A 53929-nucleotide genomic window follows, 5' to 3' on the forward strand; every position below is an offset into this window, starting at 1 on the left:
TCGCCGAAGCCCGGAGCCTTGACGGCGGCGATCTTCAACCCGCCGCGCAGCTTGTTGACGACCAGCGTGGCCAGCGCCTCGCCCTCGACGTCCTCGGCCACGATCAGCAGCGGCTTCTGCGACTGGATCACCGATTCCAGCAGCGGGACCATCGGCTGCAGCGACGACAGCTTCTTCTCGTGCAGCAGGATGTAGGCATCCTCCAGCTCGGCGATCATCTTGTCGGCATTGGTCACGAAATAGGGCGAGAGGTAGCCGCGGTCGAACTGCATGCCTTCGACGACCTCGACCTCGGTCTCCATGCCCTTGTTCTCTTCGACGGTGATCACACCCTCGTTGCCGACGCGCTGCATGGCTTCGGCGATCTGCTGGCCGATGAAGCTTTCGCCGTTGGCCGAGATGGTGCCGACCTGGGCGACTTCCGAGCTGTCGTTGACCGGACGGGCGGCGGCCTTGATGGCCTCGACCACTTTCGCGGTGGCAACGTCGATGCCGCGCTTCAGGTCCATCGGGTTCATGCCGGCGGCGACCGCCTTCATGCCCTCTTTCACGATGGCCTGGGCCAGCACGGTGGCGGTGGTGGTGCCGTCGCCGGCCTCGTCATTGGTGCGCGAAGCGACTTCGCGGACCATCTGGGCGCCCATGTTCTCGAACTTGTCCGAGAGCTCGATCTCCTTGGCGACCGAGACGCCGTCCTTGGTGATGCGCGGCGCGCCGAAGGACTTGTCGATCACCACGTTGCGGCCTTTCGGGCCCAGCGTCACCTTGACCGCATCGGCCAGGATGTTCACGCCCTTCAGCATGCGGTCGCGGGCGTCGGTGTTGAACTTGACTTCTTTCGCAGCCATTTGAATCGCTCCTTGAATGGGTTATCTGGAAGGGACGATCAGGCGATGATGCCCAGGATGTCGCTTTCCTTCATGATCAGCAGCTCTTCGCCGTCGATCGTGACCTCGGTGCCCGACCATTTGCCGAAGAGCACCCGGTCGCCGGCCTTGACCGCGGGCGCGATCAGCTCGCCCGAATCCTTGCGCGCGCCTTCGCCGGCGGCGATGATCTCGCCCTCGGCGGGTTTCTCTTTCGCGCTGTCGGGGATGATCAGGCCGCCCTTGGTCTTTTCGTCCGACTGGACGCGACGGACCAGAACGCGGTCATGCAGCGGTTTGAAAGCCATTGTAGAACACTCCGGTGTTTCAGGTTGCAGTGTTGCAGCTGTTGGCACTCGGCTCCGGTGAGTGCCAATGACGCCCATCTAGGCGCGTGCGCGCGGGCTGTCAACGGTCCGCGATCGGGAAATTTCATCGCGAAATCCGCTTGACGCGCTTTCTGCGCCGCGGCTAGGCCGAAGGGGAAGCAGCGCGGGCGGAACTGATGGTGGAACGGCGTCTGAAGGCCCTTGTCATTGCCGAGGCGGCGAACCCCGAATGGGTCTCGGTCCCGCTGGTCGGCTGGTCGCTGGCCCATGCGCTGCGCGCGGTGGCCGATGTCCATATCGTCACCCAGGTCCGCAACCGCGAGGCGATCCTGCGCGCCGGCCTGGTCGAGGGGCGCGACTTCACCGCCATCGACAGCGAGAAGCTGGCCGCGCCGATGTGGCGGCTGGCCGAGCGGCTCAGCATGGGCAAGGGCGTGGGCTGGACCATGAAGACCGCGGTCTCGACCCTGGGCTACGGCTATTTCGAGCGGCTGGTCTGGCGCGCCTTCGGCGAGCGGATCCGCGCCGGCGCATATGACGTCGTGCATCGGGTGACGCCGCTGACGCCCACAGCGAACAGCCGCATCGCGCCGCTCTGCGCCCGCGCCGGCGTGCCTTTCGTGCTGGGACCGCTGAACGGCGGCGTCCCCTGGCCCCGGGGCTTCGACAGCGAGCGGCGGCGGGAAAAGGAATGGCTGTCCTATGTGCGCGGCGCCTACAAGGCGCTGCCGGGCAGGGGGGCGATGCTGCGCCATGCCGCGGCGATCATCTGCGGCTCGATGCACACCCTGGGCGAGATCCCGGCGCGATACCGCCACAAGACCGTCTGGCTGCCCGAGAACGCCATCGATCCCGCGCGCTTCAGCCTGACCGCGCCCCAGCCCGGGACCCTGCCGCTGCGCGGCTGCTTCATCGGCCGCCTCGTGCCCTACAAGGGGGCCGACATGGCGGTCGAGGCGGCGCTGCCGCTGCTGCGCGCCGGGCAGCTGACGCTGGATATCGTCGGCGACGGGCCGCAGGGCGACAGCCTGCGCGCGATGGTGGCGCGCGAGGGGGTGGAGCAGGCGGTCCGGTTCCACGGCTGGCTGCCGCACGAGCAGGTGCAGGGCGTCGCGTCGCAGGCGCAGTTGTTGGTCTTTCCCTCGGTGCGGGAATTCGGCGGCGGGGTGGTGCTGGAGGCGATGGCGCTCGGCGTGGTGCCGGTGGTCGCGGATTACGCCGGGCCGGGCGAGCTGGTCGATCAGGCGACCGGCTTTCGCATTCCCATGGGCAGCCGGGCCGAGCTGGTGGCGGGACTGCGCGCGCGGCTCGAGGCCATCGCCGCCGATCCGGCGGTGCTGCCGGGGATGGCGGCGGCGGCGCAGGCCCGCGTCATGCGCGATTTCACCTGGTCCGCCAAGGCCGCGCAGGTCGAGCGCATCTGGCGCGCGGTGGCCGCCGGGGCGCCGCCGCCGCAGGAACTGCCGCTGCCCGGCTAGGCTGGCGCCGCCAGCGCGCCCGTGCCATGCTGCCCGCCACATGTCGATGCTGCTGGAACCGAACCGATGCGCCTCAAGCCGATCCTGACCGCCCTGCTTGCCGCCGCCGCCCTGGCCCTGCCCGCGGCGGCGCAGGACTGCGTGGGGCAGAACCTCTTCGAGCGCATGACGCCGGAACGGCGGGCCGAGCTGGACGCCGCGGCCGAGGGCGTGCCCTATCGCCACGGCCTGTTCTGGCGCGCCGAGAAGGGCGACCGGCGGGTCACGCTGCTGGGCACCTATCACTTCGCCGATCCGCGCCATGACCTGACCATGCGGCATTTCGGCCCCGAGATCGACGCGGCCGCCCTGCTGCTGGTCGAGGCCGGCCCCGAGGAAGAGGCGCGGCTGGCCGAGGCCATGACCTCGGACCCGTCCCTGCTGGTCGATCCCGAGGGGCCGACCCTGCCCGAGCGGCTGACGGAGGCGGAATGGAAATCGCTTGCCGCGGCGCTCGAGGCGCGGGGCCTGCCCGCGGTCATCGCCAGCCGGCTGCGGCCCTGGTATGTGGCGGTGATGCTGGGCGTCTCGCCCTGCATGATGCGGGTGATCGAGGAAAAGGGCGATCCCGGCGGCCTGGATCACCTTCTGGTCGGGCGGGCCGAGGCCGCCGGCGTGCCGGTCCGGGCGCTGGAGCCCTGGGACACGGTCTTCACCCTTTTCGAGGGCATGACCCCCAAGGAGGAAGAGGACATGATCCGCGCCGCCATGCCCGCCGCGCAATATGCCGACGATTACGCGGTGACGCTGGCGGATACCTATTTCGCCGGCGACAGCTGGAAGATCTGGGAATTCGGCCGCTTCGACGCCTATGACCATTCCGGGCTGACCCGGGCCGAGATCGACGGGCAGATGCGGCTGGCGCAGGAAAAGCTGATGGACCAGCGGAACGAAAGCTGGATCGAACCCATTGAACAGGCAGCGGCCGAGGCGGCCGGGCAGGGCAAGGCCGTGGTCGTCGGCTTCGGCGCGCTGCACCTGCCGGGCGAGCATGGCGTGCTGCGATTGCTGGAAAACAGGGGCTGGACCATCAGCCCGATCACGGTGGAGGGGAAAGGCGATGGCGGATGAGCTCTGGCGCGAGGAACGCGAATTCTGGCTGGCGGGCGTGGCCGAGGCGGCGCGCAAGCTGGACGGGTCCTGCCTGATGGCCTTTGCGCCCACAGGCATCCTGAATCGCGCCGCGGCCGTCGCCGCCCTGCAATCCGCCCCGCGCTGGCAAGAGGTGACCATGGCCGAGCGCGCCAGCATCGAGACCGACGAGGTCTGCGTGCTGGCCTATCACGCCACCGCCCGCCGCGCCGGGGCCGAGACCTATCGCGCGCTCTGCACCACGACCTGGATCCGCCGCGCCGGCGACTGGCGCATCCTTCAGCACCAGCAGACCCGGGTCTGATGCTGCAGGACCTGCGCAGGCATCTGCGCTTCCTGCTCAGCTTCGCGCTTGGCCTGGCGGCCGGGCTGGCCTTCTACCGGCTGCAGGCCGTGGACCGGCTGCTGATCTTCTCGGTGCTGTTCTGCGCTGCCTATCTGGCGCTGACCGGGCTGCTGATGCGCGGCATCGGCGCCGAGGAGCTGCGCCGGCAGGCCGACCGCGACGACGAGGGCATGGTGCTGATCGTGCCGCTGGCGGGCGGCGCGGTGGCGATCAGCCTGGCCGCCATCCTGCTGACGATCCGCGACCCTCATGCCGGGATCGCGCTGCGCCCGGTGCTGGCCCTGGCCTCGGTGCCGCTGGGCTGGGCGATGATCCACACCGTCATGGCCTTCCACTATGCCAGCCTGTGGTATGCGCGCGGGCCGGACGGGACCGAGGCGCGGGGACTGGGCTTTCCCGGCCTTGTCCATGGCGGCGGGGATGCGGGGATCTGGGATTTCCTCTATTACAGCTTCACGCTGGGCATGGCGGCCCAGACCGCCGACGTGACGGCGCAGAGCACGCGGATGCGGCGGGTGACGCTGTTCCATTCCGCCTTCTCGTTCTTCTACAACACGGTGCTGCTGGCGCTGGCGGTGAACGCGGCGGTCTCGCTGGGTTGATAGACATTGCCGGGCCGCGCCCCTATAACGCCGGCGAATTTTCCGCCCAAGCTTCAGGGGATCCCCATGATCAAGGTTTTCGGCCACAAGGCCCCCGACACCGATTCGACCGGCTCGCCCATCATCTGGGCCTGGTATCTGTCCGAGGTGCGCAAGACCCCGGCCAAACCCGTGCTGCAGGGCGAGCCGAACACCGAAGCCGCCTGGATGCTGGCGAAATGGGGCCTCGACAAGCCCGAGATCATCGCGGATGTGGCGCCGGGCGAGCAATGCGTGGTGGTGGACACCAACAACCCCGCCGAGCTGCCCGATTCGCTGGCCGAGGCCGATGTGATCGAGATCATCGACCACCATCTGCTGGCCGGCGGTATCAAGACCCGCCTGCCGATCAACATCACCATCCGGCCGCTGGCCTGCACCGCGACGATCATGCACGACCTGATCGGCGACGAGGACCTGGCCCGCGCGCCCCGCGCCGTCAAGGGCGCCATGCTGACCTGCATCCTGTCGGACACGCTGGAATTCCGCAGCCCGACCACCACCCCGCATGACCGCTTCGTGGCCGAGAAGCTGGCGAAGGACCTGGGCGTCTCGATCCCCGACTATGCCGCCGAGATGTTCGCGGCCAAGTCCGACGTCTCGGCCTTTACCGAGGAGGCGCTGCTGCGCATGGACAGCAAGGAATACGCGCTCGGCGGCAAGCAGCTGCGCGTCTCGGTGCTGGAGACCACGGCGCCGCAGGTCCTGCTGGACCGCAAGGACGCGCTGATCGCCGCCATGCCCGCCGTGGCCGCCGCCGACGGCGCCGACGAGGTGCTGCTGTTCATCGTCGACATCCTGAACGAGGAAGCCACACTGCTGGTGCCGAACGACTTCGTGAAGCAGGTCGCCGAGAAAAGCTTCAACGCTGCCGTCTCGGGCGACACGGTGGTGCTGCCCGGCATCATGTCGCGCAAGAAGCAGATCATCCCGGCGCTGGCCGTCTGACCCGAAGGGCCCTTCCATGACGCAGATCATCCGCGCGCTCGACGAGATCGCGCTGAACTACGACGTGCTGTTCTGTGACCTCTGGGGTTGCCTGCACAACGGCGTTGCGGCCTTTCCCGCCGCCGTCGCCGCGCTGCAGGGCTTCCGCGCGAATGGCGGGCGGGTGGTGCTGCTGACCAATGCGCCGCGGCCGCAGAAATACGTGGCCGCGCAGCTCGACCGCATGGGCGTGCCGCGCGATGCCTGGGACGCCATCGTCAGCTCGGGCGACGCGGCGCAGGATGCGATGTTCGCCGGTGCCGTCGGCCGCCGTGTCTGGGCCATCGCCCAGCCCAAGGACGAGGGCTTCTTTGCCGATATCCCCGAGGAATGGCGTGACGCCCCGCCGATCGCCCGCGTGCCTCTGGAAGAGGCCGAGGGCATCGTCTGCTGCGGGTTGTTCGACGACCTGACCGAAGTGCCCGAGGATTACCGCGGCCGGCTGATGCTGGCGCGCGAACGCGGGCTGAAGCTGCTTTGCGCCAATCCCGATGTGGTGGTGGACATGGGCGAAAAGCGGCTTTACTGCGCCGGGGCGCTGGCCGAGCTTTACGAGGATCTGGGCGGCACGTCGCTTTATTTCGGCAAGCCGCATCCGCCGATCTACGACCTGGCGCGCCGCCGGCTGGGGCTGGAGGACAATGCCCGCATCCTGGCCATCGGCGACGGCATCGCCACCGACATCGCCGGCGCCGCGGGCGAGGGGCTGGATGCGCTGTTCGTGACCGGGGGCCTCGGCTTCGACCAGTTCGGCCCGGATGTCGAGAATCCCGACCCGGCCCGGCTTGCCGAATGGCTGGCGCTGCGCTCGCAGGATCCGGCCTACAGCATCGGCCGGCTGCGCTGAACGGTTCGGTAACAATCAGTCTTTCGGGCTGGCCACTGTGTTATTTTGTTGCGCGACGGTGTTTTTGCTGCTATGCAGCATGGAGCCACTCATCGGGAGCACTGAATGATGCTGGACAACCTGCCGCGCGGCACGATCGTCATCGAGGATCTCGAGGTCGGGATGATGCGCTACCTGCAGAAGGTAGTGACCGACGAGGATATCGAGATGTTCGCCAAGGTCTCGACCGACCGCAATCCGGTGCATCTGGACGAGGCCTATGCGCAGGACACCATCTTCGAGGGCCGCATCGCCCATGGCATGCTGACGGCCGGGCTGATCTCGGCGGTGATCGGCGAGCAGCTGCCCGGCCATGGCACGGTCTATCTGGGCCAGACGCTGAAATTCATGGCCCCGGTGCGGCCGGGTGATCTGGTGCGCGCCGAGGTCACGGTCGAGGCGATCGACCATACAAAGCGCCGCGTGACCCTTGCAACCCGCTGCCTTGTCGGTGATACGGTCGTCCTGAAAGGTGAGGCCGTCGTCCTGGCGCCAAGCCGTAAATTCGACTGACAGGGCCGGCCTTCGGCCCATCGGGGGCCCGATTGCGCATCCATCACGACTGGAAAGCTCTGCCGCTCGATGCCCGCGGGGCCACCGTCGCCATGGGCAATTTCGACGGCGTCCATCTTGGCCATCGCTCGGTGATCGACGCGGCGCGGGCCGCCTGCGACGCGCCCCTGGGCGTCATCACCTTCGAGCCGCATCCGCGCGAGTTCTTCGCGCCCGAAGGCCCCGCCTTCCGGCTGATGAACGCGGAATCGCGGGCGAACCGGCTGGCGCGGCTGGGCGTGGACCATCTTTACGAACTGCCCTTCGACGCGGTGCTGGCCGGGCTTTCGCCCGAGGGCTTCGCGCGCGAGGTGCTGGTCGACGGGCTGGGCGTGCGCCATATCACCGTGGGCGCGGATTTCTGCTTCGGCCGCAAGCGTTCCGGCAATGCGCAGGTCCTGGCGCGGCTGGGGCGCGAGCTGGGATTCGGCGTCACCGTCGCGCCGCTGGTCGGCAATGGCGAGGTGGAATACAGCTCGACCGCGATCCGCAAGGCGCTGGCCGAGGGCCGCACCCGCGAGGCCGAGCGCATGCTGGGCCATTGGCACCGCATCGACGGCGAGGTGCTGCACGGCGACAAGCGCGGCCGCGACCTGGGCTATCCGACCGCGAACATGGCGGTGGAGGGGCTGCACCTGCCGGCACTGGGCATCTATGCCGTCCTGGTCGATGTGCTGACCGGGCCGGACCGCGGCAGCTATAAGGGCGTGGCCAGCCTCGGCGTGCGGCCGATGTTCGGCGAGAACCGGCCCAATCTGGAAGTGCATATCTTCGATTTCGCCGCCGATCTCTATGGTCAGCACCTTTCGGTGGCGCTGGTCGAATATCTGCGCCCCGAGGCGAAGTTCGACGGCCTGCCGGCGCTGATCGCGCAGATGGACCGCGACAGCGCCCAGGCGCGCGAGATCCTGGCGACCCGCTGATGCGCCCCCGGTTCTGGGAGCTGCCGCTGGCCAGCCTCGACCAGCAGGAATGGGAGGCGCTTTGCGACGGCTGCGGCAAGTGCTGCCTCAACAAGATCGAATACGAGGATACCGGCGAGCTGGCCTTTACCCGCGTCGCCTGCCGGTTGCTCGACGGCCAGTCCTGCCAATGCATGAGCTATGCCAACCGCCATGATTTCGTCCCCGATTGCGTGGTCCTGACCCCGAAGAAGCTCAAGGATATCGCCTGGTGGCTGCCTTCGACCTGCGCCTACAGGTTGCGTGCCGAGGGCAAGCCGCTCTACGACTGGCACTACCTGATTTCGGGGGATCGCGAATCGGTGCACCGCGCCGGCGCCTCGGTGCGCGGCTGGACCGTCAGCGAGCTTACGGTGACCGAGGACGACTGGGACGAGTATATCATCGAGGATCTGGCATGAACTTTGCCTCGGACAATGCGGGGGGCGTGCATCCCCGCATCATGGCGGCGCTGGCGGCCGCAAATGAAGGCCATCTGCCCTCCTATGGCGGCGACAGCGTCACCCGCGCGGCGCAGGACCGCGTGCGCGAGCTGTTCGACGCGCCCGAGGCGGCGGTGCATTTCGTGCCCACCGGCACCGCGGCCAATGCGCTGGCGCTGTCGCTGCTCTCGCCCGGCAGGGGCAAGATCTTCTGCCATGCCGACGCGCATGTGCAGACCAGCGAGGCCGGGGCGCCGGAATTCTTCACCGCCGGCGCGAAGCTGGTCCCGGTGCCCGGCACCGGCGGCAAGATCACCCCCGAGGCGCTGGCCGAGGCGCTGCACGTCCACGGCCGCGACGCCGTCCATGTCGGGCGCAACGCGGCGCTGACCCTGACCAACGCCACCGAATGGGGCACGGTCTACGGCCCGGACGAGGTCGCGGCGCTGGCGGGGCTGGCGCGCGAACACGGGCTGGGCGTGCATATGGACGGGGCGCGCTTCGCCAATGCACTGGCCAGCCTCGACGTCTCGCCCGCCGACCTGACCTGGCGGGCGGGGGTCGACATCCTGTCGCTGGGCGGCACCAAGAACGGCTGCATGGGCGTCGAGACGGTGGTGATCTTCGATCCGGCGCTTTCCGAGGAGTTCGCGTTCCGCCGCAAGCGCGCCGGGGCGCTGATCTCGAAGCACCGCTTCCTTTCGGCGCAGGTCCTGGCCTGGCTTGAGGGTGAGCTGTGGCTGCAGCTGGCGCGACATGCCAATGCCATGGCGCATGAGCTGGCGCTGGGTCTGGCGCGGCTGCCGGGGGTGCGCATCGATCAGCGCGTCGAATCGAACGCGGTCTTTGCCACCATCCCGCGCGAATTGCATGGCCGGGCCTGCGCCAGCGGCATCTGCTATCACCTCTGGCCGCATACCCAGGATGCCGAGGGCGAGGAGCCGGTCTCGATCCGGCTGGTCTGCGGCTGGGACACGCGGCTGGACGACGTGACCGCGGCCCTGCGGGCGCTGGCCTAGAGCAGCGCCGCCTTCAGCAGCGCCAGCGCGTGCTCGACCGTGGCGGCGCGCACCGCGGCGCGGCCGCGCGGGCCGAATTCCACCGTTTCCGTCCGCACGCCGCCCGCATCGGCAAGGCCGAAGCAGACCCGGCCCTCGGGCTTGTGTTCCGACCCGCCCGGCCCGGCAATGCCGGTGACGGCGACCGCGACGCCGGCCTGCGAGCGCGCCAGCGCGCCTTGGGCCATCTCGGCGGCGATCTCCTCGCTGACCGCGCCATGCGCCTCCAGCGTCTCGGGGCGGATGCCCAGCATCTCGATCTTGGCGGCGTTGGAATAGGTGACGAAGCCCCGGTCCACCGCATCCGACGAGCCCGGCACATCGGTCAGCCGCCCGGCGATCAGCCCGCCGGTGCAGCTTTCCGCCGTGGCGATCATCACCCCGCGCTTGCGTGCCAGATCAAGGATTTCCGCGGGATCGGTCACGACAGCATCGGCTCCAGCAGCGCATGGTAAAGCCCGGCCAGCATGACCGAGACCAGCCCGGCGAACAACCCGGCCCAAAGGTCGTCCAGCATCACCCCCGCCGCGCCGCCGCGCCGGTCGGCCCGGCCCACCAGCCAGGGTTTCCAGATGTCGAAGAGCCGGAACAGCAGGAAGGGCGCGACGAAACCGGGCCAGGCATCCAGGATCGAAACGCCGTGCCGCGCCAGCGGGATCACCGTGAAGCTCATGGCCAGCCATTGGCCCGCGACCTCATCGATGACGATCCAGGACGGATCCTTGTCGGCGCTGCCCTCCAGCACCCGCGGCACCGCCCAGAAGCCCAAGAGCACCGCCAGCACCACGCCCGCCGGCACCAGCCAGGGGCTGAGCCATTCATGGGCCGCCACCCCCAGCGCCACGGCCGCTGCCGAGCCCCAGGTGCCCGGCGCGGGGCGCAGGTGGCCGATGCCGAAGAAGCTCGCGATCATCCGTTCCATCGTCATCCCCCGACCAGCGTGGCGGTGGCGATGGCGGCGATGCCTTCCTCGCGCCCGGTAAAGCCCAGCCGTTCCGAAGTGGTGGCCTTGACGCTGACCCGGTCGGGCTCGACGCCGATGATTTCGGACAGGCGCAGCGCCATGGCGCCGGCATGCGGGCCGACCTTGGGCCGCTCGCAGATCAGCGTCACGTCGGCATTCGAGATCTCATAGCCCATCTGCCGGGCCAGCATCGCGGCGTGGCGCAGGAAGATGTGGCTTTCCGCGCCCTTCCATTGCGGGTCCGAGGGCGGGAAATGCCGGCCGATATCGCCCTGCGCCAGCGCGCCATAAAGCGCGTCGGTCAGGGCATGCATCCCCACATCGGCATCGGAATGGCCCAAGAGCGCCTTGTCATGGGGGATCTTCACCCCGCAAAGCCAGACATGGTCGCCTTCGGTAAAGGCGTGCACGTCGAAACCGTTGCCAAGCCGGATGTCCATCGCGTCCCCCAGGATACGCTCGGCCCGGGCGAAATCGCCGGGCCAGGTCAGTTTCAGATTGTCCTCGTCGCCCGGCGTCACGGCGACGGGCAGGCCGGCGCGGATCGCCAGTTCCACGTCATCCGCCGCGCCCCCGGGATGGGCGCGATGCGCGGCCAGGATGGCGTCCAGCGCGAAACCCTGCGGGGTCTGGGCGCGAAACAGCCCCTCGCGGCTGGCGGTGGCGGCGACGCGCCCGTCCTCGGCCCGCCAGAGCGCATCGGTGACCGGCAGGGCGGGGGCGGCGGCGGGGCTGCCCGCCTCCAGCGCCTCGATGACGCCGGCGATCACGCGGGGCGAGACCAGCGGCCGGGCGCCGTCATGGATCAGCACATGGGTGACGCCGCTGCCCTCCAGGCTCTCCAGCGCCGCGCGCACGCTGTCGCTGCGCGTGGCGCCGCCCGCGACCAGCACGACCGGGCCGGCAAGCTCGGCCACGCCGCGCGCCATGTCCTCGGGCGCCAGCGTCACCACGATGCGCGGGAAGCCGGCAAAGGCGGCGATGCTGCGCTCCAGCACGGTTTGCCCGGCAAGGGGGCGCCATTGCTTGGGCGGGCCGTCTCCGGCGCGGGTGCCGCGGCCGGCGGCGGTGATGATGGCGGCATATGTGGCGGGTATCGTCATGGCCGCCAGATTTAGGTCAGCCGCCGCCCCGAGGCAATCGCCGCAAGGCAGGCGTTTCGTCGCGGCCAAAAGACGCAGCCGGCAGTAGCCCATGGCGCGGCTTCTGCGTATAAGGACGCGAGCCTGCCATTCTGCCAAGGACCCCTGCCATGACCGACCCCGCCATCGCCGACCTTTCCAAGGATGCCGCCGCCCGTGCCGCCGTGGCGCTGGTCGAGCCGGGGATGCGGCTGGGCCTGGGCACCGGCTCGACCGCCGCGATCTTCGTGCGCCGCCTCGCGCAGCGGGTCAGGGAGGAAGGCTTCGAGCTGCGCTGCGCCGCGACCTCGAAGGCGACGGCCGAACTGGCGGGTGCGCTGGGGCTGAAGGTCGAGGAGCTGGACGATATCGGCTGGCTGGACCTGACCATCGACGGCGCCGACGAGGTGGACCCGGACCTGAACCTGATCAAGGGCGGCGGGGCGGCGCATCTGCGCGAAAAGATCGTCGCCACCGCTTCGGACCGCATGGTGGTCATCGCCGACCAGGGCAAGGTGGTGGACCGGCTGGGCGCCTTTCACCTGCCGGTCGAGGTGATTCCCTTCGGCTGGCAGGCCACGAAGACGCTGATCCAGCGGGCGCTGGACCGGCTGGACCTGACCCGGCGCCCGATCCTGCTGCGCAAGCGCGGCGAGCAGACGCTGCTGACCGACGAGGGCAACCTGATCCTGGACCTGGCGCTGGAATCCATCCCGGACGCCGAGGAACTGGCGGCCGAGCTGTCCTCCATCGCCGGGGTGGTTGAACACGGGCTTTTCCTGAATATCTGCGAGCTTGCGATCATCGGCTGCCCGGACGGCTCGGTGGTGGAACTGCGGCGCGAGGACATGGCATGAAATTCGACTACGACCTTTTCGTCATCGGCGGCGGCTCGGGCGGGGTGCGCGCGGCGCGGATCGCGGCCAGCGAATACGGCGCCCGCGTCGGCCTGGCCGAGGAAAGCCGCATGGGCGGCACCTGCGTCATCCGCGGCTGCGTGCCCAAGAAGCTGATGATCTTCGCCTCGCAGGCCGGGGCGGCCGCGGCCGAATCGCGCGGCTATGGCTGGCAGGGCGCCAGCGAGGGCCGCTTCGACTGGGCCGAGTTCCACGGCAAGCTCGGGCGCGAGCTCGACCGGCTGGAGGGCGCCTATACCTCGGGGCTGGTCAATGCCGGGGTCGATGTGCATATCCAGCGCGCCCGGCTGCACGACGCCCATACGGTCGAGCTGGCGGACGGCCAGCGCCTGACGGCCAAGCATATCCTGATCGCGGTCGGCGGCCGGCCGCAGCGCCCCGACATTCCGGGCAAGGAGCTGGGGCTGATCTCGGACGACCTGTTCACGATGGAAGATCTGCCGGGCCGGATGCTGGTGGTGGGCGGCGGCTTCATCGCCTGCGAATTCGCCACCATCCTGCAGGGCCTCGGCTGCGCCACCGCGCTGGCCTATCGCGGCGATGCGGTGCTGCGCGGCTTCGATGCCGAGATGCGCCGCCATGTCACCGAGCAGCTGCGCGCCATCGGCGTCGATGTGCGGCTGAACACCAATCCGGTGCGGCTGGACCGCGAGGGGGCGGCCATCCGCGCCACCTTCGAGGACGACAGCAGCGAGATCTTCGACGCGGTGATGTTTGCCACCGGCCGCGCGCCCTATACCAAGGGGCTGGGGCTCGAGGAGGCGGGCGTCCGGCTGGGCCGCAAGGGCGAGGTCCTGGTGGACGAATGGTCGCAAAGCTCGGTGCCGTCGATCTATGCCGTCGGCGACGTGACCGACCGGGTGAACCTGACCCCGGTGGCGATCCGCGAGGGGCACAGTTTCGCCGACACGGTCTTCGGCGCCCGGCCCCGCAAGGTCGATCACCGGCTGGTGGCGGGGGCGGTCTATACCCGCCCGCATGAGCTGGCGACCATCGGCCTGACCGAGGAGGAGGCCGAGGCCTGCGGTCCCGCCGACATCTATGTCGCCAGCTTCCGGCCCATGCGCTCGCTTTTCGCCGGCTCGGATGCGCGGGCGGTGATGAAGCTGGTGGTGGATGCCGCAACCGACAAGGTGCTGGGCTGCCACATCTTCGGTCCCGAGGCGGGCGAGATGATCCAGATGGTCGCGGTGCCGATGGGCATGGGCGCCACCAAGGCCGATTTCGACGCCGCCATCGCCGTGCATCCGACCCTGGCCGAAGAGCTTGTGACCATGCGCAGGCCCACCCGCCGGGTCGGGGCGGCAAATCTGGACAAACCCGTCGCATCGGCTTGATTTTCCGGCCGAAGCCACCAGTTTCAACCACACGGACGTAAAGCGAGGCACGAGATTTATGGCAGGACAAGGCCCCTGGGGCGGCGGCGGAGATGATGGCAAGGGCGGCAGAGAGCCGCCGCAGGGGGGCGGCCAGCGTCCCTGGGGCGGGCCGGGGGGCGGCAAGGACGACCGTCCGCAGGGGCCGCGCCGGGGCGACCAGATCCCCGAGATCGAGGAACTGGTGCGCAAGGGCCAGGACCGTCTGCGGGTGCTGATGGGCGGCAAGGGGCCGGGCGGCGGCAATCGCGGCGGCGGTCCGCGCCGTCCGCAGGGCCCGCAATTCCAGATGAACCGCGGCACCTGGGGCATCGCGGCGCTTGCCGTGGTGGCGCTTTGGGCCTTTTCCAGCTTCTACACCGTCAAGCCCGAGGAACGCGCGGTCGAGCTGCTGTTCGGCAAGCCCGTCGGCACCGGCGAGCCGGGCCTCAACTTCGCGCCCTGGCCGGTCGTCACCGCCGAGGTGGTGCAGGTCTCGGGCGAACGGACCACGGAAATCGGCACCGGCCGCGCCGGGCCGATGGATTCGGGGCTGATGCTGACCCGCGACCAGAACATCGTGGACATGGCCTATCAGGTGGTCTGGAACATCTCGGACCCCGAGAAATTCCTGTTCAACCTCGCCGATCCCGAGGACACGATCCGCGCGGTTTCGGAATCGGCCATGCGCGACATCGTGGCGCGGTCCGAACTGGCGCCGATCCTGAACCGTGACCGTGGTGCCATCGCCGACGACCTCAAGCTGGCGGTGCAGAACACGCTGAACGCCTATGAGGCGGGGATCAACGTGCTGCGCGTCAACCTGGACCGCGCCGACCCCCCGCGCGAGGTGATCGACAGCTTCCGCGAGGTGCAGGCCGCCCAGCAGGAACGCGACCGGCTGGAGAAAGAGGCCGACGCCTATGCGAACCGCGTGCTGGCCAGCGCCCGGGGCGAGGCCGCCGCCGTGATCGAACGCGCCGAGGCCTATCGCGCCGAGGCGGTGAACACCGCCGAGGGCGAGGCCGCGCGCTTCAACTCGGTCTATGACGAATATGTGAAGGCGCCGGAGGTGACGCGCCGGCGGATGTATCTGGAAACGATGGAGAAGGTTCTGGGCGGGGTGAACAAGGTCATCCTCGACGGCGAGGCGGGGCCGGGCGTGGTGCCCTATCTGCCGCTGGATCAGTTGCGCAGCGGGGCGCCGGCTTCCGGCAACCGCAATACGGGCAACGCCAATTCGGGCAACACCAGCGGGGGGAACCAGTGATGAACCGTGCAATCTCGCTTCTGGCGCTGCCCTTCCTGGTCGTGGTGGCGGTCCTGGTCATCTCCTCGCTCTATATCGTCGATGTGCGTGAAAAGGCGCTCGTCCTGCGCTTCGGCGAAGTGGTCGACGTGCGCGAGGAGCCGGGCCTGGGCGTCAAGGTGCCCTTCCTCGACAATGTGGTGAAATACGACGCCCGCATCCTCGGCCTGCCGACCCCGCCGATGGAGGTCACGCCGCTGGACGACCGCCGTCTGGTGGTCGATGCCTTCGCGCGCTGGCAGATCACCGACGTGGTGCAGTTCCGCCGCGCGGTGGGTGCGGGCGGCATCGAATTCGCGCAGCGCCGGCTTGAGCCGATCGTGACCAATGCGATCCGGCAGGTGCTGGGCTCGGTGCCCTCGACCACGGTGCTGTCGGACGACCGGACGCCGCTGATGAATCGCATCCGCGACCTGTCGCGCGACGATGCCCGCGACCTGGGCATCCGCGTCATCGACGTGCGCCTGACCCGCACCGACCTGCCCGAGCAGAACCTGACCGCGACCTATGCCCGGATGCGTGCCGAGCGCGAGCGCGAGGCCGCCGACGAGATCGCCCGCGGTGGCGAGGCCGCGCAGCGCGTCCGCGCCGCCGCCGACCGCACCGTGGTCGAGCTGACCTCCGAGGCGCGGAAGCGCGCCGAGGTGGTGCGCGGCGAAGCCGATGCCCGCCGCAACGCCATCTACGCCGATGCCTTCGGCCGCGACCCCGAGTTCTTTGCCTTCACCCGCTCGATGACCTCCTATGAGCGGGCGCTGCGGGGCGAGAACAGCTCGCTGGTGATCCAGCCGCAGGGCGAGTTCTTCGACTACCTGCGCAACGACGGGGCCGACCGGGCCAATCCGGTGCCGGTGCCCCGGCCGGCCTCGACCCCCGCCGCGGACGAGGACGAAGCCGAGGCCGAGAGCTCGGGCGCGATCGCACCCGGCGAGGCCGTCGCCCCGACCGAGACCAATCGCGAGGGCGAGCCGCTGGGCGCCGGTGCCGGCGTGACGCTGACGCCGCTGCCGGAATCGCTGGCCGCGCCGCCGCAGGAGGATCCCGTGGTGCCTCCGGCGCCGCTTCCGGCGGATTGATCCGGACGCCGGCGCCGACGGAAGCCCGGCCGCAACAGGAAAGGCGGGACGCATCTGCGCCCCGCCTTTTTCCATGTTCCGCCGTTCTTGCGCCGGGGGCCGGTCAGGCCCCGGTCACTCCAGGCCGATCAGCTTGCTGTCCTGCCGCTGCTCTTCTTCGGCAAGCTCGCGCTGCCATTCCCGCCAGATCGAGACCAGCAGCGCCATCAGCACCGGGCCGACGAACAGCCCGACGATGCCCATGGTCTTGACCCCGCCGATCAGGCCGAAAAAGGTCGGCAGGAACGGCAGCTTGACCGGGCCGCCGACCAGAACCGGGCGGATGGTCTTGTCCACCACGAACAGCTCGCAGGTGCCCCAGACGAACAGCGCCGCCCCCTCGACGGGCGAGCCGCTGGCCACCAGATAGGCCGAGACCAGGGTGAAGGACAGCGGCGCGCCGCCCGGGATCAGCGCCATGAAGCCGGTGATCACCCCGAAGGTCACCGGCGAGGGCACGCCGGCCAGCCAATAGGCCACGCCCAGGATCACCCCCTCGCCGATGGCGATCAGGGTCATGCCCGTCACGGTCGAGCTGATCGTCGCGGGCACGACGCGCGACAGCCTGCTCCAGCGGTCGGGCAGGATGCGGCGGCCGACCTGGTCGATCTGCGCCACGATCTTGTCGCCGTCGCGATACAGCACGAACAGGGTAATCAGCATGAACAGCAAGGTCAGCGCCAGATGGAAGGCCAGCGTCCCCGCCGTCACCGCGCCGCGATAGATCGCCCCGATATTCGAGCCGCTGACCAGCTGCACGATCTCGCTGATGCCGCCGGGCCGGCCGATATAGGTCTGCCAGTTCTCGTCCAGCCAGTCGCCGACCTGCGGCAGCTCGACCATCCAGCCCGGCGTCGGCGCGCCCGAGCTGTTGACCACGATCGCCCAGTTGATCCAGTCGCGCAGCTCGCGGAAGGCATAGATCAGCGCCATGGCGATGGGGATCAGCAGGAAGCAGACCAGCACCAGCACCAGCACCGTCGCCGCCCCGGTGCGGCCCAGGTTCAGCTGGCGGGCGGCGCGCTCGCGCAGGGGCCAGCTGGCCAGCGCGATCACCATGGCCGCCAGCACCGGCACCAGGAAGCCGTGGAAGAAATAGATCGAGGCCGCCACGATGGCCAGCAGCAGCCAGCGCGCGGCCGAGATATTGGTCAGAAGCGGCGGCCGGTGCAGGCGCAGGCCGACCTGTTTCGGGCTTTGCCGCGAGGCGGCGGGATCGTTCAGTTCTGTCGCGGTCGTGGGTTTCGGCATTTCGCCCGTCGTCATGGTCCCGGTCCTGACTGCGGGCGGGTAGCGCCCGCCCTGCGGCAACGAGATAACATCTCGCCCCCGGCTGCAAGACGCAATGCCGCGCCGCAGCCGGCCGGTTCCGGATTTCGCGGCTCACGATCTTGTGGGCAGGCCGTGACAGCCGCCGCGCCGCGCGCTAGTCTGGCGCCACCAAGGGGAGTCCCGGCAAGGGGCTGAGAGACCGCTGGCCTCGATCGACCCGACGACGGGCGGCGCGGTGACCCTTCGAACCTGATCCGGATCATGCCGGCGAAGGGATGGGAAGGATGCGCCTGTCTTTTGCCGGCCTCACCGCGAGGCCGAACTGCAACCCGGTCTCGCCCCAAGCCATGAGGGCCCCGATGACCGAGAGCTTTTTCGAAACCCTGCGCCGGGAATGCGCCGCGGACTGGACCGCCGCCGTCGAGCACCGCTTCGTACGCGAGCTGTTCGCCGGCAGCATCGCGGATGCGGCGATGGCGCGCTACCTGGTGCAGGATCACCGCTTTCTCGACGCCTTCCTGACGCTTCTGGGCGCGGCCATCGCCTCGGCCGACCGCTTCGAATCGCGGCTGCGCTTCGGGCGTTTCGCCGGCATGGTCTCGGGCGAGGAGAACGACTATTTCCTGCGCGCCTTCGCGGCGCTCGGCGTGGACGAGGCGGATCGCGCCGCCACCCCCGACAGCGCGCCCACCGCGGGGTTCCAGGCGCTGATGCGCGAGGCGGCGGCGACGCGCAGCTATCCCGCCGTGCTGGCGGTGTTGAACGTGGCCGAGGGGCTTTACCTCGATTGGGCCAGCCGCGCGCCGCAGCCGCTGCCCGAGCGTTTCGTCCATGCCGAATGGATCACGCTGCACGATAATGCCTTCTTCCGGGATTTCGTCGGCTTCCTGCGCGAGGAGTTCGACCGGGCCGGGCCCGGAGCGGCGGATCAGGCGCGCGACTTCTTCCGGCGCGCCGTCACGCTGGAACGGGCGTTTTTCGACGAGGTCTACGCGGCCTGACGGTCAATCCTCGACGATCTCGATCTCGGGCGGGCTGCCGGGCGGCCCGTTCGCGCGATAGTCCAGCACGATGCGCGGCAGCGCGGCCGGCGCCAGCCGCTCGCCGGTATGGCGCATCTCGGGCAGGCTCCACCAGCGGAATTCGCGGATGGCGCCGGCCTCGGGCGCGTTCCGGATCACCGGCACGAAATCCTGGGTCTCGATCAGGAAATAGTCCTCGGACTGCCGCCAGCGTCGCTGCCGCAGCGTCATCGCGACGCGGCGGCGCCAGACCAGCGGGCCAAGCGCGGGCAGGGCGAAGCCCAGTTCCTCGGCCAGTTCGCGGCGCAGGGTCTGCTCGGCGGTCTCGCCGGGCTCGGCGCCGCCGCCGGGGGTGATCCACCAGTCGCCGGTGCCGTAATCGACGCGCATCAGCAGCACCCGGTCGTCCGGGGTCAGCAGGATGGCGCGCATGGCCTGCCTGTCGATGATCCGCATCTTCGGCCGCCAAAGGAAAGGCCCCGGCCGCGGGTCGCGTTCCGGGGCCTGGACCAGTCGGGACGAGGGCTTATTCGTCGTCGCTCTCGGGCACGTCGGCGATGTCGTCCAGCGACATGTCGCCGTCATCGTCGTCGTCCAGCAGATCGTCGTCCAGATCGCCGGTATCGGCGTCGTCGTCCAGATCCTCGTCATCGACCAGATCGGTCTGGTCTTCTTCCCGCGCCGCGGTCTTTTCCGAGATCAGCGAGCGCGAGCGGCCGTTGGTCAGGCTTTCCAGCGTGAATTCTGCGCCGCAGGCGGGGCAGGTCATCGGGTCGTTTCTCAGGTCGTAGAAGCGCGTGGCGCAATGGGGGCAAAGGCGTTTCGTGCCCCATTCCTCTTTGGGCATGGTATTCTCTTTTTCTGCCGCGTTCAGGTAAATCCGCTGTCCCCTGCCATAGCCGCGCGGGGCTGTCAAAGCCTTTTCCCCTTGCGGGCGGGTGGCGGTGCAGGGGAAAGATGGGGCAACAGGCGGACCATCGCAAGATGCGGGACATGATGGACAGGATTCTGGTCGGAGGCGACATTCCGGTGACGCTGCGGCGCTCGGCCCGGGCGCGGCGCATGACGCTGCGCGTGGCGCGGGCGGGGGGCGAGGTGGTGCTGACCCTGCCCAGCCGCACCAGCCTTTCGGACGGCCGCGCCTTTGCCGAGTCGCGGGCCGAGTGGCTGCGCCGCACCCGGGCCGAAATGCCGGCGCTGCAGCTTGCCGAGCATGGCGCGCTGCTGCCGGTCGAGGGCCGGCTGCGCCGCATCACTCCGGCAGGCACGCGCCGGGTCGAGCTGACCGACGAGGCGCTGCTGGTGCCGCAGGCCCGGCCGGCCGGCGTGGTGGTCGAGGCCTGGCTGAAGCATCTGGCGCAGGCCCGGCTGGTCGCGGCCTGCGACCGCTACGCGGCGGCGCTGGGGCGCGGCTTCCGGGCGCTGGCGCTGCGCGACACGCGCTCGCGCTGGGGCAGCTGCACCCATGACGGACGGCTGATGTTCTCGTGGCGCCTCGCCATGGCGCCGCCCGAGGTGCTGGACTATGTCGCGGCGCATGAGGTGGCGCATCTGGCGCATATGGACCATTCGCCGGCCTTCTGGGCCGCGACCGGGCGGCTGATGCCGGATTACGCGCGCCACCGCGCCTGGCTGCGCAGGCACGGCCATGAGCTGCTGGCCTGGCGGTTCCGCCTCTGACGTGCGGACTTGACGGCGCCCGGTTTTGTGATCACAGCTGGCGCATGACTGCTTCGCGTTCCTCGGAAAGTTCCGCCCATGAGCGGCTTTATCGCAACCTGCGCCAGCGCATCATGCTGGGCGAACTGCCGCCCGGCCTGGCCCTGACCCTGCGCGGCATCGCCGCCGAGCATCGCGTCTCGATGACCCCGGCGCGCGAGGCGGTGCGGCGCCTGGTGGCCGAGGGGGCGCTGTCGCTCTCCTCCTCGGGGCGGATCACCACGCCGGAGCTTTCGGTCGAGCGCATCGAGGAACTGGCGGCGCTGCGCGGGCTGATCGAGCCGGAACTGGCCGCCCGCGCCCTGCCGCGCGCCCACCAGGCGCTGATCGAGCGCATGGCGGTGATCAACGCCGCCATCGGCGAGGCGGCGGAAAGCCATGACGCGATCGGCTATATCCGCACCAACCTGGAATTCCACCGGCTGCTCTACCTGCGCGCCCAGGCGCCGGCGATGCTGGCCATCGTCGAGACGGTCTGGCTGCAGCTCGGCCCGACCATGCGCGCGCTCTACGGCCGGGTCAAGCGCAACGAGCCGCCGCGCCATCACCGCATGATCCTGGCCTCGCTGCGCGCCGGGGACGAGCCGGGGTTGCGGCTGGCGGTCCGGGCCGACGTGACCCACGGCCTGCGCCACCTGGGCACGGCCTGAACCCGGCGCGGCCATTTCTTCGTTGCAGAAATCCCCGAATCCGGCAGCGCGGGCGGGCGCGGCCAGCGCCGGATCAGACCTCCTCGATCCGCAGCTCGACCGGCTCGCCGGCGATGACGCCGGTGCGGGGCAGGGCCTCGATGGCGTGGTCGATGGCCTCGGGGGTGGTCTTGTGGGTGACGATCAGCACCGGCGCGATGCCCTCGCTGTGGGAATGGCCGTATTGCCGCATGCGGTCGATCGAGATGCCGCTGTCGCCCAGCACCGAGGCCACCTTGGCCAGCGCCCCCGGCTTGTCGGTCAGCTGCAGGCGGATGTAATAGGCCGCCGGCACTGCCGTTCGCGCCGGTTGCGGGCTGGCCAGCGTCTCGGCCGGCTGGCCGAAGCTCGGCATCCTGACGCCGCGCGCGATCTCGACCACGTCGGACATCACCGCGCTGGCGGTCGGACCCTCGCCGGCGCCGGCGCCGCGCAGCACGATCTGGCCGACCGCATCGCCCTCGATCACCACCATGTTGGTGCCGCCCTGCAATTGCCCCAAGGGGCTGTCGGCGGGAACGAGGCAGGGCGACATGCGCTGCTCCAGCCCGCGCCCGGTCATCTGGGCCACCCCCAGCAGCTTGATGCGATAGCCCATGTCGGCGGCGCGGCGGATGTCGTCGATGCTGACCCGCTCGATGCCCTCGATCTCGACCGCGTCGAAGCTGGGGCGGGTGCCGAAGGCGATGGCGGCCAGGATGGCCAGCTTGTGGCTGGCGTCGATGCCGCCCACGTCCAGCGTCGGGTCGGCCTCCAGATAGCCCAGCTGCCGCGCCTCCTCGAACACCGTCTCATAGGGCAGGCCGGCGCTTTCCATCCGGGTCAGGATATAGTTGCAGGTGCCGTTCATCACCCCCATGACGCGGCGTATCTCGTTGCCGGAAAGCGACTCGGTCATGGTCTTGATCACCGGGATGCCGCCGGCCACGGCAGCCTCGAAGCGGATCACCCGCCCATGGGCCTCGGCCAGTTCCGCCAGCTCCTGGCCGTGGATCGCCAGCAGCGCCTTGTTGGCGGTCACCACATCCTTGCCGGCGCGCAACGCGGCGGTCACCGCCTCGCGGGCGATGCCCTCGTCGCCGCCGATCAGCTCGACCAGGACGTCCACGTCCTCGCGCAGCGCCAGGGCGCGGGCGTCGTCTTCCCAGGCATAGCCGGACAGGTCCAGGTCGCGGTTCTTCATCCGGTCGCGGGCGCTGACGGCGGTGATGGCGATGGGCCGGCCGGCGCGCAGGCCCAGCAGGGCGGCGTGTTTCTGGATGATCTTGACGGTGCCGGTGCCGACCGTCCCGAGACCAGCGATGCCGAGACGAAGCGGAGAGGCGTTTTGCCCCTGGTTCTGGGCGGACATATGAAACTCTTATCTATGGACGAAGCGGTGTTAGCGGATGGCGCGCGGGCTTGCAACGCAAGGCTTACGCCTCGTCGTCCCCGGCCCAATAGCCTTGCACGCCGGTTGCGCGCATCACTCGCAGCACCCGGGTGCCGATCTCGACCGTCTCCTCGCGGATGCGGTTCAGGTCGTCGATGCCCAGCGGATCGCGCTGCACCTCGCCCCTGGTGCTGACGAAGGCCGGATGCCAGCGCCCGCGATGCTCGGTCGGACGCCAGGAGGCATGGCAGAGCAGGTTGCGCAGCAGCCGGATCTCGGCCAGCCGGTCGGTGATGCGGCTGCGGTCGCGCAAGCCGGGATAGCGGCTCATGGCGGCGTCCAGCTGCTCGATCAGCGTGCCCATGGAATCATCGGCGACGGCGCCCATGCGGGTCAGCCAGGTCTGCAGCTCGGCCTCGGTCAGGTCGTCGGCCAGCCGGGCGCGGTCGAGCGCATAGATGGTGCGCTTGATGATCTCCTCCAGCCAGCCGAAATTCGCCACGCATTGCCCCAGCGCGGCGGCGAAATCCGGCGGCAGGGTGTAATGGGTCTCGGGCGGCGCGCCTATCCTCGCCATGGCCCACCGATGCGGCCGGGGGGCGGGGGTCTGCGGCCTCGGCCCGCGTCCCGCGGGACCGGGGGAAGGGCCCCGACGGATGGATCGCGCACCGGGTCTCCCTCGCCGGTGATGCCGGTGATCCGCCTGCCCCGTCCGTCGTCCATCCTGCCTCCGCGTTCCGGGCGCGAGTGTTCCACAGCGCCCGGCGACAGGCAAGGCGCGGTCAGAGGATCTTCTGCAGCAGCACCAGGTCCAGCCAGCGGCCGAACTTGCGCCCGGCCTGCCGCACAAACCCGGCCGGCCCATAGCCGATGGCGCGGTGAAAGGCGATCGCGGCCTCGTTCTCGGCCGAGACGGCGGCGATCATGCCATGCGCGCCGGCGGCGCGGGCGTGATCCTCCAGCGCCGCCATCAGCGCCCGGCCGACCCCGCGCCCGCGCGCGGCCGCCGCCAGGATGATGGTGTGCTCCATGCAATGCGCATAGCCGTTGCCGCTGCGAAACTGGTCATAGCTCGCCAGCCCCAGCACCTCGCCCGCCTCTTCGGCGACCAGGAACGCCCGCCCCGCCGCCCGGCGCCCGGCGATCATGCGCGCCAGCCCCTCCGCGGTCTTCTCCTCGCTCGAGAAGGTGACCGTGGTCTCGCGGATCAGCGGGTTCCAGAAATCCAGGATGGCGGCCAGGTCGCGCTCCTCGGCAGGTCGGATGATCATGGGCTTGCTCCGGTTGGAAGCCGCGGCCCGATCCCTCGCGCGGCGGCTGGCCATCTTCTCTGTTTCACAAATACCCATGCAACGGCGCCGGCAAGAGGCGCCGTTGCCGGCGGGGCGCCTAGGCCGCCCGCGCCTCGCGGATCAGGCTCAGGATGTCGCGCGCCGCCGAGGGGATGTTGGTCCCCGGCCCGAAGATCGCCTTCACCCCGGCCTTCTTCAGGAAATCGTAATCCTGCTGCGGGATGACGCCGCCGCAGATCACGATGATGTCGCCGGCGCCCTGGTCCTTCAAGGCCGCGATCAGCTTCGGCGCCAGGGTCTTGTGGCCCGCCGCCTGAGACGAGATCCCCACCACATGCACGTCGTTGTCGATGGCGTCCTGCGCGGCTTCCTCGGGGGTCTGGAACAGCGGCCCCACATCGACGTCGAAGCCGATATCGGCGAAGGCGGTGGCGATCACCTTGGCGCCGCGGTCATGGCCGTCCTGGCCCATCTTGACCACCAGCATGCGCGGGCGGCGACCCTCCTGCTCGGCGAAGGTCTCGACGTCGCGCTGGATCTGCGCGAAATCGTCGTCGCCCTCATAGGCGGCGCCATAGACGCCGGCCAGCGTCTTGACCTCGGCCCGGTGGCGGCCGAATTCCTTCTCCATCGCCATGCTGATCTCTCCCACGCTGGCCCGGGCGCGCGCGGCCTCGACCGCCGCCTCGAGCAGGTTGCCGCCTTCCTTGGCCCGGCGCGTCAGCTCGTCCAGCGCCGCCTGGCATTTCGCCTCGTCCCGCGCCGCGCGCATCGCCTGCAGCCGGGCGATCTGCGCCTCGCGCACCTTCATGTTGTCGATGTCGAGGATGTCGATCGGGTCTTCCTTGGCCAGCCGATACTTGTTCACCCCGACGATCACCTCGTCGCCGCGGTCGATCATGGCCTGGCGGCGGGCGGCGCTTTCCTCGATGCGCAGCTTGGGCATCCCCGAGGCCACGGCCTTGGTCATGCCGCCCATGGCCTCGACCTCCTCGATCAGCGCCCAGGCCTTCTCGGCCAGCTCATGGGTCAGGCTTTCGACGTAATAGGAGCCCGCCAGCGGATCGACGACATGGGTGATGCCGGTTTCCTCCTGCAGGATCAGCTGGGTGTTGCGGGCGATGCGGGCACTGAATTCGGTTGGCAGCGCGATGGCCTCGTCCAGCGCATTGGTGTGCAGCGACTGCGTGCCGCCAAGCGCCGCGGCCATCGCCTCGTAGGCGGTGCGGACCACGTTGTTGTAGGGGTCCTGTTCCTGCAGGCTGACGCCCGAGGTCTGGCAATGCGTCCGCAGCATCAGGCTGCCCGGCTTCTTCGGATCGAATTCCTTCATGATGCGCGTCCACAGCAGGCGCGCGGCGCGCAGCTTGGCCGCCTCCATGAAGAAATTCATGCCGATGGCGAAGAAGAAGGACAGCCGCCCGGCGAACTGGTCCACGTCCATGCCGGCCTTCAGCGCGGCACGGACATATTCGCGCCCGTCGGCCAGCGTATAGGCCAGCTCCTGCACCAGGTTCGCGCCCGCCTCCTGCATGTGATAGCCCGAGATCGAGATCGAGTTGAACCTGGGCATCTCGTTCGAGGTGTATTCGATGATGTCCGCGATGATCCGCATCGAGGGCTCGGGCGGATAGATATAGGTGTTGCGGACCATGAACTCCTTGAGGATGTCGTTCTGGATGGTCCCGGACAGCACGGCGCGGGAATGGCCCTGTTCCTCGCCCGTCACGATGAAATTGGCCAGCACCGGGATCACCGCGCCGTTCATGGTCATGGACACGGAAACTTTATCCAGCGGGATGCCGTCGAACAGGATCTTCATGTCCTCGACGCTGTCGATGGCGACGCCGGCCTTGCCCACGTCGCCCTCGACCCGGGGATGGTCGCTGTCATAGCCGCGATGCGTGGCCAGGTCGAAGGCGACCGAGACGCCCTGCTGGCCCGCCGCCAGCGCCTTGCGATAGAAGGCGTTCGATTCCTCGGCAGTGGAAAACCCCGCATATTGCCGGATGGTCCAGGGCCGGCCGGCATACATGGTGGCGCGCGGGCCGCGGGTATAGGGCTCGATCCCGGGCAGGCTGCCCAGATGCGGCAGGTCGCGGACGTCCTCTTCGGTATAGAGCGGCTTGACCTCGATTCCCTCCAGCGTGTGCCAGGTCAGGCTGTCCGGATCGGCGCCTTTCAGCTCCTTGCTGGCGAGCCTGCGCCATTCCTCCAGGGAGGCTTTCGTGTTTTCGCTCATCTTGCATCCTTTCCCATGGCCCCTCTGCTCTTATATGAAGAGAGAGTAGAGGGGGCGATGAAACTGAAACGGTTGATTTTTCTGGCGGCGGTGCCGCTTCTGGCGGCGATGGGACCCAGGCCCGAGGGCGAGGCCGACGGCCATCGCCCGTATGTCCGCGGCGAAGTGCCCGCCGCGCGCAGCGAAGGCACGGCCGCGCCCGCCGGGCCGGCCGAGCGCGAACTGACCGTGCTGCCGGCGGCCGAGGCCGACCCGGCGGAATTCATGTGGCAGGCCCGGCCGGTGGTGATCTTTGCCGATACGGCGGCCGACCCGGCCTTCGTCGAGCAGCTGACCGCCCTGCAGCGCGATCCGGCGCCGCTCTTGGCCCGCGACGTGGTGGTGGTGACCGATACCGACCCGGCCGCGGCCAGCGTCTGGCGCCGGCAATTGCGCCCCGAGGGGTTTTCGCTGGTGCTGATGGACAAGGACGGCCAGGTCAAGCAGCGCAAGCCCGTGCCCTGGTCGGTGCGCGAGATCACCCGCGCCATCGACAAGTTCCCGCTGCGCCTGCGCGAGATCGGCCGGGCCGGGCTGCCATAGGATGTTGCGAAAATCGCAACTCCTTCATTGCGACAAGGGGCTTGACGCCTTATCTTGAGGCCAGGGCAGACGTGCTGCCCGCTGCAAAGGAGCTGTGCCATGGCGAAATCGTCCCTGACGCGCGTGACCGACGAGGCCGCTCCGCCCCGGCCGCGCAAGCCGGACACGGCCACCGAACAGGTGATCGAGCGGCTGCGCCGCACCCGCAGCGCGAATGAAATCACCAGTGTCATCGGCCTGAAGCCCATCAGAGGCCGCTCCGGTCCGAAGATCGCCTATTGAGGCGATCACGCAGCCCGGCCAATTCGCCGGGCAGGGTGGCGGCGATCAGTCGGGCCGCATCCTCGCGCTGCTTGCGCAGCATGGCCTGGATCTCGGCCTCGCCGCCGCGCAGGCTGGCGGTCAGCACCTCCAGGACGTCCAGCCCGGCCTCGCGCGCTTCCTGGTTCAGCAGGATATAGTCCAGCATCATGTCGGCCGCGCTTTCGGGACGGCTGCGGGCCATGCGGCGGATGGATTCGGCCATGGAATCCATGACCGCGATCAGCCGGTAATAGATGACCACCGGGTCGATCACACCCCCCGGCAGCAGGTGGATGTCCGGCAGCACGGCGCGAAAGATGCGGTCGTTGCCGCCATGGGCGATGACCAGGCCGGCATTGCCTTCCTCGATCTGCGACAGCAGCGTGTCAAAGCGCCCGTCCTGCACCTGGCGCTCCAGCGCGACGACATGGGCGCGCACCTCGGCCAGCAGCGCGCGCTGCATGTCATCGACCCGCTCGGCCCGCAGCTTGGCATCGCGGCGGCGGTTCTGGAAGGCGACGACCCACCAGCCCGTGGCGATGAACAGCCCGGCGATCACCGCCTGCTGTGCATGGGGGCTGAGATAGTCGTCGAAAACCGGCATGATCCCGATCCCTTGGCCGGACGCTGGCGGGCGCCCGGCGGTTGCCTGTCACTCGAACTCGATGATCACGTCATCGACCTTGAGGCTTTCGCCCGGCTGGGCGTTGACGGATTTCACCACCGCCTTCCTTTCGGCGCGCAGGATGTTTTCCATCTTCATCGCCTCGACCGTGGCCAGCGCCTGGCCTTCCTGCACCTCGTCGCCGGTCTCGACATTGATCCGCACGATCAGGCCCGGCATCGGGCAGAGCAGGAATTTCGAGGTGTCCGGCGGCAGTTTCTCGGGCATCAGCCGCGCCAGCTCGGCGGCGCGCGGGCGGCGGACATAGGTCTTCAGGTCCGCGCCCCGCACCCGCAGCCGGAAGCCCGAGGGCAGCCGGTCCACCTTCATCACCAGCGGCGAGCCGTCGACGGACAGCCGTGCCAGCGACTGCCCCGGCAGCCAGTCGCTTTCGACGCGCAGCTTGCGCCCGTCGATCTCGACTGTCGAGCCCTGGCGGTCGGCGGTGATGCGCACCGGGATCTCCTTGCCGGCGACGAAGACGACCCAATGCTCGCCGACATGGCGCTCGTGATTGTCGAGCCGGCCCGAGATGCGGGCGCGCCGGATCTCGGCCACGCGATGCATGGCCGCGGCCGAGGCGGCGACGCGGGTGATCTCGGCATCGGGCAGCGTCGCGCCCAGGAAGCCGTCGGGATATTCCTCGGCGATGAAGGCGGTCGAGATGTCGCCCGAGACGAATTTCGGATGGTCCATCACCGCCGACAGGAAAGGCAGGTTGTGGCCGATGCCCTCGACCTCGAACTCGTCCAGCGCCAGTCGCATCTGCTCGATGGCGGCCTCGCGGGTCGGCGCCCAGGTGCAGAGCTTGGCGATCATCGGGTCGTAATACATGCTGATCTCGCCGCCCTCGTAGACGCCGGTATCGTTGCGCACCCCGGTCGCGGCGACCGGCGGATGGTCGCCGGGATGGGCGGGCACCCAGCGGTCGGCCTCGACCATCGGCCCGGCGGCGGTCTCGGCCGGCGGGCGATAGCGGGTCAGCCGGCCGATCGAGGGCAGGAAGTTGCGATAGGGATCCTCGGCATAGAGCCGGCTTTCGATGGCCCAGCCGTTGATCTTCAGGTCCGCCTGGGCGAAGGGCAGGGGCTCGCCCGCCGCGACGCGGATCATCTGCTCGACCAGGTCGATGCCGGTGATCAGCTCGGTCACCGGATGCTCGACCTGCAGGCGGGTGTTCATTTCCAGGAAATAGAAGTTCTTGTCGGCATCGACGATGAATTCGACCGTGCCGGCGCTGGTATAGCCCACCGCCTTGGCCAATGCGCAGGCCTGCTCGCCCATGGCCCTGCGGGTCGCCTCGTCGAGGAAGGGCGAGGGGGCTTCCTCGATCACCTTCTGGTTGCGGCGCTGGATCGAACATTCGCGCTCGTGCAGGTAGACGCAATTGCCGTGCTTGTCGGCCAGCACCTGGATCTCGATATGGCGCGGCTGGGTGACGAATTTCTCGATGAAGATGCGGTCGTCGCCGAAGCTGTTCGCCGCCTCGTTCTTCGAGGATTCGAAGCCCTCGCGCGCCTCCTGGTCGTTCCAGGCGATGCGCATGCCCTTGCCGCCGCCGCCGGCGCTGGCCTTGATCATCACCGGATAGCCGATCTGCCCCGAGATCTTCACCGCCTCATCGGCATCGGCGATCAGGCCCATATAGCCCGGAACCGTGCTGACGCCGGCCTCCTGCGCCAGTTTCTTCGAGGTGATCTTGTCACCCATCGCCTCGATGGCGGGCGAGGGCGGGCCGATGAAGGTGACGCCTTCCTTCTCCAGCGCCTCGGCGAATTTCATGTTCTCGGACAGGAAGCCGTAGCCGGGATGCACCGCCTGGGCCCCGGTCTGCCGGATCGCCTCCATGATCTTGTCGATCACGATATAGGACTGGTTCGCCGGGGGCGGGCCGATATGGATGGCCTCGTCGGCCATCTTGACATGCAGCGCGTTGCGGTCGGCGTCGGAATAGACGGCGACGGTCTGGATGCCCATCTTCTTGGCGGTCTTGATGACCCGGCAGGCGATCTCGCCCCGGTTGGCGATCAGGATTTTCTTGAACATGCTTCTTTCCCTTGGGGCAGATCCCGGACGTGAAAAAGCCGCCCCGGCAGGGTGCCGGGACGGCCTGAAAACGGCAATGGATTATGGCCGCGCGGCTTAGTAGCGGCGGTTCGGCTCGCAGAGGCGGACGTCGTCGCAAAGCGCGCCGGCGGCAGCGCCGATGGCCGCGCCCTTGGCGACGTTATGGCCGCCGACATAGGCAGCGGTTGCGCCGACGCCGGCGCCGATGAGGCCGCGGTCCATGTCGGTCGGGTTGATGCCTTGGGTGCAGCCGGCCAGGCCGAACAGGCCAAGGCCGAGCGCGAGGACGAGTTTCTTGGACATCTCGTTTGCTCCGGGATGCGGGCTGCGGCGCGGGCGGTCTGCCCTGCGCCGTCGGCCCTGTTGAAATCAGTAGCGGCGCTGGCAGACGCCGGCGTCGTCGCAAAGCGCGCCGCCAGCCGCGCCGATGAGCGCGCCGGTGGCAACGTCACCGTCGATGATCTTTGCCACGGCCGCACCGGCCAGCGCCCCGCCGGCCGCGCGCTGCGCGTCGGGCGAGAGGGTCGCGCCGCCGCCATAGCCCTGTTCGCAGGCGGCAAGGCCGGCGACCAGCAGGACCGCGCCGGAAAGACGGAGGATGACGGATTTTTGCATAGCTTTTTGCCTGTATTATGGACCCGGTTACGGGCCGTTGATGAGAGAGGTGCCCACAATATTGCATGCAGCATTTCGGGAAGAAACTGACAACGGTGTGAAAACGCGTCACTACGCGGCAATCCGCCCATCCGCGGCCCGTCCGTTCTCTGGCCGATCATCGACGCGGGTCCTCGTCTTCGTCGTCCCAGTCCTCGTCGTCCCAATCGGCCCCGTCCCAGTCGAATTCCGGGGCGTCCTCGGCGAAGAGTTCGGGAAAGCCTGCCTCGGCGCGCTTCAGGTCCACGCGCAGCAGCTGGTCGTAATCGGTGGGATCAAGCTTGCCGACCGGCACCACCTCGCGCCCGATCAGCCAGGACAGCCGCCCGGCGTCGAGATTGCCGCGCTGAAAGGGTTCCTCGCCGAAATGCTCGATCAGCGCGGCCAGAAAGGCGGTATCGGCGCGGCGGTCGGCCGGCTTGCGGTCGCGATAGCGCTCGCGCCGGACCAGGGGCGTTGCCCCCTTCTTGTTGGCGCGGCGGATGGTGAACTGGAAATCGGTGCCGGGAAGGCGGCCCGGAAAGCCGCGATGCTTCAGCATGTCTTGCCCCCTTGGATGATTGCGTGATCGCGCGGGGGGCGGGCGGGACGCGGATGGCGCGGGCCGCCTTGCAGCCCGCGCGCGGCCAATGGCTCAGTTGGCGCCGTATTTGCCCTGGAAGACCGGCTCGGGCTGGACCGGAATCGGGGTGACTTCGGGCTCTTTCTTGGCGCAGGCCGCGGCGAGGCCAACGAGAACGAGGGCCAGTGCAAGCTTCTTCGACATGTCGTCGTGCTCCTGTAATGCGGGACGCTTGCGTCCCGACTGCTCGGTTGAGATTCGGCCGCCCCATGCGGCCGCGGCGCCATCATAGCCAGCGCTGCGCAGTGCCGACAGGCACCCCGCAGGCAGGCGGGCGCTGCTGCGGGCGGCTGTGGCAGGCTTGCATCAGGGCGCGGGGAAACGGCCATCACCACGGCTCCCATTCGCAGACGTCGCGGTCGGGAGGCAGGCGGAAGGCCTCGAACAGCTGCACCGCCTCGGGATCCAGCGCACCGAAGGGCAGTTCGCGATCCGAAAGGCTGATGATGATCTGGCTGGGCCGCGGCGCGGGCGCGGCGATGCGGGGCAGGGCCCAGCTCTCGCACAGCCAGACGATGTCGTCATGCACCGGGTCCTGGGCCAGCACATCGGGCGCGGCGGGCAGCACCGGCTCGCCGATCAGCGCGTCCGCGGCCTGCTCGTCGGCTTCGTCGGGGATATCGGCCTCGGTCAGATCCTCCAGCGCCGCGGGGTCGATCAGCCCGTCATCGGGCTCGGCGCCCCGGGTCTCGCCGCTTTCGGTGTCGATCTCGATCGGGCCGCGGGCCTCGTCATCCGCGAAATCCGTGGCCGGGCCGCTGGTCGCCGGCACGCGCTGCGCCAGGTCGGGCATGACGAAGCGGAAGCGATAGGTCAGGCCGAAGCCGCCGGCATCGTCGTGCCGCGTCTCCTGCCAGCGCACCACGGCGCCCGAGGGCAGGGTGATGTCGCCCGCGGCATCCTGCGCCAGCGCAGCGCCCGCTGCCCCGGCCAGAACGGCCGGAGGCACCAGCGCAAAGCCGATCGCCGCAAGTCCCGACATGCTTCCTCCCTCGGTCGTCCGCCGTTACAGCGGGATGTTGTCGTGCTTCTTCCAGGGGTTCGACAGCTTCTTGCCGCGCAGGCTGGCGAAGGCGCGCGCCACGCGGCGGCGCGTCGAATGCGGCTGGATCACCTCGTCGATGAAGCCCTTTTCGGCGGCGACGAAGGGGTTGGCGAAGCGGTCCTCGTAATCCTTGGTGCGGCTGGCGATCTTCTCGGCATCGCCAAGCTCGCTGCGATACAGGATCTCGACCGCGCCCTTGGCGCCCATCACCGCGATCTCGGCCGTGGGCCAGGCATAGTTGAAATCGCCGCGCAGGTGCTTGGAGGCCATGACGTCATAGGCGCCGCCATAGGCCTTGCGGGTGATGACGGTCACCTTCGGCACCGTCGCCTCGCCATAGGCGAACAGCAGCTTCGCGCCGTGCTTGATGACGCCGCCATATTCCTGCCCGGTGCCCGGCAGAAACCCCGGCACGTCGACGAAGGTCAGGATCGGGATCTCGAAGGCGTCGCAGAAGCGCACGAAGCGCGCCGCCTTGCGCGAACTGTCGATGTCGAGGCAGCCGGCCAGCACCATCGGCTGGTTGGCGACCACGCCGACGGTCTGGCCCTCGATGCGGATGAAGCCGGTGATGATATTGGCGGCGAAATCCTTCTGGATCTCGTAGAAATCGCCCTCGTCCGCGACCTTCAGGATCAGTTCCTTCATGTCATAGGGCTGGTTCGGGTTGTCGGGGATCAGCGTGTCGAGGCTGGGCTCGATCCGGTTCGGGTCGTCGAAGAACGGCCGGGTCGGCGCCTTCTCGCGGTTGTTGAGCGGCAAGAGGTCGACCAGCCGGCGGATTTCCGACATCGCCTCGACGTCGTTTTCAAAGGCACCGTCGGCGACCGAGGATTTCTTGGTATGGGTCGAGGCGCCGCCCAGCTGCTCGGCCGTCACCACCTCGTTCGTCACCGTCTTGACCACGTCGGGGCCGGTCACGAACATATAGGAGGTGTCCTTGACCATGAAGATGAAGTCGGTCATCGCCGGCGAATAGACCGCGCCGCCGGCGCAGGGGCCCATGATGACGCTGATCTGCGGCACCACGCCCGAGGCCATGATGTTGCGCTGGAACACGTCCGCGTAACCGGCGAGGCTGGCCACGCCCTCCTGGATGCGCGCGCCGCCCGAATCGTTCAGCCCGATCACCGGAGCGCCGTTCTGCACCGCCATGTCCATGATCTTGCAGATCTTCTGCGCATGGGTTTCCGACAGCGAGCCGCCGAAGACGGTGAAGTCCTGCGAAAACACATAGACCATGCGGCCGTTGATCGTGCCCCAGCCGGTGACGACGCCGTCGCCATAGGGGCGGTCCTCCTCCATGCCGAAATCGGTCGAGCGGTGGCGGACGAACATGTCGAATTCCTCGAAGGAGCCCTCGTCCAGCAGCAGCTCGAGCCGCTCGCGCGCGGTCAGCTTGCCGCGGGCGTGCTGGGCGTCGATGCGCCGCTGCCCGCCGCCCAGCCGCGCATCGCGGCGGCGCGATTCCAGTTCGCCGAGGATGTCCTTCATGAGCCGTCTCCCTTTGGGTTTGGCGCAAACTATCGGCTTGGCGCCCATGCGGGAAGCAGAAAGGCGAAAATTTGCAAAATATGCTAGCCAATCGCGCTGCAAATAGCAAAATTGGCAAAAGCCTTGACGCCGCCATGGGCAAGAGCCATGCCGCTGCCATGGGACTCGTCATCGATATTCCGGCCATCGTGGCCAACTGGAAGGCGCTTGCGGCCAAGGCCCCCGGCGCGCGGGCGGCGGCCGTCGTCAAGGCCGATGCCTATGGGCTGGGCGCGGATCGCGTGGCGCCGGCGCTTCATGCGGCAGGCGTGCGGGATTTCTTCGTGGCTCTGGCCTCGGAGGGGCAGGCGATCCGGCCGCTTCTGCCCGAGGATGCGCGCATCTTCGTGCTGTCGGGCCATATGGAGGGCGCCGACCTGGCCGGGCTGATTCCGCTGCTGAACAGCCCCGAGCAATTCTTTCGCGACCGGGCCTTGCGGCCGCGCGGAGCCTTCGGCATCCAGCTTGACAGCGGCATGAACCGGCTGGGCTTCGAGCCCGGCGAATGGGCCGCGGTCCGGGCCGAGGCGCTGGCCGGCGGGCTGGCTCTGATCATGTCGCACCTGGCCTGCGCCGACGAGCCGGACCACCCGGCCAATGCCCGGCAACTCGCCGCTTTCCGCGCCATGACCGAGGGCGTGGCCGCGCCGCGCTCGCTGGCGGCGACGGGGGGCATCCTGCTGGGGCCGGACTATCATTTCGACCTGGTGCGGCCCGGTATCGGGCTTTACGGCGGCGAGCCCTTTGGCGATGCGCAGCCGGTGGTCACGCTGGCGCTGCCGGTGATCCAGACGCGCGAGGTGAAACCCGGCGAATCCGTGGGCTACGGCTATGCCTGGACCGCCGCGCGCCCGTCGCGGGTGGCGACGGTGGCCGCAGGCTATGCCGACGGGCTGGCGCGGGCCCTGGCGCGGGACGGCAAGCTGAGCCTTTGGGCCGGCGAGCGTCCCTGCCCGGTGATCGGCCGCATCTCGATGGACCTGATCACCGTCGACGTGACCGACCTGCCCGACGTGCCGCCGGCGCTGGAGATCCTGAATGCCCGGCAGGGCGTCGACGACCTGGCGGCGCTGTTCGGCACCATTGGCTACGAGATCCTGACCTCGCTCGGCCGGCGCTACGAGCGTCGCTGGCTGTGAACCCGATCCGGCTGACCGGCAGGGCGGCGATCGGCCTTGCCCGGATGACGGGCCGGGTGGCGATCTTTGCCGCCCGCGGGCTGGCGCGTGTCGGGCAGCACCCGGCGGAACTGGCGCGGCAAGCCATGCAGATCGGCTGGCTGTCGCTGCCGGTGGTGGGGCTGACGGCGCTGTTCACCGGCGCGGCGCTGGCCTTGCAGATCCATTCCGGGGGCGAACGCTTCCAGGCCGGGGACGTGGTGCCCGCCATCGTCGCCATCGGCATGGCGCGCGAACTGGGCCCGGTGCTGGGCGGGCTGATGGTCGCGGCCCGTGTCGCCAGCGCCATCGCGGCCGAGCTGGGCACCATGCGCGTCACCGAACAGATCGACGCGCTGGTGACGCTGTCCACCGATCCCATGGGCTGGCTGGTCTCGCCCCGGCTCTGGGCGGCGCTTCTGTGCGTGCCGGTTCTGGTGGGCGTCGGCGACGTGATCGGCATCATGGGCGGCTGGTTGATCGGGGTGAATGCGCTGGGGTTCAACTCGGCGCTCTACCTGTCCAATTCCTGGGCCTATCTGGAAAGCTGGGACGTGGTCTCGGGCCTGCTGAAGGGCGCGGTCTTCGGGCTGATCGTGGCGCTGTCGGGCTGCTGGTTCGGCATGACGGCCGCCGGCGGCGCGGCCGGGGTCGGACGGGCGACGACTAATGCCGTGGTCGCGGCCTCGGTCGGCATCCTCGCCGCCAATTTCGCGCTGACGGGGCTGTTCTTCTGATGCTCTCGGTGCGCGGCCTGTGCAAAGCCTATGGCGCCAAGCGGGTGCTGGACGGCGTGGACCTGGACCTGGCCGAGGGCGAAAGCCTGGTGGTCATCGGCGGCTCGGGCACCGGGAAATCGGTGCTCCTGCGCTGTATCCTGGGGCTGGAGACGCCCGATGCCGGCGCGATCCTGTGGCAGGGCCGGCCGCTGGCCGGGCAGCGGGGCGCGTTCATGGAGCATTTCGGCATGCTGTTCCAGAACGCGGCGCTGTTCGACAGCCTGCCCGTCTGGCGCAACGTCGCCTTTCGGCTGCTGCGGACCATGCCCAAGGCACGCGCCCGCGCCATCGCCGTGGAAAAGCTGGCCCGCGTCGGCCTTGGCCCCGAGGTGGCGGATCTTTACCCGGCCGAGCTGTCGGGCGGCATGCGCAAGCGCGCCGGGCTGGCCCGCGCCATCGCCGCCGACCCGAAGATGATCTTCTTCGACGAGCCGACGACCGGGCTGGACCCGATCCGGGCGGCGGCGATCAACGCGCTGATCCGCGGCATCGTGGACGAGACCGGCGCCACCGCCATCACCATCACCCATGACATGAGCTCGGTGCGCAGCATCGCCGACCGGGTGGCGCTGCTGGACCGAGGGCGGGTCCGCTGGCAGGGCGGGGTTGCCGAAATGGACGCGGCCGAGGACGACTACCTGCGGGATTTCGTCGCAGGCCGGGCCCGTCCCATGGCGCGGGGCCCCGGCGCGTGATGCCCGTTTTTCCGCCGAATCGGCTGCAAATCCAAAACAGCGGGGCCGCCCCCCTTGTGCGAATCCCGCGCAGTTGCAACCATGAGTTACTGAGAATCCCACCTCGGAGACGAATTTGGGTCTGACCCCTACGCATCCCGCGACCGCGACCCCCGGCGAAACCCTGCTGGAATTTCACGACAACCGGCTGCTGATCGACCTGTGCGGCCCGCATGACCGCTATCTCGCCCGCATCGAGGAGGCGCTGAAGGTGCATATCCTGCGACGCGGCAACCTCTTGTCGGTCGTCGGCCCCGTCGAGGCCCAGGCCGAGGCGGCGCAGGTGCTGCGCGCGCTTTACGCCAGGCTGGAACAGGGCCGCCCGGTCGAGATGGCCGAGGTCGAGGCGGCGCTGCGCATGGGCAGCGAGACGGTGACCGAAGGGCCCAGCCCGGCCGAGCAGCTGGAGATGTTCCAGACCGGCCCGATCGAGCTGCGCACCCGCAAGAAGACCGTCGAGCCGCGCACCGACGCGCAAAAGGAATACGTCCGCGCGCTTTTCGCCAACGAGCTGGCCTTCGGCATCGGCCCGGCCGGCACCGGCAAGACCTATCTGGCGGTGGCGGTGGGCGTGACCATGCTGATCGGCGGCCATGTCGACCGCATCATCCTGTCGCGCCCGGCCGTCGAGGCGGGCGAGCGGCTGGGCTTCCTGCCCGGCGACATGAAGGAGAAGGTCGATCCCTACATGCAGCCGCTCTATGACGCGCTGAACGATTTCCTGCCCAGCAAGCAGATGCAGAAGCTGATGGAGGAAAAGCGCATCGAGATCGCGCCCCTGGCATTCATGCGCGGCCGGACGCTGTCGAACAGCTTCGTGGTGCTGGACGAGGCGCAGAACGCCACCACCATGCAGATGAAGATGTTCCTGACCCGGCTGGGCGAGGGCTCGCGCATGGTCGTGACCGGCGACCGCACCCAGATCGACCTGCCGCGCGGCGTGCATTCCGGCCTGGTCGATGCCGAGAAGATCCTCAAGAACATCAAGGGCATCAGCTTCAGCTATTTCACCGCCAAGGACGTGGTGCGCCATTCGCTGGTCGCCCGCATCATCGAGGCCTATGACGCCGAGGCCGAGGCGGCGCTGGCCCGCGGCGAGATCTTCGACGAGCGCGGCCAGCGCATCCCCCGCCGCGAGCCGCGGCTGGCGGGCGGCGGCATGGCAGGAGGGGCGGGTGATGCCTGAGGCCGGAACCGCCCGCGACGAGGCGCCGGAGATCGTCGACATCGTGCTGGAGGACGACCGCTGGGAGGATGCCGGCCTGCCCGCCATGGCCGAGCGCGCCGCCCGCGCCGTGGGCGAATGGCTGGACCTGGGCGCGTTCCAGGTGGTGGTCATGGGCTGCGACGACGCCCGCATCGCCGCGCTGAACGCCGAGTTCCGCGGCAAGCCCAAGCCGACGAATGTGCTGAGCTGGCCCTCGACCGAGTTCGAGCCGCGCGCCCCGGGCGCCCGCCCCGAGCCGCCGGGGGACGAGGAGCTGGGCGATATCGCCATTTCCTACGACACCTGCCTGCGCGAGGCCGAGGCGCAGGGCAAGCCCTTCGCCGATCACGCCACGCATCTTCTTGTCCATGCAATGCTGCATCTTGCAGGATATGACCATATCGACGACGAGGATGCCGAAACCATGGAGGATGCCGAACGCTCGATCCTGGGCAGGCTGGGCATCCCCGATCCTTATCTGGAACACGAGACATGAGTAACGACCGAAGTCCCGACACGCCCGTCTCTGCCGAACCCGCCTCATGGGCGGATGGCATCGGCGGGGACGGGCGTGACCTGCCGCAATCGCGCGGCTTTCTGGGGCGCATCCTCGGCGCCCTGGGCGGCGGAGAGCCCGAGCCGGAAGGCGCCGAGGATCGCGACAAGGGGCCGGCCGCCGCCCCGGCGGGCGTGCCCGGCATGGTCAACCTGCGGCGGATGCGCGTCGATGACGTCGCCATTCCCAAGGCGGAAATCGCCGCCGCCCCGGTGACCGCCAGCCTGCCGGAACTGGTCGAAATGTTCCGCGAGCACGGCTTTTCCCGCATCCCGGTGTTTCGCGGCACGCTCGACAGTCCGCTGGGGCTGATCCATCTCAAGGATCTGGCGCTGAAATACGGCTTCGGCGCCCAGGTCCCGGTCAAGTTCGCGCTGCGCCCGATGTTGCGGCCGCTGCTTTACGTGCCGCCCTCGATGCCCATCGGCGTGCTCTTGCAGCAGATGCAGCAGAAGCGCATCCACATGGCGCTGGTGATCGACGAATATGGCGGCGTGGACGGGCTTGTCACCATCGAGGACCTGATCGAGCAGGTCATCGGCGAGATCGAGGACGAGCATGACGAGATCGAGGGCGGCCTGGTCATCCAGGAAAAGCCCGGGCAATGGCTGATCCAGGCCCGCGCCGCGCTTGAGGAAGTCGAGGCGCAGACCGGACTGCGCCTTGCCACCGACGAGGAAGAGGAAGAAATCGACACGCTGGGCGGGCTGATCTTCATGCTGACCGGTCGCGTGCCGGTGCGCGGCGAGGTGATCCCGCATGAAAGCGGCGCCGAATTCGAGATCGTCGACGCCGATCCGCGCCGGGTCAAACGCGTGCGGCTCCGGCTGCCGCAGCAGGAGCCGCCGCCGGCCGAGACCGAAAGCTGAAGCGTCAGAGCGCGGCGAAGGCCGGGGCGTGGGCGATGCGGCTGCCTGCGGGCAGCTGCGGTCCCAGCGCCATCAGATGCGGCCCGGCATAGGGCGAATCCAGCTCGGCCGGCGCAAAGCCGAAGCGGCCGTAATAGGCCGGGTCGCCCAGGACCACGATGGTATGGCCGTCGAATGCGGCAAGCGCGGCACGGACCAGCGCCTCGCCGATGCCGCGCGACTGCACGGCGGGATGCACGGCCAGCGGCGCCAGCGCCAGCGCCGGCGCCTCGGCCCGAAGCGGCGACAGGGCGACATGGCCGACGAGGGTGCCTTCCGTCTCGGCGACCAGCGACAGGGCAAGGCTGCCCTCGGCCCGCAGCGCCTCGACCAGGCGCGCCTCGTCCTTCCCGCCGAAGGCGCGGGTCAGCAGGTCCGAGACGGCGGCGCGGTCATGCGCCATCTCGGCCCGAAGGCGCGGCATCGGTTCGCTGCGGGTGAAATCGCGCCGGATGCCATGGCTCTCGCGGCCCCAGCGGCTGTCCTTCAACCGGTCGCGATGCGCCTGGAAGGCGGCCTCGTCGGCGTAAAGCTCATTCAGTTCCCAGACCAGCGGATCCTCGGCCTGGGCAAGGTCGAAGCGCAGGTTGCCGGGCTCGGCCCGGCTCAGTTCGGCATGTTCGGTCAGCAGGTCCAGCGCCAGCAGCATCTGCGCGGCGTCCTGGCAGATCAGCCGGCCCGAAAGCGAGACCAGCGGCCGGTCCAGCCGGATCTCCTCGCCGCCCAAAGCCACAGGGGGGGCGTGGTTGTGGTTATGTCCGCAGGCGCAACTCATGGCAGGATCCTTGTTGTGAACGGTTGCCGCAATGGCAGGCCGGGGGGAACCGGCAGCGTTCCCGGGGCCGAAGCCGTTAGCGGCGGCCACCTTATCGGGCGGCATTAAGCCGGCCTTGTCAATTTGCAAAGCCGCGCCTTGCGCCGGATCCGGCCCCCGAAACGAAAAGGGCAGCCCCTCGGCTGCCCTTCGGGGTCATTCCCACTCGATGGTGCCCGGCGGCTTCGAGGTGATGTCATAGGTGCAGCGGTTGATGCCCTTGACCTCGTTGATGATCCGCGTCGCGGTCTCGCCCAGGAACTCGTGGCTGAACGGGTAGTAATCCGCCGTCATGCCGTCCACCGAGGTCACCGCCCGCAGCGCGCAGGCATAATCATAGGTGCGCCCGTCGCCCATCACGCCCACGGTGCGCACCGGCAGGATGGCGACGAAGGCCTGCCAGATCTCGTCGTAAAGCCCATGCTTGCGGATCTGGTCGATGAAGACCGCATCGGCCTTGCGCAGGATGTCCAGCTTGTCGCGGGTGATCTCTCCGGGGCAGCGGATGGCGAGGCCGGGGCCGGGGAAGGGGTGGCGGCCGATGAATTTCTCGGGCAGGCCCAGCTCGCGGCCGAGCGCGCGCACCTCGTCCTTGAAGAGCTCGCGCAGCGGCTCGACCAGCTTCAGCCCCATCTTCTCGGGCAGGCCACCGACATTGTGGTGGCTCTTGATGGTGACCGAGGGGCCGCCCGAGAAACTGACCGATTCGATCACGTCCGGGTAAAGCGTGCCCTGGGCCAGGAATTCCGCGCCCTCGATCCCGCTCGCGTATTTCTGGAACACGTCGATGAACAGCTTGCCGATGGTCTTGCGCTTGACCTCCGGGTCGGCGACGCCCTCCAGCGCGGACAGGAACAGCTCGCTCTCGTCGGCATGGATCAGCGGGATGTTGTAATTGTCGCGGAACATGGTCACGACTTCCTCGGCCTCGTTCAGCCGCAAAAGCCCGTGATCGACGAAGACGCAGGTCAGCTGGTCGCCGATCGCCTCGTGGATCAGCACCGCGGCGACCGAGCTGTCGACGCCGCCCGAAAGCCCGCAGATGACGCGCTTGTCGCCCACCTGCTCGCGGATCTTGCGGATCGCCTCCTGGCGATAGCTGGCCATGGTCCAGTCGCCGGTAAAGCCGGCCATGCGCACGAAATTCTCCAGCATCCGGCGGCCGTTCGGGGTGTGGTGCACCTCGGGATGGAACTGCACGGCGAAGAACTTGCGCGCCTCGTCCGCGATCATGGCGAAGGGAGCGTTGGGCGAAGTGCCGATGACCTCGAAACCGGGCGCGAGCTGCGTCACCCGGTCGCCGTGGCTCATCCAGACTTCCTCGCGGCCGGTGTCGAACAGGCCGGCGAAGATGCCGTCGCCCTTGTGGCCCTCGGCGGGTGCGATGAAGGCGCGGCCGTATTCGGCGTGATGGCCCGATTCGACGCGGCCGCCCAGCTGCTCCATCATCACCTGCTGGCCATAGCAGATGCCGAAGACCGGGATCTGCAGCTCGAACAGGCTCTGCGGCGCGCGCGGCGAATCCGCCTGGGTGACGGAGGCGGGACCGCCCGACAGGATCACGGCCTGCGGGCCGAAGTCTTTGAGGAAGGCGTCGTCCACCGCGTTGAACGGGTGGATTTCGCAATAGACGTTCAGCTCGCGCAGGCGGCGCGCAATCAGCTGCGTGACCTGGGAGCCGAAATCGATGATGAGAAGGCGCTGATGCTGGGTCATGGCAAGGCTTTAGGCCGCGGCAATGCGCTTCGCAAGAGGGCTGACGCATCGCCGGCTGCAGCGCCGCCGGGGTATTTGAAAAACAGAGAAGGCCGGCCGTCGCGCCTCTACCGACGGTGCGGTCCAGTCCGAGCCAGTCGTCTTCTCTGTTTTTCAAATACCCCCGGCAAGAGCTGCCACCGGCACCTTCAGCGCCAGAGATGCCCCAAGGCTTCGACCGGATCCGGTTCCGCCCAGATCTCTGCCCCCAGGGCGATGAAGTCGGTCAGCGGCGCCAACTGGCCGATCAGCGCCGGGGTCAGGGCGCCCTCGGCGACCACCGGGATCTCGATCATCTCGGACCACCACTGGAACAGGTCCAGCGGCACCGTCTCGCCCTGGCCGAGCGCCGTGGCGCCGCAGGGGCCGAAGCTGACGTAATCCGCCCCGGCCTCGGCCGCGTTCATGCCGTCATGGCGCGAGGTTCCGCAGAAGGCGCCGACGATGGCGTCCTGGCCCAGCTCCTTGCGGGCATGGCGCACGCCGCGCGCGCCGTTGCTCAGGTGCACGCCGTCCAGCCCGTGGCGTTGCGCCAGCTGCACATGGTCCTCGATCACCACCGCCACGTCGCGGGCATGGGCGATCTCGCGCGCGAGATCCGCGATGCGGCCCAGCTCCTCCTCGGTGCCGGCGCCGGGGATGCGCAGGCAGGCGACGGGAAAGCGGTCCATGACCTCGGCCAGCATCGGCCCCAGCGTCGAGGCGGCGGCGCCGACCGGGGTGATCAGGTAGAGTTGCGGCGTGTTGGGCTGGTCTGTCATGGCGCTGTCATCCCTCGTGTTCCGTCCGCAGATAGCGCAGCGCCGCGCGCCTTGCCAGTAGGTCTGCGGAAGGATATGGCCGCGCGCATGGAACCCGCGATCATTCTCGTCCGCCCGCAGATGGGCGAAAACATCGGCGCGGCCGCGCGCGCCATGCTGAATTTCGGCCTGACCGACATGCGGCTGGTGGCGCCGCGCGACGGCTGGCCGAACCCGCGCGCCGTGGCCATGGCCTCGGGCGCCGCCGGCCGGGTGCTGGACCGGGCGCGGGTGTTCGCCACGCTGGCCGAGGCGATGGCGGACGTAGATCACGCCTATGCCACCACCGCGCGCGGGCGCGAGTTGACCAAGCCGGTCCTGACCCCGGCCACGGCCATGGCCGATGCCCGCGAGCGGGTGGCGCAGGGCGGCCGGGTGGCGGTGATCTTCGGTCCCGAGCGCGCCGGGCTGGAGAACGAGGATGTGGCGCGGGCCAATGCCATCATCACCGTGCCGGTCAATCCCGACTTTCCCTCGCTGAACCTGGCGCAGGCGGTGCTGCTGACCGGCTATGAATGGGCGCAGGACAGCCTGCCGCCCCAGCCCGCCCCGCAGGGCCGCCGTCCCGATGGCGAGGCGCCCGCCACGCGGCTCGAGATCGAGCGTCTGGCCGATCACTGGGAGGAGCGGCTGGTCGAGGCCGGCTTCTTCTTCCCGCCCGAAAAGGCGCCGGCGATGAAGCTGACGCTGCGCAACCTGTGGTCGCGCCTGCCGCTGACCCGGGCCGACACGCGCATCTTCCACGGCATGCTGCGGCAGTTGATCCGTCGCGGCTGATTGATTTCCGGGCGCGCGCGGGCCAAGGTCGCGCCCGATCGAGAAGGAAGCTGACATGGCAAGACGTCCCGTCTTTCAGGAAGTCACCGAGACGACCCCGCAGAGCACGCCGCCCGCAGGCGGCATGATCGACGCCGGCAACAAGGGCGCGCGCGGCGCGATCCGCATCTGGCTGATCGTGCTGTTTGTCATGGTCGCGGCGATGATCGCGCTTGGCGGCGCGACGCGGCTGACCGGCTCGGGCCTGTCGATCACCGAATGGAAGCCGGTGACCGGCGCGATCCCGCCGATGGACGCCGCCACCTGGCAGGCCGAGTTCGACAAGTACCGGCAGATCCCGCAGTTCCAGCTGGTCAATTCCGACATGGACCTGGCCAGCTTCAAGCGCATCTACTGGTGGGAATGGTCGCACCGGCTGCTGGGGCGGCTGGTGGGGCTGGTCTGGGCGCTGGGTTTCCTGTTCTTCCTGGTGACGAAGCGCATCCCCGCGGGCTGGACGCCGCGGCTGCTGTTGCTGGGCGTGCTGGGCGGCGCCCAGGGGGCCATCGGCTGGTGGATGGTGCATTCGGGCCTGTCGGGCGAGATGGTGCGGGTGGCCTCCTATCGGCTGGCGACACATCTCGGGCTGGCCTTCGCCATTCTCGGGCTGATCGCCTGGTATGTCCTGGCCCTGTCGCGCTCCGAGGCGGCGCTTCTGCGGGCCCGGCGGGCGGGCGAGGCGAAGCTTTTCTCGATGACCAACGGGCTGATGCACCTGGCCTTCGTCCAGATTCTGCTGGGGGCGCTGGTCGCGGGGATCGATGCCGGGCGCATGTATACCGGCTGGCCGACCATGGGCGGCGAATGGATTCCGTCGGCGATCTGGGACGCGGCGCTCGGCTGGCGGAATTTCTTCGAAAACCCGGCTCTGGTGCAGTTCATCCACCGCATGACCGGCTATCTGCTGGCGATTTTCGCCGTGGTGGTGTTCCTGCGCGCCCGGCGCTCGCCGCATCCGGTGACGCGCGGCGCCTATGCCGCGATGCTGGCCGCCTTGGCGGTGCAGGTGCTTTTGGGCATCATGAACGTGCTGCACGCCTCGCCGCTGCCTTTGGCACTGGCGCATCAGATCGGAGCCGTGGCACTGTTCACGCTGATCCTGCGCGCGCGCCACCATGCGCGCTATCCTTTTGAAACCTCGGCCCGGGGGACTGTCCGATGAGCGCCTTCGACGAACTTCTCGCCTTCCAGCGCCAGACCGAGGCGCTGTCCTCGGTCGCCGAACGGCTGGCCTGGGACCAGGAAACCGTGATGCCGCGCGGCGCCGTCGAACAGCGCGCCGAGGAAATGGCGGCGATGGAATCGGTGCTGCACGAGCGGCGCACCGATCCGCGCCTGGGCGAATGGCTGGACCAGGCCGAGCCCGAGGATGACGAGGATGCCCGCATCATCGAGCTGATCGCGCGCGATCATCGCCGCGCCTCGCGCATTCCCGCGCGGCTGGCGACGGAACTGGCGCGGCAGACCTCGCTGGCGCAGGGCATCTGGGCTGAGGCCCGCGCCAAGGACGCGCCCGAGGATTTCCTGCCGGTGCTGAACGACATCCTGATGCTCAAGCGCGAGGAGGCGGCGGCGCTGGCCGATGGCGGCGATCTCTACGACGCGCTGCTGGACGATTACGAGCCGGGCACCACCCAGGCCGAGATCGCGCGGCTTTTCGACGCGATGCGGCCGCGGCTGGTGGCGCTGCGCGAGGACGTGCTGGGCGCCGACTACCAGCCGCAGCCGCTGACCGGGCATTTCCCGCAGGAAACCCAGCTGCGCCTGGCCCGCACCTGCGCCACCGCCTTCGGCTACGACTGGACGCGCGGCCGCATGGACATCGCTGTCCACCCGTTCAGCTCGGGGCGCTGGCAGGACAGCCGCATCACCACCCGGGTGGTCGAGACCGACCCGTTCAATTGCCTTTATTCCACCATCCACGAGGTCGGGCATTCCAGCTACGAGCTGGGCATCGACCCCGATTATGCCTTCACGCCGCTGGGCCGCGGCGTCTCGATGGGCGCGCATGAAAGCCAGAGCCGGATCTACGAGAACCAGATCGGCCGCAGCCGCGCCTTTACCGGCTGGCTCTACCGGCGCATGTCGGATGCCTTCGGCGGCCTGTCGCTGCCGGACGCGGATGCCTTCTATGCCACGGTGAACCGCGTCACGCCCGGCTTCATCCGCACGGAATCCGACGAGGTGCAATACAATCTGCACATCATGCTGCGCTTCGATATCGAGCGCGACCTGATCGCCGGGCGGCTGGATGTCGAGGATCTGGTCGAGGCCTGGAACGCCCGTTTCCTCAAGGATTTCGGCGTCGCGGTGGACCGGCCGGCCAATGGCGTGTTGCAGGACGTGCATTGGGCGGTGGGGCTCTTCGGCTATTTCCCCACCTATGCGCTGGGGAATGTCTATGCCGGCTGCCTGCATGCCGCGCTGCGCGCCGCGGTCCCCGATCTCGACGAGGCGCTGGCGCGCGGCGAGGCCGACCCGGCGGTGGAATGGCTGCGCGAGAACATGCAGCGCCATGGCGGGCTTTATCCGCCGCGCGAGCTGATCGAGCGCGCTACCGGCGCCGATGTCAGCGAGAAGCCGCTTCTCGACTACTTGGAAGAGAAATTCTCGGCCATCTACCGGCTTTGAGCTTGGGCTAGAGTATTTGGAAAACGGTGAAGGAGGGCCGCAGCGCCTTAGCTTTCACCGTTTTTTAAGTACTCATTCAACGTTTCGACAGGCGCAAGTGGATGCCGTTCTTGCCCCGCAGCGTCAGGCGCATGATCGGCACGGGTCTTTCGGGTCCGGGTTCCAGCCGGTAGGCCCCGACCAGGGCCGAGAGGATCAGCGGCCCCTCGATCATCGCGAAGCCGGCGCCCGGGCAGGCGCGCGGGCCGGCCGAGAAGGGGATGAAGGCGTCGCGCTGGCAGGCCTTGCCGTTCTCGGTCTCCCAGCGGCCGGGGTCGAACCCGTCGGGATTGTCCCATAGCCGTTCATGGCGGTGCAGGTGCCAGGGCGACAGCACCAGCTGCGCGCCCTTGGGGGCCTTGCGGCCGCGCAGGCTCTCGGCCTGGGCGCATTGCCGCACGGTCATGGCGACGGGCGGGTAGAGCCGCAGCGCCTCGCGGAAGACGGCGCGGGCCAGCGGCAGGTTGCGGACCGTGCCGAAATCGGCGGCCAGGTTCTGCCGCGCCTCCTTGGCCAGCCGGTCCTGCCAGTCCGGGCTTTCCGCCAGCAGGTAAAGCGCCCAGGCCAGGGCCGAGGCGCCGGTCTCGTGGCCGGCGAGGAAGAAGGTCGCGACCTCGTCGATCATCTCGGCCTCGCTGAAGGTCCGGCCGGTCTGCGGGTCGGGGGTGGTCATGATCTTGGTGGCGAGGTCTGGCGGCGCGGTGCCGGCGGCGATCTCGGCGGCGCGGGCCGCGACCAGCTGGCGGATCAGGCCGCGGATGCGGCGCGCCGTCTCGCGTACTCGGCGGGTGTGCAGCCGCGCCCAGCGGGGCAGGGCCATCAGCCCGCCCAGGTTGACCATCGGCTGCGCCTCCTGATGCTCGCGGAAGGCCTGGAAGACCTGGGCGGCGGTCGCATCCTCGATCGGGATCGAGAACAGGGTGCGGAAGATCACGTCGGCGGCGACATGGCTGGTCTGGGGTTCGATGTCGATCTCGGTCCCGTCGGCCAGCGGCGCCAGCCGGGCCACGCCGGCCTGGGCCGCATCCCACATCGCCGGGAAGGCCTCGCGCAGCCTTCCGCCCTCGAAGGCGGGGTCGATGATGCGGCGCTGGCGCAGCCTGGTCTCGCCGTTCGAGATGAAGCTGGAATTGCCGAGCAGCGGCTGCAGCCCCGCCGCCATGCGCGGCGATTTCGGGAAGTCCATCGGCCGCTTCTTCAGGATCAGCTCGACCAGCGCCGGATCGTTGCAGGTGAAGCTGTGGATGAAGGGGCCGCGGAACTCGGCCATCCAGGCGCGATAGAGCCGGTCGGATTGCGCCGACAGGATGTCGCGCCGGAAGTCGCGGATGAAGCGCCAGACCGAACCGCGGCCCTGCCGCGCCGGGGGCTTGGGCGGGATCATGTCGCCGTCCAGCGGTTCACGGCGCGCGCGATCCGGCCCGGCGAATGGCCGCGCCCGGCGAAGCGCCGGCCAAGCGTCAAGGGCCCGGCAGTGATGGCGAAATAGTCGTAATCGCCCGGCCGGTCGAAGGCGCAGAGATACTGGAAATGCAGCCGGAACCAGCGCCCGCGCAGCGCGCGCCGCTTTTCGGGAGAAAGCGTGCGGGTGAAGGCGGCGGAAAGCACCAGCGGATGCCGGCGGTCCGGCGGCTCGACGCCCGAGACCGCGACCGGATCGCACAGGCCGAACGAGCAGGCATCGCCCGGCGCGGTGACGTCCACCCAGTCCAGTTCCTCGCGCGCCGAGAGAAAGCGCAGGTCGGCGCGCAGCCGGTTCGCGCGCGGCAGGAACGACGCCATCGGCACGACATGGCCCAGCGACAGATAGGAGAGGCGGGGTCCTGACGCCGGCACCCGGCCCGAGCGGATCAGGTCCGCCAGCACCGAGACACCCAGATAGGCGCCCGAGCTGTGGCCGACCACCAGCACCTCGTCCCAGTCGCCCGCCAGCACCTCGGCGATGCGGTCGGCGAATTGCGCCAGCCGCGCTTCCAATGCCGGGGGACAGGCGCCCTGGCCCTGGGCGGTGAAGGCATAGTCGTGCATCAGATACCAGGCGAAGATCTTGCCGTCGATGCGCCGCCACAGATGCAGCCCGGCCCAGGTCAGTCCCAGCATCACCGGCAGGCCCAGCCACCAGCCGAGCCCGGTCAGCCGCCCCAGCGCCCAGCCGATCAGTGCCCCGGCCAGCGCCGAGACCAGCAGCTGCGCCAGCAGCACAACCACCGGGTAGAGCGCCGCGATCACCGGGCCGCGGCGCAGCCGCATCAGCCGGAACAGCGCCCCCGAGCCGATATAGGCCCAGGCGGTGCGGAACAGCTGGCCATAGGTCGCGAGGATGCCCTGGCCCATCGAGCCCTGCACGATGTCGGCCCAGACCAGCACCTCGAACTCGGCCTCGGCCTGCCGGCCGGCGAAATCGCCCAGGACGCCCCAGCCGAAGCCCTTGCGGTCGCGGCGCGGGCCGAAGGTCAGCCCGTAGCCCGAGATGCGTGCCTGTTCCGTCCCCTCGCGCTTGTAAAGCTCGCGATAGCGGCGGGGCGGGATCGGGTCATAGCCCGGGATGTAGAGCACGCGGCGGCGAAAGGGGCGGGTCATGAAATAAACGCTTGCTTGCGCAGGCAGAATAGCCCATCCGCGCAGGCCCGCAAGTCAGGCCGCACCCCAGCGCGCCTCGAGCTTCTCGATGGCGGCGATGCGCGCCTCGGCCGGGGGGTGCGAGAGCAGCCAGGCCGGCGCGCCCGCCCGGCCCCCGCCCGCCAGCCGGTCGAGCTTGCGAAACAGGCTTTTCTGCGGCGCGGTGCCCAGCCCGGCCTTGACCATCAGCGCGCTGGCGAAGGCGTCGGCCTCGAACTCGTCCTGGCGCGACAGCCGGGCGGCGATGGCGCTGGCGGCGATATTGGCGATCCAGACGCCGATGCCGGGCAGGAAGCGGCCCAGCACGCCCGCCAGCACCATGCGCACCACGTTTTGGCCGGCGAAATCCACCATGCGGCGCCTGGTATGGCCGTGCGCGACGTGGCCCAGCTCATGCGCGATGACCGAGGCCAGCTCGGCCTCGGTCACCTCGCCGCGGTCCAGCCGGTCGAGGAAGCCGCGGGTCAGGAAGATGCGGCCGTCGGGTGCGGCCAGCCCGTTCACATGCCCGACCTCGTAGACATGGGCCCGCACTTCGGGCAGGTCCATGGCCCGGCCCAGCCGCTCCAGCATCGGCAGCAGCCGGGGATGGCGCAGCGGTGTGGACTTGGCGTTCAGCTCGGCCTTCAGCCGCCATGCGGAAAAGAACCACATCGCGGCGGCATAAAGCAGGATCAGCAGGATCGGCGTAAGCTTCAGCATGCCGCCAATATGGGGGGTGCGGCGGGATCAGCCAAGGAGGCGCATGGCCTGGGTCAGCCCCTCAAGCGTCAGGGGCTGCATGCGGTCCTCGAAGATCTCGCGGATCATGGCGATGGACCGGGTATGGCCCCAATGCGCGCGCGGCACCGGGTTCAGCCAGACATGGTCGGGCCAGGTCTCGCGCAGGCGGCGCAGCCAGGTCTCGCCCGATTCGGGGTTCCAGTGCTCGTTGGCGCCGCCGGGGATGGCGATCTCATAGGGCGACATCGAGGCGTCGCCGACGAAGATCGCCTTGTAGTCGCGGCCGAAGCGGTTGATGACCTCCCATGTGGGCGTGGTCTCGGTCCAGCGGCGGCGGTTGTCCTTCCACAGTGCTTCATAGACGCAGTTGTGGAAATAGAAATGCTCCAGGTGCTTGAACTCGGCGCGGGCGGCCGAGAACAGCTCGTCCACCAGCCGGGAATGGTCGTCCATGCTGCCGCCGGCGTCGAGGAACAGCAGCACCTTCACGGCATTGTGTCGCTCGGGCCGGGTCTGCACGTCGATATAGCCGTGCTCGGCGCTGGCGCGGATGGTGCCGGGCAGGTCCAGCTCCTCCAGCGCACCGTGGCGGGCCCATTGCCGCAGCCGCTTCAGCGCCACCTTGATGTTGCGGGTGCCAAGCTCGACCGAATCATCGAAATCGCGGAATTCGCGCTTGTCCCAGACCTTGACCGCGCGGCGGTGGCGGCTCTCATGCTGGCCGATCCGCACGCCCTCGGGGTTGTAGCCATAGGCGCCGAAGGGCGAGGTGCCGGCGGTGCCGATCCACTTGTTGCCGCCCTGGTGGCGGCCCTGCTGCTCGGCCAGCCGCTCGCGCAGGCGCCTCATCAGCTCCTCGAAGGAACCGGCGCCCTCGACCGCGGCGCGCTCCTCGGGCGTCAAGAGCTTCTCGGCCAGCTTTTCCAGCCATTCGCGCGGGATCGAGACCTCGTTCACCAGCGCCTCGACGGGGATCTCGTCAAGGCCCGAGAAGGCTTCGGCAAAGGCGCGGTCGAACCGGTCGATATGCGCCTCGTTCTTGACCAGGGTGGCGCGGGCGAGGTGATAGAAGCCCTCGGGCGTCCAGTCCGACAGCCCGGCCTGCAGCCCCGCGAGCAGGTCCAGGTATTCCCGCAGGCTGGCCGGCACCCCATGGCGGCGCAGACTGTCGAGGAAGGGCCGGAACATCAGCCCATCCGGCTGAGGAATATGGTGAGGAATATCCCCAGCACGGTCAGCGCCAGGGCATGGGCGGCGGCATATTGCAGCTTGTCGGCGCGGCTGCCGCCGGCTTTCGCGGCGCGCATCCAGCCGATCGCTGCGCCAAGGATGAATGCGGCGATCACGATCATGGGGCAGGGCATAGCCCGCCCCCGCGCCCCTGTCGAGGGGCAGGCCCCTGAACGCCCCCCTTGAAGGCGTGGCGGGCGCAGGTTACTTTCGGACCAACTTGTTATCGGAGGGCGTGACCATGGCGCCCAGGCGTCCTGCGGGTGCGGACGCGTTCCCGAGAAAAACGGTCGAGCCTTTCGCCACCCGCCCGGCCGAGGACGGGCCGCTCTATGCGGCCTTGGATCTTGGCACGAACAGCTGCCGGATGCTGATTGCCCGCCCCGCGGGCAGCCAGTTCCAGGTGGTCGACAGTTTCTCGAAGCCGGTCCAGCTGGGCCACGGCCTCGAGGCATCAGGCAGGCTGTCGCGTCCCTCGATGGCGCGGACGGTGCATGCCCTGCAGGTGTGCCGGCGCAAGCTCGAGGCGCACAAGGTCACGCGCATGCGCCTGGTCGCGACCGAGGCTTGCCGGCGGGCGCGCAACAGCCGCGACTTCCTGCGCATGATCCGGCGCGAGACCGGGCTGCCGGTCGAGATCATCGACGCCGAGGAGGAGGCGCGGCTGGCGGTGATCTCCTGCGCGCCGCTGGTCAGCCAGCGCACCGAGCAATTGCTGGTCGTCGATATCGGCGGCGGCTCGACCGAGCTGGTCTGGATCGACCTGGAGGATGTCGAGCCCAAGGAACGCTCGCGCGCCATCATGCGGCTGGGCGACGGCTTTCGCGATCCCCTGCCGGGCGGGGCGCGGGTGGTGGATTGGATCAGCGTGCCGCTGGGCGTCGCCACGTTGCGCGACCAGTTCGAGGATGTCGAGGACGATCAGGGCCGCTTTGCGCTGATGTCCTGGCATTTCGAGGAGATGCTGGCGGATTTCACGCCCTATTCCCTGGCCCAGACCATGGAGGAAGGCTTCCAGATCATCGGCACCTCGGGCACGGTGACGACGGTGGCGGCCAGCCATCTGGGCCTGCGCCGCTATGACCGGACCAAGGTGGACGGGCTGACCATGACCTCGGCGCAGATCGACCGGGTGATCCGCGACTACCTGGCGCTTGGACCCGAGGGGCGGCGCGCCGATCCCCGCATCGGGCGCGAGCGCCACGCGCTGATCATGTCGGGCGCCGCGATCCTGCAGACGCTGATGCGGGTCTGGCCGACGACGCGGCTGTCGGTCGCCGATCGCGGCCTGCGCGAGGGGCTGCTTTATGCGCAGATGGTCAAGGACGGGGTGTTGGCCCCGGATGGCATGAACGGGGTGGCATGAGATGAGCGACGACAAGAAGCCGGGTTCGGGACGCAAGAGCTCGGGCCGCGGCCAGCGCGACCTGCGGGTGCGGGTGAAATCGGCCAAGGGGCGCAAGCTGTCGAGCACGCTCTGGCTGGAGCGGCAGCTGAACGATCCCTATGTCGCGAGGGCGAAGCGCGAGGGCTATCGCGGCCGCGCTGCCTACAAGATCCTGGAGCTGGACGACAAGTATCGCTTCCTGGTGCCGGGCGCGCGGGTGGTCGATCTGGGCTGCGCGCCGGGCGGCTGGTGCCAGGTGGCGGTGGCGCGCGTCAACGCGCTTGGCGAGAAGCCCGGCAAGAAGGTCGGTCGGGTGCTGGGCGTGGACCTGCAGGAGGTCGATCCCATCGCCGGGGCCGAGATCCATCAGCTGGACTTCCTGTCGGACGGCGCGGACGAGCAGGTCAAGGCCTGGCTGGGCGGGCGCGCCGACGTGGTGATGTCGGATATGGCCGCGGCCTCGTCCGGGCACAAGGGCACCGACCACCTGCGCATCGTGGCGCTGGTCGAGGCGGCGGCGCAGCTGGCCTTCGACGTGCTGGAGCCGGGCGGCACCTTCGTCGCCAAGGTGCTGGCGGGCGGGGCCGAGACCGAGATGCAGGCCATGCTCAAGCGCAATTTCCGCAAGGTGGCGAATGTGAAACCGCCGGCCAGCCGCTCGGATTCCTCGGAGAAATTCGTGGTGGCGCAAGGGTTCCGGGGCCGGGGGGACGAGGCGGCCCCAGAGGGCGGGCCGGCTGATCCGGACTGAGGCGGCTGTGCTGCGCCGGGAGATTCGTGGAGGCGCAGGGTTCGAACACGGCGGTGCCGGATATGGCGGCGCCCAAGGCAACAGGCCGGGGATCCGGTCTGCGTGTCCGGCGCGGACCGAAGCGGCCCCGCAACGGATCGAAGCGGCAGGCCATCCCCCGCGGCCGGGGGCGGGCTTGTCCGTTCCGCGCCGGCAAGCCAGGCAGCCGACAATCGTGGCACTGGCAGGGTTCATGAAGGCGGGGAAAGGCCGGGCTGGACAAGCCGGTTCGCCTGACTCCACCGCTCCGGCTTCGGCAGGTTGTGCGGCTTGCGGCGCGGCTTCGGGTGCGACAAGCTCTCTGGCCCATGGGCCCCGTGCCGCGTTCCGTGCTGCACGCCGGCGGGCGACCGTGATGGCGCAGCGGCCCCGCGATGGCGGGGAGGCGGTTCCGAACCTTTCGGCCCGATCAGCCGGGATCGCCGGGCGGGTCGCCAGGGGCTTCCCGCATCAGCGCGCGATAGGCTTCGGGCGTGCGGCCGGTCGCGGCCTGGAAGGCGCGCATGAAATGGCCAAGCCCGGCATAGCCCAGCTCCTCGGCGATCTCGGGGATCGGCTTTGCGCTGGCGCGCAGCGCCTCGGTCGCCGCTTGCAGCCGCAGGTCGTAGAGCAGGTCCAGCGCACCGCGCCCCCGGCTCTGGCGGCAGGCGCGGTCCAGATGCGCCTGCGTGCAGCCCAGCCGCCCGGCCATTTCCGCGATGGTCTGGCTGCGGTCGAGCTCTTGCCGGGCGAGTTGCAGGAAGCGTTCGGTCAGCGGCCGCGCCTCGGCGATGCTGTCGCCGCGCGGTTCGGGCCGGCCCGGCCGGTCCTCAAGCCGGGACAGCGCCACCGCGATCAGCCCCAGTTGGTGGCGCGTCGCCTCGTCGCCCCCGGGATGGCGCGCCGCTCCCTCGGCCAGGGCGAGGATGGCGGGGTCCAGAATCCCGGCATCCTCGGGCGCGGGCAGGCCGCAGCGAAAGCCCCGGGGCAGCGGCTGGTCGCGGAACCAGTCGGGCGGGATCAGCAGCGCCTGGCCCGCGACATCCGGCGGCGGCTTCAGCGAAAAGGCGGTGCCGGCGGGAATGAAGGCCAGGCGCCCGGCGGTGACGGGGCGGTTGTGGCGCGGAAACTGCACCGTGACCATGCCCGAGCCGGGCCGGATCAGCACATGATCGCCGCGGACGCGCGGGGCGGGCGGGGCGGTCCGGCTGCGCGTGGCGCCGCCCCAATGGAAGCCGGAAAGCGGAATCAGCCGCAAGCCGTCGCCGGGCCGGCCCCGGGGCAGGGCGCGCGGAGCAGGCCGGTCCGGCGCGGCCTCGGTCGTGCCGGCGACGGTCGGGGCCAGGACCGAGGGCCTTTGCGCCTGCGCCGCCGCCGGCTGCGATTCGCGCTGCAACCGGGGGTCGTGCTCGGCCGGTTCCATGATCCCCGGCGCGGTGATGCCGGCCGCCAGCAGCCGGGCCGCCGCGGGATCGGAATCGGTGCTGT

Annotated in this window: 59 protein-coding genes and 1 riboswitch (2 of these 60 only partly in view); of the genes, 30 read left to right on the plus strand and 29 right to left on the minus strand. The window is 69.2% G+C overall.

Annotation, left to right across the window (positions count from 1 at the left end):
- A protein-coding gene (groL, locus tag L632_RS0105730) for a chaperonin GroEL (protein ID WP_028711312.1) crosses the window boundary here: on the minus strand, positions 1-848 show its 5' portion. The gene continues 790 nt to the left of window position 1, outside the view; only the first 848 of its 1638 coding nucleotides appear in the window; the start codon lies at positions 846-848; its stop codon lies off the left edge, out of view.
- A gap of 38 nt (positions 849-886) precedes the next feature.
- On the minus strand, positions 887-1174 hold the full coding sequence (locus tag L632_RS0105735) for a co-chaperone GroES (RefSeq protein ID WP_028711311.1): 288 nt from the start codon (positions 1172-1174) through the stop codon (positions 887-889).
- Positions 1175-1371: 197 nt separating this feature from the next.
- Here L632_RS0105735 and L632_RS0105740 point away from each other — a divergent pair, with 197 nt between their 5' ends.
- The 10 genes from L632_RS0105740 to L632_RS0105785 all read left to right on the plus strand — a co-directional run bounded on the left by L632_RS0105740 (position 1372) and on the right by L632_RS0105785 (position 9619).
- On the plus strand, positions 1372-2673 hold the full coding sequence (locus L632_RS0105740; protein WP_028711310.1) for a glycosyltransferase family 4 protein: 1302 nt from the start codon (positions 1372-1374) through the stop codon (positions 2671-2673).
- 66 nt (positions 2674-2739) lie between these two features.
- Positions 2740-3783: a TraB/GumN family protein gene (locus tag L632_RS0105745; protein WP_028711309.1), complete on the plus strand. Its 1044-nt coding sequence runs from the start codon at positions 2740-2742 to the stop codon at positions 3781-3783.
- On the plus strand, positions 3773-4108 hold the full coding sequence (locus L632_RS0105750; protein WP_028711308.1) for a DUF4440 domain-containing protein: 336 nt from the start codon (positions 3773-3775) through the stop codon (positions 4106-4108). The genes L632_RS0105745 and L632_RS0105750 overlap by 11 nt, the downstream gene beginning before the upstream one ends.
- A complete protein-coding gene (locus L632_RS0105755) occupies positions 4108-4752 on the plus strand; it encodes a DUF1345 domain-containing protein (RefSeq protein ID WP_028711307.1) in 645 nt (214 codons plus the stop codon). The genes L632_RS0105750 and L632_RS0105755 overlap by 1 nt, the downstream gene beginning before the upstream one ends.
- Positions 4753-4818: 66 nt before the next feature.
- Positions 4819-5739 (plus strand): manganese-dependent inorganic pyrophosphatase, encoded by a 921-nt coding sequence (locus L632_RS0105760; protein ID WP_028711306.1) that lies wholly within the window; start codon positions 4819-4821, stop codon positions 5737-5739.
- Positions 5740-5755: 16 nt separating this feature from the next.
- Entirely contained in the window at positions 5756-6625 is an 870-nt protein-coding gene (locus L632_RS0105765; RefSeq protein WP_028716469.1) for a TIGR01459 family HAD-type hydrolase, read from the plus strand.
- 108 nt (positions 6626-6733) lie between these two features.
- Complete coding sequence (locus tag L632_RS0105770; protein WP_028711304.1) at positions 6734-7177, plus strand: MaoC family dehydratase; 444 nt, start codon at positions 6734-6736, stop codon at positions 7175-7177.
- Positions 7178-7209: 32 nt separating this feature from the next.
- On the plus strand, positions 7210-8139 hold the full coding sequence (locus tag L632_RS0105775) for a bifunctional riboflavin kinase/FAD synthetase (protein ID WP_028711303.1): 930 nt from the start codon (positions 7210-7212) through the stop codon (positions 8137-8139).
- A complete protein-coding gene (locus L632_RS0105780) occupies positions 8139-8579 on the plus strand; it encodes a YcgN family cysteine cluster protein (RefSeq protein WP_028711302.1) in 441 nt (146 codons plus the stop codon). Before L632_RS0105775 ends, L632_RS0105780 begins: the two co-directional genes overlap by 1 nt.
- Positions 8576-9619, plus strand: coding sequence for a low specificity L-threonine aldolase (locus tag L632_RS0105785; RefSeq protein ID WP_028716470.1), 1044 nt, complete (start codon positions 8576-8578; stop codon positions 9617-9619). Before L632_RS0105780 ends, L632_RS0105785 begins: the two co-directional genes overlap by 4 nt.
- On the opposite strand, the gene L632_RS0105790 is transcribed toward L632_RS0105785, so the two are convergent.
- The 3 genes from L632_RS0105790 to L632_RS0105800 are packed head-to-tail and all read right to left on the minus strand — an operon-like array spanning position 9616 to position 11725.
- A complete protein-coding gene (locus L632_RS0105790) occupies positions 9616-10083 on the minus strand; it encodes a CinA family protein (RefSeq protein ID WP_028711300.1) in 468 nt (155 codons plus the stop codon). The genes L632_RS0105785 and L632_RS0105790 overlap by 4 nt on opposite strands.
- Positions 10080-10580: a phosphatidylglycerophosphatase A gene (locus L632_RS0105795; protein WP_028716471.1), complete on the minus strand. Its 501-nt coding sequence runs from the start codon at positions 10578-10580 to the stop codon at positions 10080-10082. Before L632_RS0105795 ends, L632_RS0105790 begins: the two co-directional genes overlap by 4 nt.
- Before the next feature lie 2 nt (positions 10581-10582).
- On the minus strand, positions 10583-11725 hold the full coding sequence (locus L632_RS0105800) for a bifunctional 2-C-methyl-D-erythritol 4-phosphate cytidylyltransferase/2-C-methyl-D-erythritol 2,4-cyclodiphosphate synthase (RefSeq protein ID WP_028711298.1): 1143 nt from the start codon (positions 11723-11725) through the stop codon (positions 10583-10585).
- A gap of 149 nt (positions 11726-11874) precedes the next feature.
- On the opposite strand from L632_RS0105800, the gene rpiA reads away from it, so the two are divergent.
- Genes rpiA through hflC form a run of 4 tightly spaced genes read left to right on the plus strand, consistent with a single transcriptional unit; the run spans position 11875 to position 16400 of the window.
- Positions 11875-12600 carry a ribose-5-phosphate isomerase RpiA gene (gene rpiA / locus L632_RS0105805; RefSeq protein ID WP_028711297.1) on the plus strand — a complete coding sequence of 242 codons (726 nt, stop codon included), beginning with the start codon at positions 11875-11877 and terminating at the stop codon, positions 12598-12600.
- The gene (gorA, locus tag L632_RS0105810; protein WP_028711296.1) at positions 12597-13997 is read left to right on the plus strand and encodes a glutathione-disulfide reductase; all 1401 of its coding nucleotides are present in this window, start codon (positions 12597-12599) and stop codon (positions 13995-13997) included. Before rpiA ends, gorA begins: the two co-directional genes overlap by 4 nt.
- Before the next feature lie 58 nt (positions 13998-14055).
- Positions 14056-15285, plus strand: coding sequence for an FtsH protease activity modulator HflK (gene hflK, locus L632_RS0105815; RefSeq protein WP_028711295.1), 1230 nt, complete (start codon positions 14056-14058; stop codon positions 15283-15285).
- Complete coding sequence (hflC, locus tag L632_RS0105820) at positions 15285-16400, plus strand: protease modulator HflC (RefSeq protein WP_028711294.1); 1116 nt, start codon at positions 15285-15287, stop codon at positions 16398-16400. The genes hflK and hflC overlap by 1 nt, the downstream gene beginning before the upstream one ends.
- A 114-nt stretch (positions 16401-16514) precedes the next feature.
- Here hflC and L632_RS0105825 read toward each other — a convergent pair whose 3' ends face one another.
- Positions 16515-17705, minus strand: coding sequence for an AI-2E family transporter (locus L632_RS0105825; protein ID WP_028711293.1), 1191 nt, complete (start codon positions 17703-17705; stop codon positions 16515-16517).
- Between the two features lie 167 nt (positions 17706-17872).
- Positions 17873-18004, plus strand: a riboswitch (TPP riboswitch).
- A 66-nt stretch (positions 18005-18070) separates the two neighbouring features.
- On the opposite strand from L632_RS0105825, the gene L632_RS0105830 reads away from it, so the two are divergent.
- Positions 18071-18712, plus strand: coding sequence for a TenA family protein (locus tag L632_RS0105830; protein WP_028716472.1), 642 nt, complete (start codon positions 18071-18073; stop codon positions 18710-18712).
- 3 nt (positions 18713-18715) lie between these two features.
- On the opposite strand, the gene L632_RS0105835 is transcribed toward L632_RS0105830, so the two are convergent.
- Both L632_RS0105835 and L632_RS0105840 read right to left on the minus strand, forming a co-directional pair.
- The gene (locus L632_RS0105835; protein ID WP_028711291.1) at positions 18716-19189 is read right to left on the minus strand and encodes an NUDIX hydrolase; all 474 of its coding nucleotides are present in this window, start codon (positions 19187-19189) and stop codon (positions 18716-18718) included.
- 70 nt (positions 19190-19259) lie between these two features.
- Positions 19260-19580 (minus strand): FYDLN acid domain-containing protein, encoded by a 321-nt coding sequence (locus L632_RS0105840; protein WP_028711290.1) that lies wholly within the window; start codon positions 19578-19580, stop codon positions 19260-19262.
- Positions 19581-19729: 149 nt separating this feature from the next.
- On the opposite strand from L632_RS0105840, the gene L632_RS0105845 reads away from it, so the two are divergent.
- Positions 19730-20413, plus strand: a complete 684-nt coding sequence (locus L632_RS0105845) for a M48 family metallopeptidase (RefSeq protein ID WP_028711289.1) — start codon at positions 19730-19732, stop codon at positions 20411-20413.
- A 44-nt stretch (positions 20414-20457) separates the two neighbouring features.
- On the plus strand, positions 20458-21102 hold the full coding sequence (locus tag L632_RS0105850) for a GntR family transcriptional regulator (RefSeq protein WP_028711288.1): 645 nt from the start codon (positions 20458-20460) through the stop codon (positions 21100-21102).
- A gap of 73 nt (positions 21103-21175) precedes the next feature.
- Here the strand turns inward: L632_RS0105850 and L632_RS0105855 are convergent, their stop codons facing one another.
- The 4 genes from L632_RS0105855 to scpA form a co-directional block, all read right to left on the minus strand.
- Positions 21176-22492, minus strand: a complete 1317-nt coding sequence (locus L632_RS0105855) for a homoserine dehydrogenase (protein ID WP_028711287.1) — start codon at positions 22490-22492, stop codon at positions 21176-21178.
- Between the two features lie 64 nt (positions 22493-22556).
- Positions 22557-23090, minus strand: a complete 534-nt coding sequence (locus L632_RS0105860) for a hypothetical protein (RefSeq protein ID WP_028711286.1) — start codon at positions 23088-23090, stop codon at positions 22557-22559.
- A 205-nt stretch (positions 23091-23295) separates the two neighbouring features.
- Complete coding sequence (locus L632_RS0105865; RefSeq protein ID WP_084648065.1) at positions 23296-23784, minus strand: GNAT family N-acetyltransferase; 489 nt, start codon at positions 23782-23784, stop codon at positions 23296-23298.
- Positions 23785-23902: 118 nt separating this feature from the next.
- Complete coding sequence (gene scpA / locus L632_RS0105870; RefSeq protein WP_028711284.1) at positions 23903-26047, minus strand: methylmalonyl-CoA mutase; 2145 nt, start codon at positions 26045-26047, stop codon at positions 23903-23905.
- A gap of 57 nt (positions 26048-26104) precedes the next feature.
- Between scpA and L632_RS0105875 the strand changes: the two genes are divergently transcribed.
- Together L632_RS0105875 and L632_RS0105880 are read left to right on the plus strand one after the other, a co-directional pair.
- Entirely contained in the window at positions 26105-26629 is a 525-nt protein-coding gene (locus L632_RS0105875) for a DUF4174 domain-containing protein (protein ID WP_028716474.1), read from the plus strand.
- Positions 26630-26728: 99 nt separating this feature from the next.
- Positions 26729-26911, plus strand: coding sequence for a hypothetical protein (locus L632_RS0105880; RefSeq protein WP_028711282.1), 183 nt, complete (start codon positions 26729-26731; stop codon positions 26909-26911).
- On the opposite strand, the gene L632_RS0105885 is transcribed toward L632_RS0105880, so the two are convergent.
- From L632_RS0105885 to L632_RS0105920, 8 genes are all read right to left on the minus strand, one after another.
- Positions 26877-27536 carry a hypothetical protein gene (locus L632_RS0105885; RefSeq protein WP_028711281.1) on the minus strand — a complete coding sequence of 220 codons (660 nt, stop codon included), beginning with the start codon at positions 27534-27536 and terminating at the stop codon, positions 26877-26879. The genes L632_RS0105880 and L632_RS0105885 overlap by 35 nt on opposite strands.
- Positions 27537-27584: 48 nt before the next feature.
- Positions 27585-29642 carry an acetyl/propionyl/methylcrotonyl-CoA carboxylase subunit alpha gene (locus L632_RS0105890; protein WP_028716475.1) on the minus strand — a complete coding sequence of 686 codons (2058 nt, stop codon included), beginning with the start codon at positions 29640-29642 and terminating at the stop codon, positions 27585-27587.
- A 96-nt stretch (positions 29643-29738) separates the two neighbouring features.
- A complete protein-coding gene (locus tag L632_RS0105895) occupies positions 29739-29966 on the minus strand; it encodes a hypothetical protein (protein ID WP_028711279.1) in 228 nt (75 codons plus the stop codon).
- 66 nt (positions 29967-30032) lie between these two features.
- Entirely contained in the window at positions 30033-30278 is a 246-nt protein-coding gene (locus L632_RS0105900; protein WP_028711278.1) for a hypothetical protein, read from the minus strand.
- A 157-nt stretch (positions 30279-30435) separates the two neighbouring features.
- On the minus strand, positions 30436-30858 hold the full coding sequence (locus tag L632_RS0105905; protein ID WP_028711277.1) for a hypothetical protein: 423 nt from the start codon (positions 30856-30858) through the stop codon (positions 30436-30438).
- Positions 30859-30951: 93 nt separating this feature from the next.
- A complete protein-coding gene (locus tag L632_RS25065) occupies positions 30952-31083 on the minus strand; it encodes a hypothetical protein (protein WP_256380431.1) in 132 nt (43 codons plus the stop codon).
- 184 nt (positions 31084-31267) lie between these two features.
- Positions 31268-31921 carry a DUF6497 family protein gene (locus L632_RS0105915; protein WP_028716476.1) on the minus strand — a complete coding sequence of 218 codons (654 nt, stop codon included), beginning with the start codon at positions 31919-31921 and terminating at the stop codon, positions 31268-31270.
- 24 nt (positions 31922-31945) lie between these two features.
- Positions 31946-33478, minus strand: coding sequence for an acyl-CoA carboxylase subunit beta (locus L632_RS0105920; protein ID WP_028716477.1), 1533 nt, complete (start codon positions 33476-33478; stop codon positions 31946-31948).
- Positions 33479-33636: 158 nt separating this feature from the next.
- Here L632_RS0105920 and alr point away from each other — a divergent pair, with 158 nt between their 5' ends.
- The 6 genes from alr to L632_RS0105950 all read left to right on the plus strand — a co-directional run bounded on the left by alr (position 33637) and on the right by L632_RS0105950 (position 38819).
- Positions 33637-34656, plus strand: coding sequence for an alanine racemase (gene alr / locus L632_RS0105925; protein ID WP_028716478.1), 1020 nt, complete (start codon positions 33637-33639; stop codon positions 34654-34656).
- A complete protein-coding gene (locus L632_RS0105930; RefSeq protein ID WP_028716479.1) occupies positions 34653-35411 on the plus strand; it encodes an ABC transporter permease in 759 nt (252 codons plus the stop codon). Before alr ends, L632_RS0105930 begins: the two co-directional genes overlap by 4 nt.
- A complete protein-coding gene (locus L632_RS0105935; protein WP_028716480.1) occupies positions 35411-36148 on the plus strand; it encodes an ABC transporter ATP-binding protein in 738 nt (245 codons plus the stop codon). The genes L632_RS0105930 and L632_RS0105935 overlap by 1 nt, the downstream gene beginning before the upstream one ends.
- 115 nt (positions 36149-36263) lie before the next feature.
- Positions 36264-37373, plus strand: a complete 1110-nt coding sequence (locus tag L632_RS22140) for a PhoH family protein (RefSeq protein ID WP_036697444.1) — start codon at positions 36264-36266, stop codon at positions 37371-37373.
- Positions 37366-37890 carry an rRNA maturation RNase YbeY gene (ybeY, locus tag L632_RS0105945; protein WP_051416111.1) on the plus strand — a complete coding sequence of 175 codons (525 nt, stop codon included), beginning with the start codon at positions 37366-37368 and terminating at the stop codon, positions 37888-37890. Before L632_RS22140 ends, ybeY begins: the two co-directional genes overlap by 8 nt.
- Positions 37887-38819 carry a CBS domain-containing protein gene (locus tag L632_RS0105950; RefSeq protein WP_028711269.1) on the plus strand — a complete coding sequence of 311 codons (933 nt, stop codon included), beginning with the start codon at positions 37887-37889 and terminating at the stop codon, positions 38817-38819. Before ybeY ends, L632_RS0105950 begins: the two co-directional genes overlap by 4 nt.
- Before the next feature lie 4 nt (positions 38820-38823).
- Here the strand turns inward: L632_RS0105950 and L632_RS23450 are convergent, their stop codons facing one another.
- The 3 genes from L632_RS23450 to L632_RS0105965 form a co-directional block, all read right to left on the minus strand.
- Positions 38824-39633: a GNAT family N-acetyltransferase gene (locus tag L632_RS23450; protein WP_028716481.1), complete on the minus strand. Its 810-nt coding sequence runs from the start codon at positions 39631-39633 to the stop codon at positions 38824-38826.
- Between the two features lie 195 nt (positions 39634-39828).
- A complete protein-coding gene (guaA, locus tag L632_RS0105960; RefSeq protein WP_028711267.1) occupies positions 39829-41388 on the minus strand; it encodes a glutamine-hydrolyzing GMP synthase in 1560 nt (519 codons plus the stop codon).
- A gap of 188 nt (positions 41389-41576) precedes the next feature.
- Positions 41577-42188: a thiamine phosphate synthase gene (locus L632_RS0105965; RefSeq protein ID WP_028711266.1), complete on the minus strand. Its 612-nt coding sequence runs from the start codon at positions 42186-42188 to the stop codon at positions 41577-41579.
- Positions 42189-42263: 75 nt separating this feature from the next.
- Between L632_RS0105965 and L632_RS0105970 the strand changes: the two genes are divergently transcribed.
- Genes L632_RS0105970 through L632_RS0105980 form a run of 3 tightly spaced genes read left to right on the plus strand, consistent with a single transcriptional unit; the run spans position 42264 to position 45674 of the window.
- Complete coding sequence (locus L632_RS0105970; protein ID WP_028711265.1) at positions 42264-43004, plus strand: RNA methyltransferase; 741 nt, start codon at positions 42264-42266, stop codon at positions 43002-43004.
- Between the two features lie 55 nt (positions 43005-43059).
- Positions 43060-44205 carry a heme A synthase gene (ctaA, locus tag L632_RS0105975; protein ID WP_028711264.1) on the plus strand — a complete coding sequence of 382 codons (1146 nt, stop codon included), beginning with the start codon at positions 43060-43062 and terminating at the stop codon, positions 44203-44205.
- Positions 44202-45674, plus strand: a complete 1473-nt coding sequence (locus L632_RS0105980; protein WP_028711263.1) for a carboxypeptidase M32 — start codon at positions 44202-44204, stop codon at positions 45672-45674. The genes ctaA and L632_RS0105980 overlap by 4 nt, the downstream gene beginning before the upstream one ends.
- 76 nt (positions 45675-45750) lie before the next feature.
- Here the strand turns inward: L632_RS0105980 and L632_RS0105985 are convergent, their stop codons facing one another.
- The 5 genes from L632_RS0105985 to L632_RS24260 are packed head-to-tail and all read right to left on the minus strand — an operon-like array spanning position 45751 to position 50419.
- Positions 45751-47097 (minus strand): cytochrome P450, encoded by a 1347-nt coding sequence (locus L632_RS0105985; RefSeq protein WP_028716482.1) that lies wholly within the window; start codon positions 47095-47097, stop codon positions 45751-45753.
- A complete protein-coding gene (locus L632_RS0105990) occupies positions 47094-48293 on the minus strand; it encodes a hypothetical protein (protein WP_028711261.1) in 1200 nt (399 codons plus the stop codon). The genes L632_RS0105985 and L632_RS0105990 overlap by 4 nt, the downstream gene beginning before the upstream one ends.
- 54 nt (positions 48294-48347) lie before the next feature.
- Positions 48348-49034 carry a M48 family metallopeptidase gene (locus tag L632_RS0105995; protein ID WP_028711260.1) on the minus strand — a complete coding sequence of 229 codons (687 nt, stop codon included), beginning with the start codon at positions 49032-49034 and terminating at the stop codon, positions 48348-48350.
- A gap of 27 nt (positions 49035-49061) precedes the next feature.
- Positions 49062-50243: a VWA domain-containing protein gene (locus L632_RS0106000; RefSeq protein WP_028711259.1), complete on the minus strand. Its 1182-nt coding sequence runs from the start codon at positions 50241-50243 to the stop codon at positions 49062-49064.
- Entirely contained in the window at positions 50243-50419 is a 177-nt protein-coding gene (locus L632_RS24260; RefSeq protein ID WP_156929398.1) for a hypothetical protein, read from the minus strand. Before L632_RS24260 ends, L632_RS0106000 begins: the two co-directional genes overlap by 1 nt.
- 107 nt (positions 50420-50526) lie before the next feature.
- Here L632_RS24260 and L632_RS0106010 point away from each other — a divergent pair, with 107 nt between their 5' ends.
- Complete coding sequence (locus L632_RS0106010; RefSeq protein ID WP_028711258.1) at positions 50527-51651, plus strand: Ppx/GppA phosphatase family protein; 1125 nt, start codon at positions 50527-50529, stop codon at positions 51649-51651.
- 1 nt (position 51652) lies between these two features.
- Positions 51653-52423, plus strand: a complete 771-nt coding sequence (locus L632_RS0106015; protein ID WP_028711257.1) for an RlmE family RNA methyltransferase — start codon at positions 51653-51655, stop codon at positions 52421-52423.
- Positions 52424-52871: 448 nt separating this feature from the next.
- Here L632_RS0106015 and L632_RS0106025 read toward each other — a convergent pair whose 3' ends face one another.
- Positions 52872-53929: the 3' portion of an AraC family transcriptional regulator gene (locus tag L632_RS0106025; protein ID WP_028711256.1), read on the minus strand. The gene runs 25 nt beyond the window's last position; 1058 of the gene's 1083 nt are visible here — the last part of the coding sequence; the start codon falls outside the window, past its right edge — the gene reads right to left on this strand; it ends in the stop codon at positions 52872-52874.

The sequence above is a fragment of the Paracoccus sp. J39 genome (genome assembly GCF_000518925.1).
GTDB lineage: Bacteria > Pseudomonadota > Alphaproteobacteria > Rhodobacterales > Rhodobacteraceae > Paracoccus.

Bases quoted from the DNA above. Each gene is read 5' to 3' on its own strand.
- L632_RS0105735 (WP_028711311.1), bottom strand. From the start codon at position 1,174: ATGGCTTTCAAACCGCTGCATGACCGCGTTCTGGTCCGTCGCGTCCAG.
- L632_RS0105740 (WP_028711310.1), top strand. From the start codon at position 1,372: ATGGTGGAACGGCGTCTGAAGGCCCTTGTCATTGCCGAGGCGGCGAAC.
- L632_RS0105745 (WP_028711309.1), top strand. From the start codon at position 2,740: ATGCGCCTCAAGCCGATCCTGACCGCCCTGCTTGCCGCCGCCGCCCTG.
- L632_RS0105750 (WP_028711308.1), top strand. From the start codon at position 3,773: ATGGCGGATGAGCTCTGGCGCGAGGAACGCGAATTCTGGCTGGCGGGC.
- L632_RS0105755 (WP_028711307.1), top strand. From the start codon at position 4,108: ATGCTGCAGGACCTGCGCAGGCATCTGCGCTTCCTGCTCAGCTTCGCG.
- L632_RS0105760 (WP_028711306.1), top strand. From the start codon at position 4,819: ATGATCAAGGTTTTCGGCCACAAGGCCCCCGACACCGATTCGACCGGC.
- L632_RS0105765 (WP_028716469.1), top strand. From the start codon at position 5,756: ATGACGCAGATCATCCGCGCGCTCGACGAGATCGCGCTGAACTACGAC.
- L632_RS0105770 (WP_028711304.1), top strand. From the start codon at position 6,734: ATGCTGGACAACCTGCCGCGCGGCACGATCGTCATCGAGGATCTCGAG.
- L632_RS0105780 (WP_028711302.1), top strand. From the start codon at position 8,139: ATGCGCCCCCGGTTCTGGGAGCTGCCGCTGGCCAGCCTCGACCAGCAG.
- L632_RS0105785 (WP_028716470.1), top strand. From the start codon at position 8,576: ATGAACTTTGCCTCGGACAATGCGGGGGGCGTGCATCCCCGCATCATG.
- L632_RS0105795 (WP_028716471.1), bottom strand. From the start codon at position 10,580: ATGGAACGGATGATCGCGAGCTTCTTCGGCATCGGCCACCTGCGCCCC.
- L632_RS0105800 (WP_028711298.1), bottom strand. From the start codon at position 11,725: ATGACGATACCCGCCACATATGCCGCCATCATCACCGCCGCCGGCCGC.
- rpiA (WP_028711297.1), top strand. From the start codon at position 11,875: ATGACCGACCCCGCCATCGCCGACCTTTCCAAGGATGCCGCCGCCCGT.
- gorA (WP_028711296.1), top strand. From the start codon at position 12,597: ATGAAATTCGACTACGACCTTTTCGTCATCGGCGGCGGCTCGGGCGGG.
- hflK (WP_028711295.1), top strand. From the start codon at position 14,056: ATGGCAGGACAAGGCCCCTGGGGCGGCGGCGGAGATGATGGCAAGGGC.
- hflC (WP_028711294.1), top strand. From the start codon at position 15,285: ATGAACCGTGCAATCTCGCTTCTGGCGCTGCCCTTCCTGGTCGTGGTG.
- L632_RS0105825 (WP_028711293.1), bottom strand. From the start codon at position 17,705: ATGACGACGGGCGAAATGCCGAAACCCACGACCGCGACAGAACTGAAC.
- L632_RS0105830 (WP_028716472.1), top strand. From the start codon at position 18,071: ATGACCGAGAGCTTTTTCGAAACCCTGCGCCGGGAATGCGCCGCGGAC.
- L632_RS0105835 (WP_028711291.1), bottom strand. From the start codon at position 19,189: ATGCGGATCATCGACAGGCAGGCCATGCGCGCCATCCTGCTGACCCCG.
- L632_RS0105840 (WP_028711290.1), bottom strand. From the start codon at position 19,580: ATGCCCAAAGAGGAATGGGGCACGAAACGCCTTTGCCCCCATTGCGCC.
- L632_RS0105845 (WP_028711289.1), top strand. From the start codon at position 19,730: ATGGACAGGATTCTGGTCGGAGGCGACATTCCGGTGACGCTGCGGCGC.
- L632_RS0105850 (WP_028711288.1), top strand. From the start codon at position 20,458: ATGACTGCTTCGCGTTCCTCGGAAAGTTCCGCCCATGAGCGGCTTTAT.
- L632_RS0105855 (WP_028711287.1), bottom strand. From the start codon at position 22,492: ATGTCCGCCCAGAACCAGGGGCAAAACGCCTCTCCGCTTCGTCTCGGC.
- L632_RS0105860 (WP_028711286.1), bottom strand. From the start codon at position 23,090: ATGGCGAGGATAGGCGCGCCGCCCGAGACCCATTACACCCTGCCGCCG.
- L632_RS0105865 (WP_084648065.1), bottom strand. From the start codon at position 23,784: ATGATCATCCGACCTGCCGAGGAGCGCGACCTGGCCGCCATCCTGGAT.
- scpA (WP_028711284.1), bottom strand. From the start codon at position 26,047: ATGAGCGAAAACACGAAAGCCTCCCTGGAGGAATGGCGCAGGCTCGCC.
- L632_RS0105875 (WP_028716474.1), top strand. From the start codon at position 26,105: ATGAAACTGAAACGGTTGATTTTTCTGGCGGCGGTGCCGCTTCTGGCG.
- L632_RS0105880 (WP_028711282.1), top strand. From the start codon at position 26,729: ATGGCGAAATCGTCCCTGACGCGCGTGACCGACGAGGCCGCTCCGCCC.
- L632_RS0105885 (WP_028711281.1), bottom strand. From the start codon at position 27,536: ATGCCGGTTTTCGACGACTATCTCAGCCCCCATGCACAGCAGGCGGTG.
- L632_RS0105890 (WP_028716475.1), bottom strand. From the start codon at position 29,642: ATGTTCAAGAAAATCCTGATCGCCAACCGGGGCGAGATCGCCTGCCGG.
- L632_RS0105895 (WP_028711279.1), bottom strand. From the start codon at position 29,966: ATGTCCAAGAAACTCGTCCTCGCGCTCGGCCTTGGCCTGTTCGGCCTG.
- L632_RS0105900 (WP_028711278.1), bottom strand. From the start codon at position 30,278: ATGCAAAAATCCGTCATCCTCCGTCTTTCCGGCGCGGTCCTGCTGGTC.
- L632_RS0105905 (WP_028711277.1), bottom strand. From the start codon at position 30,858: ATGCTGAAGCATCGCGGCTTTCCGGGCCGCCTTCCCGGCACCGATTTC.
- L632_RS25065 (WP_256380431.1), bottom strand. From the start codon at position 31,083: ATGTCGAAGAAGCTTGCACTGGCCCTCGTTCTCGTTGGCCTCGCCGCG.
- L632_RS0105915 (WP_028716476.1), bottom strand. From the start codon at position 31,921: ATGTCGGGACTTGCGGCGATCGGCTTTGCGCTGGTGCCTCCGGCCGTT.
- L632_RS0105920 (WP_028716477.1), bottom strand. From the start codon at position 33,478: ATGAAGGACATCCTCGGCGAACTGGAATCGCGCCGCCGCGATGCGCGG.
- alr (WP_028716478.1), top strand. From the start codon at position 33,637: ATGGGACTCGTCATCGATATTCCGGCCATCGTGGCCAACTGGAAGGCG.
- L632_RS0105935 (WP_028716480.1), top strand. From the start codon at position 35,411: ATGCTCTCGGTGCGCGGCCTGTGCAAAGCCTATGGCGCCAAGCGGGTG.
- ybeY (WP_051416111.1), top strand. From the start codon at position 37,366: ATGCCTGAGGCCGGAACCGCCCGCGACGAGGCGCCGGAGATCGTCGAC.
- L632_RS0105950 (WP_028711269.1), top strand. From the start codon at position 37,887: ATGAGTAACGACCGAAGTCCCGACACGCCCGTCTCTGCCGAACCCGCC.
- L632_RS23450 (WP_028716481.1), bottom strand. From the start codon at position 39,633: ATGAGTTGCGCCTGCGGACATAACCACAACCACGCCCCCCCTGTGGCT.
- guaA (WP_028711267.1), bottom strand. From the start codon at position 41,388: ATGACCCAGCATCAGCGCCTTCTCATCATCGATTTCGGCTCCCAGGTC.
- L632_RS0105965 (WP_028711266.1), bottom strand. From the start codon at position 42,188: ATGACAGACCAGCCCAACACGCCGCAACTCTACCTGATCACCCCGGTC.
- L632_RS0105970 (WP_028711265.1), top strand. From the start codon at position 42,264: ATGGCCGCGCGCATGGAACCCGCGATCATTCTCGTCCGCCCGCAGATG.
- ctaA (WP_028711264.1), top strand. From the start codon at position 43,060: ATGGCAAGACGTCCCGTCTTTCAGGAAGTCACCGAGACGACCCCGCAG.
- L632_RS0105980 (WP_028711263.1), top strand. From the start codon at position 44,202: ATGAGCGCCTTCGACGAACTTCTCGCCTTCCAGCGCCAGACCGAGGCG.
- L632_RS0105985 (WP_028716482.1), bottom strand. From the start codon at position 47,097: ATGATCCCGCCCAAGCCCCCGGCGCGGCAGGGCCGCGGTTCGGTCTGG.
- L632_RS0105990 (WP_028711261.1), bottom strand. From the start codon at position 48,293: ATGACCCGCCCCTTTCGCCGCCGCGTGCTCTACATCCCGGGCTATGAC.
- L632_RS0105995 (WP_028711260.1), bottom strand. From the start codon at position 49,034: ATGCTGAAGCTTACGCCGATCCTGCTGATCCTGCTTTATGCCGCCGCG.
- L632_RS0106000 (WP_028711259.1), bottom strand. From the start codon at position 50,243: ATGTTCCGGCCCTTCCTCGACAGTCTGCGCCGCCATGGGGTGCCGGCC.
- L632_RS24260 (WP_156929398.1), bottom strand. From the start codon at position 50,419: ATGCCCTGCCCCATGATCGTGATCGCCGCATTCATCCTTGGCGCAGCG.
- L632_RS0106010 (WP_028711258.1), top strand. From the start codon at position 50,527: ATGGCGCCCAGGCGTCCTGCGGGTGCGGACGCGTTCCCGAGAAAAACG.
- L632_RS0106015 (WP_028711257.1), top strand. From the start codon at position 51,653: ATGAGCGACGACAAGAAGCCGGGTTCGGGACGCAAGAGCTCGGGCCGC.